Genomic DNA, 57,671 nt, shown 5'->3' on the forward strand with positions numbered 1-57,671 from the left:
ACACCCGAGGGTGTCGAGCCGGCCCTTGCCGGTGCGGGGTCCCCGGTCTCGGGGACGGATGGATCAGTCCGTGCCGGACTCCATCGCGGCGCGGTCCAGCAGCTCGTCGTCGGCGGAGACCTCGCCGCGGGACGCGATGGCCTGCGCGCCGCCCTCCGGCATGGCGCCGATCAGCCCGGTCGCGGCGGCCTGGGCGGCGCCGATGGCGGGGTTGGCGGTGCCGATGAGGCCGAGCCCCGCGTACTGCTCCAGCTTGGCGCGGGAGTCGGCGATGTCCAGGTTGCGCATGGTCAGCTGGCCGATCCGGTCCACCGGGCCGAACGCGGAGTCCTCGGTGCGCTCCATGGAGAGCTTGTCCGGGTGGTAGCTGAACGCCGGGCCGGTGGTGTCGAGGATCGAGTAGTCCTCGCCGCGCCGCAGCCTGAGGGTGACCTCGCCGGTGACCGCGGAGCCGACCCAGCGCTGCAGCGACTCGCGGATCATCAGGGACTGCGGGTCCAGCCAGCGGCCCTCGTACATCAGCCGGCCCAGGCGCCGCCCCTCGGTGTGGTACTGGGCGAGGGTGTCCTCGTTGTGGATGGCGTTGACCAGGCGCTCGTAGGCGGCGTGCAGCAGGGCCATGCCGGGCGCCTCGTAGATGCCGCGGCTCTTGGCCTCGATGATCCGGTTCTCGATCTGGTCGGACATGCCCATGCCGTGCCGGCCGCCGACGGCGTTGGCCTCCATGACCAGGTCGACCGCGGAGGCGAACTCCTTGCCGTTGATCGTCACCGGGCGGCCCTGGTCGAAGCCGATGGTCACGTCCTCGGGCACGATCTCGACCGACGGGTCCCAGAACCGCACGCCCATGATGGGCTCCACGGTCTCCACGCCGGTGTCGAGGTGCTCCAGCGTCTTGGCCTCGTGGGTGGCACCCCAGATGTTGGCGTCGGTGGAGTACGCCTTCTCCGTGGAGTCCCGGTAGGGCAGGTCGTGGGCGACCAGCCATTCCGACATCTCCTTGCGGCCGCCGAGTTCGGTCACGAAGTCCGCGTCCAGCCAGGGCTTGTAGATCCTCAGCTGCGGGTTGGCGAGCAGGCCGTACCGGTAGAACCGCTCGATGTCGTTGCCCTTGAACGTGGAGCCGTCGCCCCAGATCTGGACGTCGTCCTCGAGCATGGCCCGGACGAGGAGGGTGCCCGTGACGGCACGGCCCAGCGGCGTGGTGTTGAAGTACGCCCGCCCGCCCGAGCGGATGTGGAACGCCCCGCAGGTCAGCGCGGCGAGCCCCTCCTCGACCAGCGCCTCGCGGCAGTCGACCAGGCGCGCGACCTCGGCGCCGTAGGTCTTCGCGCGGTCGGGCACCGAGGCGATGTCGGGCTCGTCGTACTGACCGATGTCGGCGGTGTACGTGCACGGGACGGCGCCCTTGTCACGCATCCACGCGACCGCGACCGAGGTGTCGAGGCCGCCCGAGAAGGCGATACCGACGCGCTCGCCGGTGGGGAGGGAGGTGAGGACCTTGGACATAGGAAGAGTATGCATCATTACGCATGACCATGCAAAGCCCCGTCCGGCCTCGCCCGCGTCACTCCGTCGGCAGCGCCACGTACTGGTACTCCAGGAACTCCTCGATCCCGACCCGGCCGCCCTCCCGGCCGAGCCCCGACTGCTTGACGCCGCCGAAGGGCGCGGCGGGATTGGAGACCAGGCCGGTGTTGAGCCCGACCATGCCGACCTCCAGGCGCTCGCTGACCCGCAGGGCGCGGTCCAGGCCCTCGGTGAAGACGTAGCCGACGAGCCCCCAGGGGGTGTCGTTGGCGCGGCGGACCACCTCGTCCTCGTCGTCGAAGGTGAGGATCGCCGCGACGGGACCGAAGATCTCCGTCGTCGTCAGGCGGCTGTCCGGTGCGACGTCGGTGAGCACCGTGGGCGGGTAGAAGCAGCCGGGGCCCTCCGGTGCGGTGCCACCGACCAGCACCCGGGCACCGCGCTCCACCGCGTCGGCGACCAGCTCCTCGACCTTGGCCCGCCCGGCGGCGTCGATGAGCGGTCCGACGTCGACACCGTCGTGCGTACCGGGGCCCACGACGAGTGCCCCCATCCGCCGGGCGAGGCGGCCGGCGAACTCCTGAGCCACCGAGCGGTGCACGAAGAAGCGGTTGGCGGCGGTGCAGGCCTCGCCCATGTTGCGCATCTTGGCGACCATCGCGCCGTCCACGGCGGCGTCGAGGTCCGCGTCGTCGAAGACGACGAACGGCGCGTTGCCGCCCAGTTCCATCGAGGTCCGCACGACGGTGTCCGCGCACTGCGCGAGGAGCAGCCGGCCGACGGCCGTCGATCCGGTGAAGGACAGCTTGCGGATCCGCCCGCCGCGCAGGAGCGGCTCGCACACCTGTCCCGCCCTGGAGGTGGTGACGACGTTGAGCACCCCGTCCGGCAGGCCCGCCTCCTTGAGGATCGCGGCCAGGGCCAGGCTGGAGAGCGGGGTCTGCGGGGCCGGTTTGAGCACCATCGTGCAGCCGGCCGCGACCGCGGGGCCGATCTTGCGGGTGCCCATGGCGAGCGGGAAGTTCCACGGCGTGATCAGCAGGCACGGTCCGACCGGGCGCCGGGAGAGCAGCATGCGGTTGCGGCCGTCGGGCAGGACGCCGTGGCCGCCGTCGATCCGGACGGCCTCCTCGGAGAACCAGCGGAAGAACTCCGCGGCGTAGGCGACCTCACCCCGCGCCTCGGCCAGCGGCTTGCCCATCTCGGAGGTCATCAGGTGGGCCAGTGCGTCCGTGCGCTCCAGGACGATCTCGTACGCACGGCGCAGGATCTCGCTGCGCGCCCTCGGCGCCGTCCGGGCCCACTCCTCCTGGGCCTGGACCGCCGCCTCCTCGGCGAGCCGGGCGTCCTTGGGTCCCGCGTCGGCGACATGGGCCAGGATCTCGCCGGTCGCGGGGTCGTCGACGGGCATGACGGCACCGTCCGCGGCGTCCGTCCAGACACCGCCGAGGAACAGCTGCGTGGGCGTGTCGGTCATGGGGTCCCTCCTGATCGCCGGTGCGTCGTGCGCACCGGGCGGGTCGTGCGTACCGGGCGGGTCGTGCGTACGGGGCAGGTCGTACGTACGGAGCCCGTCGTGCGTACGGAGCCCGTCGTGCGGTGGTGCGCGGCGGCCGTCGTCATCACGCCGCCCCCGACGTCCCGGCCTCGACGGCGGCGGCCCAGGCCCGGAGCCCCTCGTCCACGCCCGCCTCGTCGATCACCAGGGCCGGGATCATCCGGACCACCTGGTTCCAGGCCCCGCAGAGCAGCAGGAGCAGGCCCTCGTCCACGGCGGCCCGCTGCACCCGGGCGGCGGTCCCGGGGTCCGGCTCGCCGTCCTCGGTGACGAACTCGCTGGCCAGCATCAGTCCCATCCCCCGTACGTCGCCGATGGCCGGGGTCCGGGACGCCACCACCTCCAGGCCGTGGCGCAGCCGGGCGCCCATCGTCTCGGCGTTCTCGACGAGCTTCTCGTCGCGTACGACGTCCAGCGTGGCGCAGGCCGCCGCGCACGCGACCGCGTTGGCGCCGTACGTTCCGCCCTGCGAGCCCGCCCAGGCCTTGCGCATCAGCTCCTCGGGGGCGGCGATGGCGGAGAGCGGGAAGCCGCTGGCGAGGCCCTTGGCGGTGACGAGGATGTCGGGGGTGACGCCGAAGTGCTCGTGGCCCCAGAACCGGCCGGTGCGGCCCACGCCGGTCTGCACCTCGTCGAGGATCAGCAGGAAGCCGTGCCGGTCGGCCCGCTCCCGCAGGCCTTGGACGAAGGCGCGGTTCGCGGGGACGTAGCCGCCCTCGCCGAGGACCGGTTCGACGATCACGGCGGCGGTGTCGGCGGGTGAGGAGATCGTCTGGAGGGTGTAGTCGAGTTCCTTCAGGGCGAAGCGGGTGGCGGTCTCCTCGTCCCAGCCGTAGCGGAAGGCCGTCGGGAAGGGGGTGACGACCACGCCGCTCATCAGCGGCGAGAACCCGGACCGGAAGCGGGTGCCGGAGGTGGTCATGGAGGCGGCGGCGACCGTGCGGCCGTGGAAGCCGCCGTGGCAGACCAGCACGTTCGGCCGTCCGGTGGCCTGGCGGGCCAGGCGCAGCGCGGCCTCGACCGCCTCGCTGCCGGAGTTGGTGAAGAACAGGCTGTCCAGGCCCTGGGGCAGCACCTCGCCGAGCCTGTCGACCAGGCGGCGCAGCGGTGGGTGCATGACGGTCGTGTACTGGCCGTGGACCAGGGTGGCGACCTGCTCCTGGGCGGCTGCCACGACCCTGGGGTGGCAGTGGCCGGTGCTGGTGACGCCGATGCCGGCGGTGAAGTCCAGATAGCGGCGGCCGTCCTCGCCGTCGAGGTGGACGCCCTCGCCCCGGACCGCCACCACGGGGGTGGCCTGGCGAAGGTGCGGCGACAGTGCGGTCATGTTCGTCTCCCGGCCTGTTCGTCGGTGTCCTGCGGTCCCCCGAGCCTTCCCGCCCCGGCGGGCGCGGCAACGCGTGATCTGTCCGGCCGGGGCAGCGTGTCCGGACGATGTGTCAGGCGTTCGGCGTAGCCTGGGTGCCCAGGGAGGCACCGTGAGCGAGAACCGGCAACCCGGCCCGGCGGGCCGGCCGCCCACCGTGGCCGACGTGCTGGCCCTGCCGGTGCTGGCCGGTGGCGATCCGCGGGTGGTGGCGGGCGAGGAGCACCTGGACCGCCCGGTCCGCTGGGTCCACATCACCGAACTGACGGACCCCGCCTCCTTCCTCAAGGGCGGCGAACTCGTCCTCACCACCGGCATGCCCCTGCCGGACGACCGGGCCGGCATCCGCCGCTACGTCGACGAACTCGCCGCCGTCGGTGCCGCCGCCCTGGTGATCGAGCTGGTGCGCCGCTATCACCGGCCGCCGGACGCCCTGGTCGGGGCCTGCCGCGCGCGCGGACTGCCCCTCGTCACGCTCGCCAGGGACGTCAACTTCCTGGAGGTCACCCAGGTCGTCCACACCCTGATCCTCGGCCACCAGGCGGACGCGATGCGCCGGACCCAGCGCGTCCACGAGGCCTTCACCGCCCTCACGCTGCGCGGCGCGGGCCCCGAGGAGGTGCTGCGCGCCGCGGCGGAGATGAGCGGCCGCACGGTCGTACTGGAGAACCTGGTGCATTTGGCGCTGGTCTGCGAGCCCCCCGGGGCCCCGGTCCGGGCCGCGCTCGCGGACTGGGAACGGCGCTCACGCACCACGCCGGCCACCGACCGCGCCGGGCTGTCCGGTCCCGAGGGCTGGCTCACGGCCCCGGTGGAGTACCAGGGCGAGCGCTGGGGCCGGGTGGTCATGCTCCCCGCCGCGCTCCCCGGCCGGGTCTTCGGACCGGAGGAGGCCACGGTGCTGGAGCGGACCGCGATGGCGCTCACCATCGCCCGTCTCACCCACGCCACGCCCTGGGAGCGCACCGCCCACCGCAACGCCCTGCGCGACCTGGTCGAGCGGCGGCACCGCGCCCCCGCGGACGCACGGGCCCGCGTCGCGGCCCTGGGGCTGCCGACGGAGCACGCCCGGTTCGTCGCCGTCCTCGCCGACCTGCCGTCCGGACCGGACACCGGGGCGGTCGAGACCCGGCTCTCCGAGGAGCTGACCGCGACGGGGGCGCGGGCCCTCGTCGGGCTCCTCTCCCCCGCCCGCCTGGGCGTACTGCTGGCGCTGCGACCGTCCCGGCCCTGGCGCGAGACGGTCGAGCGGGTGAGCCGCACCGCCCTGGACGCGGTCCCGGGCGCGACGGTGAGCGCGGGCGGGCCGGCCGAGGACCTCGCCGACGTGGCGCGCTCGTTCCGCGAGGCGGCCCGGGTGGCCGAGGCCACCGAACCGGGGAGCCCCCTCCCGGCCGGCCGTTCCTTCCACGAGCGGTCCGACATCGGGCTGCGCCGCCTGCTGTACGCACTGCGCGACGACCTCCGCGTCCAGGAGTACGCGGAACGGCGGCTGGGCCCGCTGCTCGACCACGACGCCCGGCACGGCACCGACCTCGTGGCGACCCTGCGCGGCTATCTGGAAGCCGCGGGCAACAAGACGGTGGCCGCCCGTTCGGCCGGTCTGTCCCGGGAGACGGTCTACCAACGGCTGCGTACCATCGAGCGGCTGCTCGGCAGTGACCTCGAGTCCGGCGAGCAGCGCACCGAACTGCACGTGGCCCTGCACGCGGTCGACGCGCTGCGGGCACCCCCGACCACTCGCCCCGGAGGCGGGACCGATGAGTTTCTCCCCGGCCCCGGGTCGTAGGGGTACACAGACCGGAAACGAAACGAAACGAAACGTTGAGGAACTCCGCATGCGCACTCTGATCAGCACCGCCTTCGTCTCGCTCGACGGTGTCGTGGAGGCCCCGGGCGGCGAGCCCGGCTACCGGAACTCCGGGTGGACCTTCAAGCTCGTGGACTTCCTCCCCGAGGCGTACGAGATCAAGGGCCGGGAGCAGGGCGAAGCCGCGGCGCTGCTCCTCGGCCGGGTCAGCTACGAGGCGTTCAGCCCGGTGTGGCCGGACATGGCGGAGTTTCCCGAGTACCGGACGATGCCGAAGTACGTCGTCTCCACCACGCTCGCCGAGGACGACCTGGTCGCGAACTGGGGCGAGACGACGATCCTGCGTTCGCTCGACGAGGTCGCCGCGCTGAAGGAGACCGAGGGCGGTCCGATCATCGTCCACGGCAGCGCCGCCCTGAACCGGAGCCTGTCGGACGCCGGGCTGATCGACCGCTACCACCTGCTGGTCTTCCCGCTCCTGCTCGGCGCGGGCAAGCGGCTGTTCAGCGACACGGACAAGGACGCGCAGAAGCTGCGGCTCGTCGAGCACGAGGCCTACGCCAACGGCATCCAGAAGAACGTCTTCGACGTGGTCCGCTGAACCGCCCGGCGAGCGGTGGTCGCGGGGACCACCGCTCGCCGTCCACGGGCCGCTCAGGCGTCCTCGGCGGCGCCTTCCACGGTCTGCTGCGCGAAGACGGCGTGCAGTCGCCGGGTGTGGTCGACCCGCCGTTCCGGCCCGGTGAGCGCGACCGTCGCCGTCAGCCGCGGCTCGGTGCTGGACGCGGCGAACCGCAGCTCCAGGTCGCCCGGTTCGACGATCCGGCGGCCGTCGCGGCCGGTGAAGGAGGCGAGGTCGGCGGGGACCTCGACGCGCACCCTGCGGGCCTCGCCGGGGGCCAGCGGCACCCGCGTGTAGCCGATGAGGCGCTGCACCGGCTGGACGACGGAGGCGACCGGGTCGTGCAGGTAGAGCTGCACCACCTCGGTGCCGTGCCGTTCGCCGGTGTTGCGGACGGTGAGGTCCAGCGCGAACGCGCCGTCGGTCGGTGCCTCCTTGTCGTGCACCACGAGGTCGCTCCAGGCGAAGGTGGTGTAGGTGAGCCCGTGCCCGAAGCCGAAGGCGGGTGTCGGATCGATGCTGGACACCTCGCTGGCCTGGGCCAGCCGTGCCCCGAGGTAGGTGGTCGGCTGGGCGCCCGCGCTGCCGGGCACGCTGACGGGCAGTCTCCCGGAGGGGCTGGTGCGCCCGCCGAGCACGCCGGCGATCGCGGCGGTGCCCTCCTCCCCGGGGAAGAACGACTGCACGATCGCGGCGGACTCGGCCGCGGCACGGCCCAGCGCGTAGGGCCGTCCGGCGAGCAGGACGGTGACGACCGGCCTGCCGGAGTCGAGCAGCGCGTCGAGGAGCTGCTGCTGGGCGCCGGGCAGCGTCAGGGACTCGGCGTCGCAGCCCTCGCCGCTGGTGCCCCGGCCGAACAGGCCCGCGCGGTCGCCCAGTACGGCGACGACGACGTCCGCGTCCCGGGCCGTGTCCACCGCCTCGCCGATGCCGGACACCTCGCCGTCGTCGACGCCGGTGCCGCGGGCGACGGTGATGTCGGCGTCGGGGAACTCGGCGGTCAGGGTGTCGCGCAGGGTGGGCAGGCCGATGCCGACCGGGACCTGAGGGTGCTGTACCCCGACGTGGCGCGGGAAGGAGTAGCAGCCCAGTACGGCGGTGGCCTCGGCGGCGTTGGGGCCGATCAGGGCGATGCGGCGGGGCCGGGCGAGCGGCAGGGTGCCGTCGTTGGTGAGCAGGACGACCGCCTTCTCGGCGATCTCGCGGGCCAGTTGCCGGTTCTCGGGCCGGTCCAGGTCGATCCGGCCGCGCAACGCCTCCGGGTCCGAGAGGTCCACCCCGTCGAGCGCGGGCGGGACCGGGCTCCAGTCCGGGTCGAGCAGTCCGAGCAGCGCCTTCTGGCCGAGGACGCGGCGCAGCGCCCGGTCGACCAGCGACTCGGGGACCCGGCCCTCGGTGACCGCCTCGACGAGCGGTGCGCCGAACGTCTTGACGGTGGGCAGTTCCACGTCGACGCCCGCGCCGAGCGCGGCGCCCGCGGCGTCGGCCCAGTCGGCGGCGATGCCGTGCAGGGTCTTGAGGAAGGCGATGCCGAAGTAGTCGGCGACGACCGTTCCCTCGAAGCCCCAGGTGTCGCGGAGCAGCCCGGTCAGCAGCGTCTCGTCGGCCGCGGCGGGTACGCCGTCGATGTCGGTGTAGGCGTGCATGACGGAGCGGGTGCCGCCCTCGCGGACCGCCATCTCGAACGGCGGCAGCAGGACGTCGGCCCGCTCTCGGGCGCCCACGGACGAGGGGGCGAGGTTGCGGCCGGCGCGGGAGGCGGAGTAGCCGACGAAGTGCTTGAGGGTGGCGACTATCCCGGCGGACTCCAGGCCCTGTACGTAGGCGGTGCCGATGGTGCCGACGAGGTAGGGGTCCTCGCCGATGGTCTCCTCGACCCGGCCCCAGCGGGCGTCGCGGACCACGTCGAGGACGGGCGCGAGGCCCTGGTGGATGCCGACGGAGCGCATGTCGCGGCCGATGGCGGCGGCCATCCGGCGCACCGTGTCCGGGTCGAAGGTGGCGCCCCAGGACAGCGGGACGGGGTAGGCCGTGGCGCCCCAGGCGGCGAAGCCGGCCAGGCACTCCTCGTGCGCGAGGGCGGGGATGCCGAAGCGGTTCGCCGCGGTGATGCGGCGCTGGGTGCGCATGAGGGAGAGCGCGCCGAGCGCGGGGTCGACGGGGACCGTGCCGAAGGGGCGGGTCAGCTGGCCCAGCCCGGCGGGCACGAGTGCGTCGAGGTCGACGGCCTCCTCCATGTCGTGCTGGTGGGGGGCGACTTCGCCGCCCTTGTCGGAGGCACCCACCCACACTCCGTACAGCTGGGCGATCTTCTCCTCGAGGGTCATCGCGGCGACGAGCGCGTCGACTCTGGTGGCGACGGGGTGGGCGGGGTCGTTCCAGAGGGGGATTTCGGGGGTGGTCTCTACGGCCACGTCGGCAGTCACTTTCCTCCGACACCCATCAGCCCCTGGACCAGGGCGCGACGGGCGAACAGGTAGACGAGCAGGATGGGCACCATGGACAGCACCACGGCTCCCAGCAGACCGGGGATGTCGATGCCGTGCGCGGTCTGGAAGTTGTACAGACCCAGGGTGACCACCTTGGTGGACTCGGACTGGGTCAGCACCAGTGGGAACAGGAAGCCGTTCCACGCCTGGAGCGCGGAGAACACCACGATCGTGGAGAGTCCCCCGCGGGACAGCGGCACGACGAGCTGGAAGAACATGCGCCGCGGGCTCGCGCCGTCCATCGCCATGGCCTCGTACAGCTCCGGCGAGATGTCGCGCATGGAGCCGCTGAGGATGAGCGCGGACATCGGCAGGCAGAACGCGGCCGTGGGCAGGATGACACCCAGCAGGTTGTCGTACAGCCCGGCCTCGCTGATCAGGTAGAACATCGGCACGATCACGGCCTGGGCCGGGATGGCGAGGCCGAGCAGGAACAGCCGGAAGATCGCCGACGTGGCCCTGCCGCGGCTGCGGACGATGGCGTAGGCGAGCGGCGGCACCAGCAGCAGCACGATGCCGATCACGCAGGCGGTGACGACGAGTGTGTTGAAGAAGTACTGGCCGAAGCCGGAGTCGAAGGCGCCGGTGAAGTTGTCCAGCGTGAAGCTGTCCGGGAGCGAGACCGGGCCGTTCTCGGCGTAGTCCTGGCGGGTGCGCAGAGTCGCGGCGAGCAGCACGAACAGCGGCAGTCCGACCACGAAGAGCCAGACGAGTGAGCCGGCGCCGGCCACGTAGTTGGGTCGGCGCCTCATGACACACCCTCCATGGAGCTGCGCATCTTGTCGTAGCCGGAGACCCGGACGACGATCAGCGAGATAATCGTGGCCGCCACGACCAGGGCCAGGGCGATCGCGGAGCCGATGCCGTAGTCGAAGCTCTTGAAGGCCTTGTCGTACATGTAGTAGGCGCTGATGGTGGTGTCGGTGCCGGGGCCGCCCTGGGTCAGGATGAGGACCGTCTCGAACGTGGTCAGGCCGCCGACGATCATCAGGATCATCGAGGTGATCATGGAGGTGCGCAGCTGCGGCAGGGTGATGTGGAAGAACTGCCGGTAGCGGCCCGCCCCGTCGATCTCCGCGGCCTGGTACAGCACCTGCGGGACGGCACGCGCGGCGCCCTGGTAGATCAGCGTGTGGAACGGCGTGAACTGCCAGGTGCTGACGAACGCCAGCACCCCGATGGCGGTGGTCTGTTCACCGAACAGGTTGCCGTCGCCGAAGAGCCACGTCGCCTCCGCCGGGATCCCGAAGTTCGGGTCGAGCAGTGCCCGCCACAGCACGGACACGGCCGTCGCGGACAGCAGCAGGGGGATGAAGTAGATGACCGACAGGACGGCCCGGTTGCGCTGGTGACCGGCGGCCCAGACGCCGAGCAGGATGCTCAGCGGCGTCTGGAGGACCACGCCGAGCACGGTGAGCAGCAGGGTCAGCCAGATGCTCTTGAGCATCACCGGGTCGTCGATGAGGCGCGACCAGTTGTCGGTGCCGACGAACTCGGGCGAGCTGATCCCGTCCCAGCTCATGAAGGACAGCACCGCCACCATGATCAGCGGGACGATCGCGAAGAGGGCGAAGAACAGTGCGGCGGGCACCGCCCAGGCGAAGCTGGGGCGGCCCACCGTCGTCGCGGACGGCGCGGGCGGCCGCCGCCGGGACTCCTTGCGGGGTCCGGCGGCGGGCCGAGCGCTCGTGAGGTGTGTGGTCATGAGCCGTTCGTCACTCGGTCGGGAGGGCCTGCATGGCCTTGATGAAGCCGTCCGTGTCGAGCTGTCCGTTGAAGAACTGCTGGATGGCCTTGTGCATGTCCGAGCTGGCCTTCTGCGGGTACGCCTGGTCCCAGGACAGCTGGAAGTTCGGGGCGTCGGCGACGAGGTCGTACTGGAAGCGCGAGTACTCGGGGGTGCCCGAGCTGTCGATGAACTTGTCGGTGTTGGTGGTGGTCGGCAGGTTGCCGATGTCGAGCTGCGCCTTGACGAACTCGTCGGAGTACATGAGCTTCAGGAACTCGGCGACCGCCTCGGGATGCTTGGTCTTCTTCATCACCGAGTAGTAGTTGTTGGTGTTGCCGGCGACGTTCCCCGGGTCGCCCTTGCCGCCCTCGACGCTCGGGAAGGCGGTGTAACCGAGGTCCTTCTCGGCGAACTCCTTGTGGTCCGTGAGCTGCTGGGAGTAGTACCAGGAGCCCATCAGCTCGAAGCCGGCCTTGCCGGAGGCCACGAGCTGGACCGAGCCGCCGTTGGTGTACTTGACGGAGTCGTAGTTCTTGCCGAAGGCGCCGGTGTCGACGAGCTCCTTGATCATGTCCAGGGCCTTCTTGCTGTCCGCGCTCTCCCAGGCGCTCTTGTCGCCGCCGACAGCCTTGGCGAACAGCTCCGGACCGGCTATGCGGTCGTAGAGGTACTGGAACCACATCTGGGTCGGCCAGACGTCGCCGCCGCCGAGCGCGATCGGGGTGACACCCGCGTCCTTGAGCCTGTCCACCGCGGCGAGCAGCTCGTCCCAGGTCTTCGGCGGCTGGACGCCCGCGTCCTCGAGGACTTTCTTGTTGTGGAAGAGCAGGACCGGCTGGGTGCCGCGCATCGGTATGCCGTACGGCTTGCCGTCGACGACGGCGCTGCTGAAGACGGACGGGAGGAACTTGTCCTTGAGGCCCGGGTCCTTCTTGATGAAGTCGTCGAGCGGCAGCAGCAGGTCCGCCTTGACGAACGGCTTGATGCTGCCCCCGCCCCAGTTGAAGAAGACGTCCGGGGCCTGGGGGGTGTTGATGATCGTCTGGAGCTTCGTCTGGTAGTCGGCACCGGGGATGGTGTCGAGCACCGCCTTGACGTCGGACGTCTTGTTGAAGGTGTCGACGATTCTCTGTTCGACCTTGTTGCTGGCGTCCCCGTAGACCAGGACATGGATCTTGCCGTCGTTCGACGACGCCCCGCCGTCCCCGTCACCGCAGGCCGACAGGCTCAGCGCCAGGGCGAGCGTCGCACTGGTGGCGACCAGTCTGGGCAAGCGCGCACGTGTCTTCATCGTTCGCCTTTCGAAAGTTTCGGCACCATCACCGAAAGTCCATGCTGGTCGGACAGTAAAGTGAGACCGGATTTCTGGTCAATGGCCGTGCGGCTGCCGACTCAAAACGTTACCGATCGCATGGCCTATCCTTCCTGCATGCACGATGAAGTTGAGGTGGGCGCCCGGGTGACCCTGGCCGAGGTGGCGAAAGAGGCGGGGGTCTCTCCCCCGACAGTTTCGAAGGTCCTCAACGGTCGTTCGGATGTCTCCAGCACCACCAGGGCCAGGGTGGAGCGGCTTCTCGAGGTGCACGGCTACCGTCGGCGCAACGCGAGCCCGCCGCGCTCGCCGCTGGTCGAACTCGTCTTCCACGAGCTGGACAGCGTCTGGGCGATGGAACTCGTCCGGGGCGTGGAGGACGTCGCCAAGGCCAACCGGACCGAGGTCGTCCTCACCCGCAGCGGCACCCGGCACGCACCCGCGCCGGACTGGATCGACGGCGTGCTCAGGCGCAGGCCGCTGGGCGTCGTGCTGGTCTTCTCCTCGCTCCCCGCCGAGGTCAAGCAGCGGCTGCGGTCCTGGAACATCCCCTTCGTCATCGTCGACCCGGCCGGCGACCCCGACCCCGACGTCCCGTCGGTCGGCTCGGCCAACTGGGCCGGAGGTCTGGCGGCCACCCGCCACCTCACCGACCACGGACACGAACGCGTCGCCATCATCACCGGGTTCGAGGACATGCTGTGCTCACTGGCCCGGCTCGACGGCTACCGCTCGGCGATGACGATGGCGGGCCTGCCGCTCGACCCGGCCCTGGTCCGGTACGGCGACTACAGCGTGGAGAGCGGCTTCGAGCACGGCATGGACCTGCTCGCGGGTCCCGACCGGCCGACGGCGGTCTTCGCGGGCAGTGACCTCCAGGCGCTCGGGGTGCTGGAGGCGGCCCGCGTCAGGGGCCTGAGGGTGCCTCAGGACCTCTCGGTCGTCGGCTACGACGACGTGCCGCTGGCCCAGTGGTCGAGCCCGCCGCTGACCACCGTCCACCAGCCCCTGCGGCACATGGCCGAGGAGGCCACCCGCATGCTCTTCCGTCCGGACGAGCCCGGCCGGGCCGGCCGGCGCATCGAGCTGGCCACCCATCTCGTCGTACGGCAGAGCACGGCGCCACCGGGCGGGTGCGCGACGGCGCCCGGCGGCGCGAACAACTGACGAGGCGCCGCGGCGGCTCCTACCGGCCCGGCTCCGCGGACTCATCGGGCAGGTCGGGCACGTCGGTCATGCGCTCGTCGTAGCCGGTGGCGGGGTCGACGACGCGGCCGGCCGCCCACCAGTTCTCCCTCGCCGTCTCGAAGGCCACCAGCATGACGTCCTCCTCGGGGACGTCCGCGTACAGCCGGAGGTTGGCGACGATCGTCCGGAACAGTTCCGCCTTCTGCTCCGCGCCGCGCCGGTTGAACGACAACTGGATGAACAGGGTGCGAGGGGTGCGCCGTAGGCCGAAGACGACCGGCTGCATGACGAAGTTGTCGTCCGTCACCTCGTGGAAGACGTGGAACTGGTCGTCCTGCGGAATCCCCAGCACGTCGACCATGGACTTGTGCAGGGCCTCGGAGACGAGGCGGCGGTACTGGGGCGTGGTTCCCTGCCGCAGGGAAACGGTGATCAGTGGCATGACCCAGACGCTAGGAGCCCGGGAGGCATTCCGACAGCGAATGTTCGGCATGCTGGATATGCTTTCGACTCATGGGCATGGGAGATGTGACGCTGGCCGGGCTTCGGGTGCTGCGTGAGGTGGCCGAGCGCGGCACCTTCACCGCGGCCGCGCACAGCCTCGGCTACACGCAGTCGGCGGTCTCCCGGCAGATGGCCGCGCTGGAACAGGCCACGGGAGCCCGCCTGTTCGACCGCTTCCCCGGCGGTGTGCGGCCGACCGGCGCGGGCCGCGCCCTGCTGCGCCACGCCGTCGCCGCGCTGGACGCCCTGGAGGCGGCCGACCGGGAACTGCGCGGAGTGCGGGACGCCACCGGCCGGGTCCGGCTCGGGTACTTTCCCGCCGCCGGCGCGGTGCTCGTGGCCGACGCCCTGTCGGCCCTGCGCCGGGAAGTCCCCGGCCCGCGGGTGACGACGCGCGAGGGGAGCACTCCCGCACTGGTGCGCGCGCTGCGCAGCGGCACTCTCGACCTGGCGCTCCTGACCTCCCGGCCGCCGCACCGCTCGCCCGACACGGACGACCCTCCCCTGCACGTCGAACCCCTGCTGGAAACGCGCCTGGCCCTGGCCGTCGCGGCCGACAGCCGCTTCGCCGAACGCGGCACCGCGGACGTCGAGGACATCGCCGCGCAGCCCTGGATCGCCGGTCCCGGCGGCACGGACGAGCCGCTGCTCGGCGTCTGGCCGGGGCTGCCCGGACGGCCCCGCATCGCGCACACCGCCCGCGACCGGCTGACCAAGCTGCACCTGGTCGCGGCCGGGGCGGGCGTCACCACGGCCTCACCGGCGCTGCTGCCCGTGGTCCCGGACGGCGTACGCTTCGTCGACGTCACGGGCGCCGCGGAGGAAGTACGACGCATCGACCTGGTGTCGCTGCCGGGCCGGCTCACGGCGCCCGCCGGGTCACTGGTCAACGCCCTGCGAAGGCGCGCCGCCGACCTGGCCGGCTGACGCGCGGGGTCGGTGTCTGAGAAGATCTCCGAAGTCGGGCGACCAGGGGGGCCGATGGAAGCGCTGCAGCCAGGGGATCCGGACCGCATAGGCACCTACCGGCTCGTGGGCCGGCTCGGCGCCGGTGGCATGGGGCAGGTGTTCCTCGGACGGTCGGCGGGCGGAAGACCCGTGGCCGTCAAGGTGATTCGCCCGGAGTACGGGGCCGACGCCGGGTTCCGCCGGAGCTTCGCCCGGGAGGTGGAGGCGGCCCGGCGGGTCGGCGGGTTCTTCACCGCGCAGGTCGTCGACGCCGACCCGGACGCGGAACGCCCCTGGCTGGTCAGCGCCTTCGTCCCGGGGCCCTCGCTGCACACGGTGGTGAGCGGGCACGGCGCCCTGCCGGCCCGGGCGCTGCGGGTGCTGGCGGCCGGTCTGGCCGAGGGGCTCGACGCGGTGCACCGGTGCGGGCTCGTGCACCGCGACCTGAAGCCGGGCAACGTGGTCCTGGCCGCCGACGGGCCCCGCGTCATCGACTTCGGCATCGCGCGGGCGCTGGAGGCCACGTCGCACACGGTCAGCGGGGTCGTCCCGGGCACCCCGGCCTACATGTCGCCCGAACAGGCACGGGGGGACCGCGGGGTCGGTCCCGCGAGCGACGTGTTCGCCCTCGGGTCGGTGCTGGCGTTCGCCGCCACTGGTCACGCCCCGTTCGGTGACGGGCATCCCGCGGCGATGATGTACCGGATCGTTCAGGAAGAACCGGACCTCACCCTCGTCGATCACGAACTGCGCGGTCTGGTCGCCGCCTGTCTGGCCAAGGACCCCGACGCCCGCCCCACTCCGGCCGGCCTTCTCGGCTCCCTCTCGGACGACGCGGTCACCGACGACTGGCTGCCGGCCGCGATCACCCGCGTGATCAGCGAGTTCGGGGCCGCACACGGCGTCGGCACCGCGTCGGCGGACGACGGCGCGACCCCGGTCGCCGACCACGTGGACGCCGACCCGACGCCGGTCCGCGAGACGCTCGCCGGCGACACGAAGGCCTACGGGATCGGAACCGGACCCGGGGCCGCGTCCCCCGCTCCGCCCCAACGCCGCGGACTGGCGCGGCTGATCCCCACCCGCCGCAAGGACGCCCGCGGCACACCGGAACACACGGTCCCGGGCGACCCCGGCGCCCGTTCCCTCGCGCAGAGCTGGAACGGCCTGCCCTGGGGAGCGAGCCTCGCCGATTTCCGGGCGAGGTTCCCGGACGCGGCCCAGCAGAACGGCGACTGGTGGGTCACGAGACAGGGTCCCGAGACGTTCTGCGGGGTCACCATGGACACGCAGTACGCCTTCAACAGCCGCGGCAAGCTGTGCCTGATCGCCTTCTATCCCGAGCCCGGGGACCGGGAACGCCTTCCCGTGGCGGTCCTCGAGGCGCTGGGCGCGCCGGACGGCACGTCGACCAGGTGGACCCGGGGCAAGGTCGTCGTGGAGGTGAAGGTGGCGGGCGTCGTGGCCACCATGACGCACAGCGGGTTCGACGGCCGCTGAGTTCGGGACGCCCGACACTCCGGGGTCAGGCGCCGTCGTGGCGCCAGACCATGCTCTGTCCGGCCTCCGCGGCGGTCTGCGGCTCGTCCGGTTCGATACGGAGCAACCGGTACCCGATCCGGGGCGGTATCGCGGCGCTTCGGGCATTGGCCCGGTCGCAGTGGATCTCCATGGCCTCGATGCCGGGCAGCCCCAGGCCCTCCTCGGTCAGCGCGGCCGCGGCCCGGGTGGCGAGTCCGCGGCCGGTGGCCGGGGAACAGACCCAGTAGCCGATCTCCAGGACGCCCGCCTCGCCGTTCGGGAACAGGGCGCCCCCGCCGAGCACCTGGTCGAGGCGGTCCGGCGGGGTCAGCACGTAGACGAAGGACCGCCCGGCGTCCCAGTCCGCGTCCTGCTCGGCACGGAACCGCTCGGTCTCCTCGCGGGTGGGCGGATGCTGAGCCCAGCGAAGCCACTCACCCAGATGCCCGACATCGGCGGCGACCGCGTCGATGAACGCGTCGTCGGAGACCAGGGAGCGCCGTCGCAGTACTGCACCGTCCGGCAGTTCGATGTTCTCTCGCGGAAACCCGGAACGTATTCCCTGTGTCATGTCTGCATCCTGGCCCACCCGGCCGGCTGCTTGAAGAGGGCCTCGGTGAACTCCTCGGCGGCCACGTGGAAGGTGGCTCTGCTCGTCAGGGCCGTGGCCAGGGCCCTGCTCCCAGCGACGGGGTCCTGCCGGCGCAGGCGCCGGGCCAGGGCCACGCCCTCGTCGACGATTGTCGGCCTCGCCCAAGCGTCGGGGAAGGCCGGCGGCCCTGCCCTCAGGAGGGCTGTCCGGGCGCCCGGCCGGCCCGTCGGGTGAAGCGGCGTAGACCGCGCCGGGCGGGCTTGAGGGGCTTGTCCTCGGGGGCGGCGGGGGTGGTGTGCGGGCCGCTGCCCGCGGGCAGGGCGGCAGCGGCGGGCCCGGACTGCGGTGGTACGGAACGGCCGCCTTGTTCCAGCCGGGTCCGCACGGCCTGGGCCATGGCGTGGTGGGACGCTTCCTGGAGCAGGCCGGCCGCGGACAGCCGCTCCCACATGTGCAGCAGTTCCTGCCCCCGGGTGGCCACCTGGCTCTCGTCCCACAGCCGTTGCCAGGCCGCGGTGGCCCGGGCCACGTCGGGGGCGGCCCGGTTCAGGTCGGTGCGGCAGCGGATGCGGGCGACGGTCAGCGCGAGGACGGTGGAGAGCATGTGGTCGCCGCGCAGGTAGGCGAGGTAGGCCTCGATCGCCCGTGCCTCCAGGGAGAGTTCGTCCTCGGCGCCGCGGCGCAGGGTCAGGTGTTCGCGCAGTGCGCTGGCGAGGACGAACGCGGCGTGCAGTTCCTCGCGCTGGGCGTGCTGGATGATGCGCTCGACGCGGGCGAGCGGCGGGAACGCCTCCTCCTCGGCGGCGGTGCGCTCCCGCCCGGGCGGCAGGTCGTCCTCGTCGGCGATGGTCCGGCTGGAGCCGTCGGGGTGGACCCGCAGGCGCGCCACCTGTTGCACGGTGCGGTCGATGACGGTGGCCGCGACCGGGGCCCCCAGGGTGCGGGCGAACATGGCGACGGCGTCGAGGATCGCCTCGTTGGGCGGTCGCATGCCGCCCATCTCCAGCAGGTGGCCGTTGACCACCGTCGACCCGTCCTCGGCCACGTAGGCGTCGAGGCGGATCAGCGGCGGGGCGGCGATCGCGGGCAGGTTCCCCTCGTCACGGGGGGTCAGCGAGTGGGTCATCCGGTCAGGCTCCGGGTCGTACGACGCCGAGGACGGGCATGGAGGCGGCCGGCGCGGTGGTGATGTCGCGGCCGGGCCGCGGTGCGTGGACGATCTGTCCGCCTCCGATGTACATGCCCACGTGGGTGGCGTCGTTGTAGTAGATGATCAGGTCTCCGGGCCGGGCCGAGGACAGGCTGACGCGGGTCAGGCCGCCCCACTGTGCCTGCGAGGTGCGGGGAATGGGGTGACCGGCCGCCGCCCAGGCCGCGGAGGTGAGTCCGGAGCAGTCGTACGAGGACGGGCCCACCGCGCCCCACACGTAGGGTTTGCCGATCTGCGCCATCGCGAAGCCGACGGCCTTGCCGGCCGCTCCGCTCACCTTCGTCCCGCCGCCCGGCGCTCGCCCCTTGCCCTTGCTCTTCCCCGAAGAGCCGCCGGAGGAGCCGCCGGACTCCGTCCACCTGGCCTCGGCCTCCCGGGTGCGCTGTTTCTCCAACGCGGCCAGTCTGCGGGTCTGTTCCTCCTCGAGTCCGGCCTCGATCCGCTCGGCGGACGCGATCTTCTTCTCGATCTTCTGCTTCGCCGCGGCCTTGTCCGCACGGCTGCTCTTCAGCTTCCGCAGTTCCGTCGAGGCGGCCTCGGTCTGCTCGCTGAGTGCCTCGCGGGCGGTCTTCTGGGTCTCGGAGACGTTGACCAGGCCGCGCATGGCCTGGCGGGCCTGGGACGCCTCGTCGAGGGCCTGTTCCGGGTGGTCCCCGAGCAGCAGCTGGATGCCGGTGGCGGCGAGATCGCCCCCGCGGTACTGGGTCCGGGCGGCCGCGCCGGCGAGGTCGCGCAGGTCCTTCACCCGCTTCTCGGCACGGGTGAGGTCCTTGCGGAGGGTCGTCAGCCGCTTCTCCTGCTTGCCCGCCTTCTCGTTCGCGGCGTTGTAGGCCTCGGTGGCCACCTCCGCCTCGCGGTAGAGGCCGTCCAGTTCGTCGCGGATGTCCTCGATCGACTTGTCGGTGGGCGGGGCGGGGTCACCGGGGGCCGCGTAACCGGGGCCGGGCAGCAGGATGATCGCGCAGACGAGGGCTGCTGTGGCCCCCCGGCTCCGTATCCGTCTGCCGCCGGTCGACACGTTCATGAACTCCACTCTCAGAGGTCGCGTGCGGGCGGACCGGACGGACGGCTGCCGCCGCGGTCGCCACCGCGGGTCGCGCGGTGGGCCGTTCGGGCCTTGAACACACTACCTTCCCCCGAACGGCCCACCCCGGTCTCCCCACGTGTGTCTGCTTGCTCACACGCAACTGTTCACCGGGCGGTTCTCAGTTGCGCCAGGTGTCGTTGAGGGCGGTCTTCGTGGTGCTCACCGTCGCGGTGCGGTTGGCGCCGCTCTCCCAGGTCACGTTGCCCGCATCGTCCTTGCGGAGGTACTTGTACTCGAAGGTCGTGCCCTCGGGGAGTTCGACGTCCCGCTTCCACACCGGGTAGGCGGCCGGGTCGAGTTGAAGGGCGCCGGCCGGGTTCCAGTTGCCCAGTTCCGGCCGGTTGCCGGTCACGTAGATGTTCTGGCCCCAGCTGGTGGTGGCGTCGACCGCGAAGGACACGCCGGACGACACCGGATCGGGGTCGCCGGGATCGCCGCCGCCGTCACAGGTACGGGCGCCGACGTGCAGGGCCACGGCCGTATTGGCCCCCAGGGTGGCGGTGAACCGGCCTGCCCCGTCGACCGTGACACCGTTGCCCGTCTGGACGTCGCAGTAGTCCCCCGCGGGCAGCGACGTCTGGAACGTACGGGTCAGCGAGGTGCCCTCGTGGTTGATGGCGACGTACGCCTTGGAGCCGCGGCCGAAGGCGATCTGGTCGCCGCCGTTGTCCCACCAGTCGGTCACCCCCTGGCCGCGTGCGGTGTTGCGGAGGCCGACCATGGAGGAGATCTCGCGCCAGGCGTGCTGGCACTTCCATCCGTCGCTGTAGCAGGCGTTCACCTGACCGCCGTTCGGCGGGCCCGCGTCGCGGTCGGTGAACTCGTAGCCGGAGTGCACGTCGGGGCTGCCGTACGGCCAGGCAAGCATGAAGACGTGCGCCAGGGTGTAGGTGGCGCCGTCCTTGTAGGTGAGGGTCTCGCCGTTGCGCTCGGTGTCGTGGTTGGTGACGAAGACGGCGGCCTTGTCCGAGGGCAGGTGACCCCAGGCCTCGCCGAAGTTCTTCAGGTACGCGAGGTTCTCGCCGTTGAAGACGCGCTTGAGGTCGCGTGCGTAGCGGAACTCCTGCACGTCGCCGCTGCCGAGGTACTCGGTCGGGGACACGGCCTCGCCCGCGCCGTAGATCGCCTCGTGCTTCCAGTAGACGTTCGGGTTGCTGAGCCGGGACTTGATGTCGGCCAGGTCGGCGGCGGCCATGTGCTTGGCGGCGTCGATGCGGAAGCCGTCGACGCCGAGGGAGAGCAGGTCGTTGAGGTAACCGGCGATCTTGCCCCGTACGTAGTCCTCGCCGGTGTCCAGGTCCGCGAGGCCGACCAGTTCGCACTCCTGGACGTTGAAGCGGTCGCCGTAGTTGTTGATCTGCGAGGTGCAGTTGTCGAGGTCGTTCGACGAGTAGAGGCCGGGATAGTCGTACTTGGTGTACGACGAGCCGCCGGTACCCGTGCCGTTGCCGGCCGACATGTGGTTGACGACCGAGTCGGCGACGACCTTCACCCCGGCCGCGTGGCAGGTGTCGACCATGCTCTTGAACTGGGCGCGGTCACCGAGGCGGCCCGCGATCCGGTAGCTCACCGGCTGGTACGAGGTCCACCACTGCCCGCCCTGGATGTGCTCCTGGGGCGGTGAGACCTGGACGTAGCCGTAGCCGGCCGGGCCGAGGCTGTCGGTGCACGCCTGGGCGACGGAGGTGAACTTCCACTCGAACATCACCGCGGTGACGTCCTTGTCTCCGGGCGGGGATGCCTGGGCCGGTGCCGTGGTGACGAGGAGGCTGCCGGCCACGCCGGCGGTGAGGGCGAGCGCGGTGGCGGTGATTCTTCGCGCTGGGCTGGTGTTCCCGTGCATGGAGTCTCCCGTGTGAGGATGCGGGTGTCCCGGGTGCGGTGCCGACGAAGTCTGGGGAGTCGGCAGGCACTTGCAGTGTGTTGCAGCAAGAATTCTGCAAGCGGTTGCGGTCGTGACCGTAAGGGCGGCCTTCAACCACGGTCAACCCCTCCCGCACGCCGGAAAGTTGAAGCGCGACCTCTTTACGACGTTGCCGCGTACGGGTAACTTCCCGCTGCCGTAAGAGATTTCTGCAACTTTCCGTTCACTCTTTCAAGTCCCTCGCGTTCGATCGCCCGCCCGCTGCTTCGCCCGCTCCCCGGAGACAACGCATGAGACACACCAGACGCACCAGACGCACCAGACGCATCCGTATGCGGTGGCTCAGACGGCCGTTGGCCGCGGCCGTCGCCGTCGGCGCCGTCCTGTCGGTGGTGTCCGCCCCACCCGCCGCCTCCCCCGCCACAGACCCCGCCGCGGCGGCGGCCGAGGCCGGAAACACGGCGACCGTCTTCTACTACAAGAAGACGAAGAACTGGGACCGGTACCACCTGCACTACGCACCCGACGGCGGCTCCTGGACCGAGGTCCCCGGCGTGGCGATGGAGACCGCGTGCACGGACTGGGTGAAGAGGACGGTCCCCCTGGGCAGCGCCGAGGGGCTGCGGGCCACCTTCAACAACGGCTCGGGCACCTGGGACAACAACGGGGGCGCGGACTACGCCCTGGGCACCGGAGCCATCACGGTCAAGGACGGCGTGATCGCCCACTCCGACCCCTGCGCCGGGGGCCAGGATCCCGACCCGACGCCGGGGGACGGCAACCGGGCCACCGTCTACTACTCCACCCGCACCCTCGGCTGGACCACCGCCAACATCCACTACCGGCCCGCGGGCGGCTCCTGGACCGCCGTCCCCGGCGTCGGCATGCGGGCCGCCTGCGCGGGCTGGTGGAAGAAGGACGTCGACCTGGGCACGGCCACCTCGATGACGGCCGCCTTCAACAACGGCAACGGAGTGTGGGACAACAACAAGGGCGCCGACTACACCCTGCCGGCCGGCGTCACCACCGTCGCCGACAACACGGTCACCGCCGACGCCGACGACCCGTGCGCCGAGGAGGTGCCCGACACCGCGGCGCCGACCGTCCCCGCCGGGGTGAGCGCCCGGGCGGACGGCGTGTCCGTCGTGCTGACCTGGGAGCCGTCCACCGACGACACGGGGGTCGCCAAGTACCAGGTGACCCGCAGCGGCGGCACCGGGGGCGAGGTCGTGAGCGACGTCGGCTCCACCGTCTTCTCCGACACCGGCCTGGAGGAGAGGACCACCTACACCTACACCGTCAGGGCGACGGACGCCGCGGGCAACGTCTCCGCGGCCTCGGCCGCCGCGATCGCCACCACCGGCACGAAACCGCCGGCGCCCGCGGCGGGCAAGCCCCTGGCCACCGATCCCCGCAAGGATCCGATCTACTTCGTCCTGACCGCCCGCTTCAACGACGGCGACAGCTCCAACAACCGCGGCGGCAGCCAGCACGAGAGGTCCGGCAACGCGGCGAACGACGACCCCATGTTCCGGGGCGACTTCAAGGGCCTGGTCGACAAGCTCGACTACATCAAGGGCCTCGGCTTCTCCGCCGTGTGGATCACCCCCGTGGTCCTCAACCGCTCGGACTACGACTACCACGGCTACCACGGCTACGACTTCTACCGGGTCGACCCGCGTCTGGAGTCCGCCGGCGCCTCCTACCAGGACCTCATCGACGCCGCCCACGCCAAGGGCATGAAGATCTACCAGGACGTCGTCTACAACCACTCCTCCCGCTGGGGCGCCAAGGGCCTGTTCACCCCGACCGTCTACGGGGTGCGCGACTCCCAGTGGAGCTGGTACTACGACGAGAAGCAGCCCGGCTTCGAGTACGACGGCCTGACCGTCGAACCCAAGAGCGGCAAGTCGTACTACAACGGCGACCTGTGGTCCACCGCCGAGCCGAGCGGCAACACCTGCGTCAACTGGGGCACGCCCACCGGCGCGAAGAGCCCCGAGGGCTACACCCTCTACAACTGCCAGTGGCCCGGCCCGACGTCCGGCATGTTCCCCAAGGCGCTCTACCACAACTGCTGGATCGGCAACTGGGAGGGCGAGGACTCCCGTTCCTGCTGGCTGCACGAGGACCTCGCCGACTTCAACACCGAGAACCCACAGGTGCAGAACTACCTCATCGGCGCCTACGACAAGTACATCGACATGGGCGTCGACGGATTCCGCGTCGACACGGCCGTGCACATCCCGCGCACCACCTGGAACCGCCGCTTCCTGCCCGCGATCCAGGAGCGCGTGGCCCAGCAGCACGGCGCCGAGGCCGCGAGGAACTTCTTCGTCTTCGGCGAGGTCGCCGCCTTCGTCAACGACAAGTGGAACCGCGGCTCGGTCAACCACTCGGCGCAGTTCTACACATGGAAGGAGCGCAGGGAGTACAGCGCCGACGACGCCAAGGCGGCCCTGGAGATGTACGCGTACGAGCAGCAGCAGGGCACGGGCAACCAGCCCACGTCGACCAACGCCTTCCTGGAGGGCAACAGCTACCACGCCCCGGACCACAGCCGCTTCTCCGGCATGAACGTCATCGACATGCGCATGCACATGAACTTCGGTGACGCGAGCAACGCCTTCCACAACGGCAAGGACTCCGACGACAGCTACAACGACGCCACGTACAACGTCGTCTACGTCGACAGCCACGACTACGGCCCGAACAAGAGCAGCGAGCGCTACCCGGGCGGCACCGACGCCTGGGCCGAGAACATGTCGCTGATGTGGACCTTCCGCGGCATCCCCACCCTCTACTACGGCTCGGAGATCGAGTTCCAGAAGGGCAAGAAGATCGACTGCGGCCCCGCCTGCCCCCTCGCCACGACGGGCCGCGCCTACTACGGCGACCACCTCGCCGGCGACGTGGTGGCCTCCGACTTCTCCCGGGTCGACTCGGCCACCGGCGCCGTCGCCACGACACTGGCACAGCCCCTGGTCCAGCACGTACAGCGGCTCAACCAGATCCGCCGGGCCGTCCCCGCCCTCCAGATGGGCCAGTACTCCACGGACGGCATCACCGGCGACATGGCCTTCAAACGGCGCTACACCGACGGCGGCACGGACAGCTTCGCCCTCGTCACCGTCTCGGGCGGCGCCGCCTACGGCGGCATCCCCAACGGCACCTACCGGGACGCGGTCACCGGCGACACCCGCACCGTCACCGACGGCCGCCTCACCGTCGCCGCACCCGGCAAGGGCAATCTGCGGGTGTACGTCCTGGACGGTCCCGGGAAGATCGGAGCGGACGGTCCGTATCTGAAGTAGCCGGCCGGAACTCACACCGCCCTTCCCTCGTCCTGACTGGTGAACCTGCCGGTGAGGACGAGGGAACGGGTGCGATGACGGACTGGGCGGCCTGGACGCGCGGGCGTGGGCGGGTGCTCGCCGGGGTGGCGGTGTGCACCGCTCTCCTGCTCGCGTTCCACCGTTCGGTGCCGAACGGCGTCGGCGGGCTGGGGAGTCTGCTGGAGTCCTTCCTGCCGTGGCTCGGTGTGGTCGTCGTGGTGCTGCTCGTCCTGGCGCTGGTGCGCCGCTCGGCGCTCGCCCTGGTGGCGCTGCTGCTGCCGGTGGCCGCCTGGACGCACCTCTTCGGCGGGCTGCTCCTGCCCGCGCCGGAGCCCGGCGCCGACGACCTGGTCGTGGTGCAGCACAACGTCAGTGACGAGAACACCGACCCCGGGGGCACGGCGCGCGCTCTGGTCCGTGCCGGGCCCGACCTCGTCGCGCTGGAGGAACTGGTGCCGCCGGCGCTGGAGGTCTACGCGAAGACACTGGCCCCCGACTATCCGTACCGGACGGTCCGGGGCACCGTCGGGCTCTGGTCGAAGTACCCGCTCTCCGGTTCACGTCCCCTGGACATCAAGCCGCGGGGCATCGGGGAGGAGTGGGAGCGCGGGCTGCGGAGCGTGGCGCACACGCCGCGGGGCGAAGTCGCCGTCTATGTCGCGCACCTGCCGTCGGTCCGGGTGGGGGCGGGCGGTCTCGCGTCGTCCTGGCGGGACGAGAGCGCCGGTCTGCTGGGCGACGCCCTCGATGCGGAGGAGCTGCGGCGGGTGGTCCTGCTGGGCGATCTCAACGGCACGGTCGACGACCGGGCGCTGCGTCCCCTGACCGACTCGCTGAACACGGCCGGGCGGGGCCTCGCCTTCAGCTTTCCCGCCGGTCTGCCGCTGGCCCGGATCGACCAGGTGATGGCCCGCGCCGGGACCGTCGGCGCCCTGCGCACCCTGCCCGCCACCGGTAGCGACCACCTTCCCGTCGTCGCCCGGGTCTCCTGGCACTGAAGCAAGCCGCTTGCGGTGTTTGCGTTAGCCTTTCGTGTGTGACGCGACGACTTGCTCAGGTGGCGAAGAAGGTTGGGGTCAGCGAGGCCACGGTCAGCCGGGTGCTCAACGGCAAACCGGGGGTCTCCGAGACGACCCGGCAGTCCGTACTGAGCGCGCTGGACGTCCTGGGCTACGAGCGGCCCACCCAGCTGCGGGGCGAGCGCGCCCGCCTGGTCGGCCTGGTCCTGCCCGAGCTGCAGAACCCCATCTTCCCCGCGTTCGCCGAGGTCATCGGCGGCGCGCTGGCCCAGCAGGGCCTGACCCCGGTGCTGTGCACCCAGACCAAGGGCGGCGTCTCCGAGGCCGACTACGTCGAGCTGCTGCTCCAACAGCAGGTCTCCGGAGTGGTGTTCGCGGGCGGTCTGTTCGCGCAGGCGGACGCCCCGCACGACCACTACCGGCTGCTCGCCGAGCGCAACATCCCCGTGGTGCTCATCAACGCGTCGATCGAGAACCTCGACTTCCCGTGCATCGCCTGCGACGACGCCGTCGCCGTCGAGCAGTCCTGGCGGCACCTGGCGTCGCTGGGGCACGAGCGCATCGGCCTGGTGCTCGGCCCCTCCGACCACATCCCCTCGCGCCGGAAGCTGGCCGCCGCCCGCGAGGCGGCCCGGGCCGCCGGCGCGGAGCTGCCCGAGGAGTTCGTCGAGCGGGCCATGTTCTCCCTGGAGGGCGGCCAGGCAGCCGCCACCCGCCTCCTGGACCGCGGCGTCACCGGCATCATCTGCGCCAGCGACCCCCTCGCCCTCGGCGCCGTCCGCGCCGCCCGCCGCCGCGGCCACCACGTACCCCACGACGTCTCCGTCGTCGGCTACGACGACTCCGCCTTCATGACCTGCACCGAACCACCCCTCACCACCGTCCGCCAACCCATCGAAGCCATGGGACGCGCCGCCGTCGACCTCCTCTGCGCACAAATCCAAGGCACCGAAGTCCCCCACGGCGAACTGCTCTTCGAACCGGAACTCGTGGTCCGGGGCTCCACGGCCCAGCCGGCCGCCCGCTGACGGCTCCCCGTCCCCTTTGTTGACCGCAAGTTCCTTGCGGGAAATGGCAGTGGCTTGCGGCTGTCCGACGTAGCTCGCGAAAGTCGCTGATCCGAGGCATGCCCCGACGCCTCTCCGGCCCACACCGACACCACCGGGCCCTGCCGCACGGCCACTTCGCGCTGTCCATCCTGTAGACGACTCAACATTTCTCTGCAACTCTGCGAGCGCTCCGCGTAAATGTCAGAGAACATTGAGTGTCTACCTGATGTGGGGACAGATGAGAAACCGGAACTGGAGATCGCGGGCCCTGTGCACCGTGGTCGCGACCAGTCTCCTGGCGCTGGGAGGACCGCTGCTGTCGGCCACGGCAGCCGGGGGCCCCAACATCGCCGTGGGAGACGCCACCGCGGCGAGCAGCTCGCACGGTGAGTACGGCGCCGCCAACATCACCGACGGCAACCAGGGCACGTACTGGCAGAGCGGCGGCGGCAGCCTGCCCCAGTGGGTCCAGACCGACCTCGGTGCCACCGAGCGGATCGACGAGGTCGTCCTGAGACTGCCCGCCGGCTGGGAGAGTCGCGATCAGACGCTCTCCGTCCAGGGCAGCGCCGACGGCACGGGCTTCAGCACGCTCAAGACGTCCGCCACCTACGCCTTCGACCCGGGGGCGGGCAACACGGTCACCGTCGCCTTCCCCGCCACTCAGGCACGGTTCGTGCGGGTGAACATCACGGCGAACACCGGGTGGCAGGCGGCCCAGCTCTCCGAGCTGGAGGTGCACGCGGCCGGGGAGTCGTCCGTGAACCTGGCCGCCGGCCGGCGGCTGACGGCGAGCAGTTCCACGGGCGCGTACACCCCCGGCAACGGCAACGACGGCAACCGGGCCAGCTACTGGGAGAGCGCCAACAACGACCTGCCGCAGTGGCTCCAGGCCGACCTGGGCTCCGCGCGCCGGGTGAACCGCGTCGTCCTGCGGCTGCCGGACGGCTGGCCGACCCGCAGCCAGACGCTGAAGATCCAGGCCAGTGACAACGGCTCGGACTTCACCGACCTGACCGCCGCGAAGGCGTACACCTTCGACGCGGCGGGCGGCCAGTCGGCCACGGTCGCCTTCGACGCGGCCACCGCGCGCTACGTCCGGGTCCTGGTCACGGCCAACACCGGCCAGCCCGCCGCCCAGGTCTCCGAGCTGGAGGTCTACGGCCCGGAGACGGGTGACACGCAGGCGCCCACGACCCCGGCGAACCTCGCGTTCACCGAGCCCGCCACCGGGCAGATCAGGCTGACCTGGAACGAGTCCTCGGACGACACCGCCGTCACGGGGTACGACATCTACGCCAACGGCGATCTGCTGACCTCGGTCGCGGGTGACGTCACCACGTACACGGACACCAGGCCGGCCGGCACGACGGTCACCTACTACGTGCGCGCCAAGGACGCGGCCGGCAACCAGTCGGGCAACAGCAACTCGGTCACCCGCCGCGCCGACACCGGCGACACGCAGGCACCCACCGCGCCCTCGAACCTCGCCCTCACCGAACCGGCCGCCGGGCAGGTCAGGCTGACCTGGACCGCCTCCACCGACGACAAGGGCGTCACCGGGTACGACGTCTACGCCAACAACAAGCTCCGCAAGAGCGTCGCCGGTGACGTCACCACCTACACCGACACCCAGCCGGTGTCGGCGAACGTGACCTACTTCGTGCGGGCCAAGGACGCGGCCGGCAACGTGTCGGGCGACAGCAACTCGGTGATCCGGGGCGGCACCAAGGACGGCTCGAACCTGGCCGTCGGCAAGCCGATCAGCGCCTCGTCCCACATCCACACCTACGTCGCCGAGAACGCCAACGACAACAGCACCTCGACCTACTGGGAGGGGGCGGCCGGCAGCTACCCGAACACGCTGACCCTGAAGCTGGGCGCGAACGCGGACGTCGACAGCGTCGTCCTCAAGCTCAACCCCGACGCCGGCTGGTCCAGGCGCACCCAGAACATCGAGGTGCTCGGCCGCGCCCAGGACGCCTCCGGCCCCACCTCCCTGGTGGCGGCCAAGGACTACGTCTTCGACCCCGCGAGCGGCGGCAACAGCGTGACGATACCCGTCGGCGAACGGGCCGCGGACGTCCAGTTGAAGTTCACCTCCAACACCGGGGCGACGGCCGGGCAGGTCGCCGAGTTCCAGGTCATCGGCACCCCGGCGCCCAACCCGGACCTCGAGGTGACCGGGCTGACCACGTCGCCCGACTCCCCGGTCGAGTCGGACGAGATCACCGTGTCCGCCACCGTGCGCAACAGCGGCGCCGCGGACGCACCAGCGGGCAAGGTCGCCCTGCGGCTGGGTGACACCAAGGTCGCCACCGCCGACGTCCCCGCCCTGGCGGCGGGTGAGCAGCGCACGGTCAGCGCGTCCCTCGGGGCCCGCGAGGCCGGTTCGTACGAACTGAGCGCGGTCGCCGACGAGGCGAACGAGATCATCGAGCAGAACGAGACCAACAACACCTACACCCGGCCCGATCCGCTGGTCGTCAAGCCGGTGCAGAGCTCCGACCTGGTCGCCGCCGCCGTCACCACCTCGCCGTCCAGTCCGGCCGCCGGTGACGACGTGACGTTCAAGGTCGCACTGAAGAACCAGGGCACCCAGGACTCGGCGGGCGGCAGCCACGCGGTGACGCTCGCCCTGCTCGACGCCAAGGGCGACACGGTCAAGACCCTCACCGGCGCGCACTCCGGCGTCATCGCCGCGGGCAAGACCGCCCCGGCCGTGAGCCTCGGCACCTGGAAGGCGGCCAACGGCTCGTACTCCCTGAAGGTGACGGTCGCCGACGACGCCAACGAGCTGCCGGTCAAGCGGGAGAACAACACCTCCACGCAGCCGCTGTTCGTCGGGCGCGGCGCGAACATGCCGTACGACATGTACGAGGCGGAGGACGGGACGGTCGGCGGCGGTGCCACGGTGGTCGGGCCCAACCGGACCATCGGTGACATGGCGGGCGAGGCGTCCGGGCGCAAGGCCGTCCACCTCGACAAGACCGGCGAGTACGTCGAGTTCACCACCAAGGCGGACACCAACACCCTGGTGACCCGCTTCTCCATCCCGGACGCGCCGGGCGGCGGCGGCATCGACGCCACGCTCGACGTGTACGTCGACGGCGTCATGAAGAAGGCGCTGCCGCTGACGTCGAAGTACGCCTGGCTGTACGGCGCCGAGGCGTCGCCGGGCAACTCCCCCGGTGCGGGCGCCCCGCGGCACATCTACGACGAGGCGCACATCATGCTGGGCGAGACCGTCCCTGCGGGCAGCACGATCCGGCTGCAGAAGGACGCGGCGAACACCTCCGACTACGCGATCGACTTCGTCAACCTGGAGCAGGTCTCGGCGGTGCCGAACCCCGACCCGGCGGCGTACGCGGTGCCGGCCGGGTTCACGCACCAGGACGTGCAGAACGCGCTCGACAAGGTCCGCATGGACACCTCCGGCAAGCTGGTCGGCGTGTACCTGCCGCCCGGCGACTACCAGACGTCGAGCAAGTTCCAGGTGTACGGCAAGGCGGTGAAGGTGGTCGGCGCCGGTCCCTGGTTCACGAAGTTCCACGCGCCGACGACGCAGGACAACACCGACATCGGGTTCCGGGCCGAGGCGAGCGCGAAGGGCTCGACGTTCGCGAACTTCGCCTACTTCGGCAACTACACGACCCGCATCGACGGGCCGGGCAAGGTGTTCGACTTCTCCAACACCTCGGACATCGTGATCGACAACATCTGGAACGAGCACATGGTGTGCCTGTACTGGGGCGCCAACACCGACCGGATGACGATCAAGAACTCCCGGATCCGCAACATGTTCGCCGACGGCATCAACATGACCAACGGCTCGACCGACAACCTGGTGTCCAACAACGACGCCCGGGCGACCGGTGACGACAGCTTCGCGCTCTTCTCGGCGATCGACGCGGGCGGCGCGGACATGAAGAACAACCTGTACGAGAACCTCACGACCACGCTGACCTGGCGTGCGGCGGGCCTGGCCGTCTACGGCGGCTACAACAACACCTTCCGCAACATCCACATCGCGGACACCCTGGTCTACTCGGGCATCACCATCAGCTCGCTGGACTTCGGCTACCCGATGAACGGGTTCGGCACCGATCCGACGACCTTCGAGAACGTCTCGATCGTCCGGGCGGGCGGGCACTTCTGGGGCGGGCAGACCTTCCCGGGCATCTGGGTGTTCTCGGCGTCCAAGGTGTTCCAGGGGATCCGGGTCAACAACGTCGACATCGTCGACCCGACCTACAGCGGCATCATGTTCCAGACGAACTACGTGGGAGGCCAGCCGCAGTTCCCGATCAAGGACACGGTCTTCACCGACGTCTCCGTCACGGGCGCGCACAAGAGCGGTGACGAGTTCGACGCCAAGTCCGGTTTCGGCCTGTGGGCCAACGAGATGCCCGAGGCGGGGCAGGGACCGGCGGTCGGTGAGGTCACCTTCAACGGGCTGAAGCTCAGCGACAACGCCGTTGACATCCGCAACACGACGTCGACCTTCAAGATCATCCGCAACCCGTAGACCTGGCCTGCAACGGGGGCCGGCAACAGCTGTTGTCGGACAGGTCACCGACTGGCGCAAGTCTCTTGCGGAGACTTGCGCTAGTCTTGCGTTTGTGACGCGACGACTTGCTCAGGTAGCGAAGAAGGTTGGGGTCAGCGAGGCCACGGTCAGCCGGGTGCTCAACGGCAAACCGGGAGTCTCCGAGACGACCCGGCAGTCCGTACTGAGCGCGCTGGACGTCCTGGGCTACGAGCGGCCCACCCAGCTGCGGGGCGAGCGCGCCCGCCTGGTCGGCCTGGTCCTGCCCGAGCTGCAGAACCCCATCTTCCCCGCGTTCGCCGAGGTCATCGGCGGCGCGCTGGCCCAGCAGGGCCTGACCCCGGTGCTGTGCACCCAGACCAAGGGCGGCGTCTCCGAGGCCGACTACGTCGAGCTGCTGCTCCAACAGCAGGTCTCCGGAGTCGTCTTCGCCGGCGGCGGCCTGTTCGCGCAGGCGGACGCCCCGCACGACCACTACCGGCTGCTCGCCGAGCGCAACATCCCCGTGGTGCTCGTCAACGCCTCCATACCCGACCTCGGCTTTCCCTGCATCGCCTGCGACGACGCCGTCGCCGTGGGGCAGTCCTGGCGGCACCTGACGTCACTGGGGCACGAGCGGATCGGTCTCGTCCTCGGCCCCTCCGACCACATCCCGTCCCGGCGGAAGCTGACGGCCGCCCGCGAGGCGGCACAGGCCTCCAACGGCACCCTGCCCGACGCCCACGTGGAACGGGCCATGTTCTCCCTGGAAGGCGGCCAGGCAGCCGCCACCCGCCTCCTGGACCGCGGCGTCACCGGCATCATCTGCGCCAGCGACCCCCTCGCCCTCGGCGCCGTCCGCGCCGCCCGCCGCCGCGGCCACCACGTACCCCACGACGTCTCCGTCGTCGGCTACGACGACTCCGCCTTCATGACCTGCACCGAACCACCCCTCACCACCGTCCGCCAACCCATCGAAGCCATGGGACGCGCCGCCGTCGACCTCCTCTGCGCACAAATCCAAGGCACCGAAGTCCCCCACAGGGAACTGCTCTTCGAACCGGAACTGGTCGTCCGCGGCTCCACCGCCCAGGTTTCCACCCGGTAGCGGGAACCCGGCATCTTCCACGCCCTGTCAAACATTTACGAAATCAGCGCGAGATATTGCGTTCACTTGTTCACGGTGGTTGAGTGAGCGGCGCCCCACAACGCATCGGCGGTGGGGCGCCTTCCACGTTCATGCCCGAAGGGGACCACCCATGAGAAGTGCTCGGTTCCGCCGTACACGCCGTGCCGGCGCCATCACGCTCGTCTCCGCCCTCACCCTGACCGCTCTCGCCGCCTGCGGCACGAGCAGCAGTGACGACGGCGGCGGTTCCGAAGGCGGCAGCGGGTCCTCCGACCCGGCCGCTCCGCTGGACCCGAAGACCAAGGTGACGATCACCATCGACTGCATGCCGCCGAAGGCGAAGGCGGCCGAGTTGAAGGAGTGGCAGGAGGACGTCAAGGAGTTCAACAAGACCTACCCCAACGTCACCATCGAGGGGCGCTCCACTCCGGGCCAGTGTCTGGAGCCGCCGCGCTTCACCGCGATGCTCAAGGCCAAGTCCCAGCCCGACGTCTTCTACACGTACTTCACCGACCTGCCCCAGGTGCTGGACAACGACGGCGCCGAGGACATCACGGCCTACGTCAACGACAAGACCGTCCCGGCGCTGGGGGACATCGACCCGAACGTCCTCGGCTCGCTCAAGCACGAGAACAAGCTCTACGGCCTGCCCACGAGCAACTACACGATGGGCCTGCTGATCAACCGCAAGCTCTTCAAGCAGGCCGGACTGGACCCGGACGCCCCGCCGCGCACCTGGGACGAGGTCCGCACCGCCGCCAAGAAGATCGCCGGCCTGGGCGACGGCATCGCCGGCTTCGGCGAGTACAGCGCGGGCAACACCGGCGGCTGGCACTTCACCGCCCAGATGTACAGCCGCGGCGCCGACGTCGTGGACGAGAGCGGCAAGAAGGCGACCTTCAACAACGAGGTGGGCAAGGAGGTGGCCGCGAACCTCCACGCCATGCGCTGGGAGGACGAGAGCATGGGCAAGACCCAGCTGCTCAAGTGGGGCGACCTCCAGAAGCAGATCGCCACCGACAAGCTCGGCATGTTCCTCGCCGCGCCCGACGACATCACGTACATGGTGCAGCAGCTCGGCGCCGACTACGAGAACTTCGGCATGGGGCCGATACCGGGCGGCAAGAACACCCTCGCCGGCGGCAACAGCTACATGATCAAGAAGGGGATCTCCTCCGACAAGATCAAGGCGGCGATCGCCTGGCTGAACTTCGAGAACCTGACCGTCGGCAAGGGGCAGTTCGACTGGGCCCGCAAGAAGAAGGACGACCTGCCGGTGGGTCTTCCGCAGCCCAACTTCTGGCTGAACGAGTCGAAGAAGAAGGACGACGCGGCCCGCCTGGAGCACGCCACCATGCCGGTCGAGAACTTCAAGTCGTTCATGGACAACCCGGTCCCGGGCCTGGCCGAGCCGCCGAAGGCCCAGGAGGTCTACAAGGTCCTGGACAACGTGATGTCCGGCCTCCTCACCAACGAGGACGCCGACGTCGACAAGCTGCTCTCCACCGCGGAGCAGCAGGTCAACCAGGTTCTGGCCACGCAGTGACCGGCTCCCTCGGGGGGCGGGCCGCACCGCCCCCCGAGGCCCATGAGATCAGCCCCAAGGAGCGACGATGTCGGCCCCCAGCCTGACCCCGAGCAAGGCGGCCAGAGCCCGCCACGCCCAGCCGCCGGTGGACGGCCCGCCCCAGCGCGGCGGGGCGTTCGGCAGGAGCCTGAAGCGCAACCTCACCGCGCACGGCTTCCTGATCGGAGCGGTTCTCTGCTTCGCGTTCTTCTCCTGGTACCCGATGGTCCGGGAGTTCTTCCTCGCCTTCCAGAAGACGGACCAGGGCGAGGTCTCCTGGGTCGGCCTGGAGAACCTGAAGACGGTCTACAACGACCCGGCCTTCTGGCAGGCGTGGCGCAACACCGCGCTGTTCACCGTGCTGGCCCTGGTCTTCGGCTTCCTCGTGCCGTTCGTCGTCGCCATCGTCATCAACGAGCTGAGGCACGGCAAGGGGTACCTGCGCCTGCTCGTCTACCTGCCGGTGATGCTGCCCCCGGTCGCCTCGGTGCTGCTGTTCAAGTACCTGTACGACCCCGGTTACGGCTTGCTCAACGAGGTGTTCGGATTCTTCGGACTGCCCGAGCAGCAATGGCTGCAGGACCCCGACCTCTCCATGCTCTCCGTGGTCATCGCCTCGACCTGGATGAACATGGGCGGGGCGGCGCTCATCTACCTCGCCGCGCTCCAGGGCATCCCCGGCGAGCTGTACGAGGCGGCGGAGCTGGACGGTGCCGGGCTGCTGCGCAAGATCTGGCACGTGACGATCCCGCAGACGCGGCTCATCCTCTCGCTGATGCTGCTGATGCAGATCATCGCCACCATGCAGGTCTTCGTGGAGCCCTTCCTGCTCACCGGCGGCGCCGGCCCCGAGGGTTCGACGACCACGGTCGTCTACCTCATCTACCAGTACGCCTTCAACTTCAACAACTACGGTGCCGCGGCGGCTCTCGGCCTGCTGCTCCTCGTACTGCTGGCCGGTGTCTCGGCGGCGTACGTGAAGCTCAGCCGCGCCGAGGACGAGTAGAGCCGGGGGAACTCACCGATGTCCACACGCACGCTCATCTCACCGGCCCAGCTCGCCCGGCCCCGCGGCAAACGCCTGTACTGGGTGGTCTTCGGCCTCGTCGTCGCCCTGTTCACGGTGGTCTTCCTCGGCCCCATGTACTGGATGGTCTCCAGCGGTTTCAAGAACACCCAGGAGGCCGTGCAGACCCCTCCGACGCTGGTGCCCGAATCCTTCCAGCCCGACAACTACTCGCAGGCCTGGAACGTCATGGACCTGGCGAGTCTGCTGGGGAACACCCTGTTCTACGCGTTCGGCGCGCTCGCCTTCCAGCTGGTGTTCGACGTGGCGGCGGCCTACTCGCTGTCCAAGCTCCGGCCGGTCCTCGGCAAGGCCATCCTCGGTCTGATGCTGGCGACGCTGATGATCCCGGCGACCGTGCTGGTGGTGCCGCAGTACCTGACGGTGCTCGACGTGCCGATCTTCGAGCGCAACCTGCTGAACACGCCGTGGGCGATCTGGCTGCCGTCGGTGACCAACGCCTTCAACATCTTCCTGCTGAAGCGGTTCTTCGACTCGATCCCCCGGGAGCTGCTCGACGCCGCCTCGATGGACGGTGCCTCGCCGATGCGCACGCTCTGGTCGATCGTGCTGCCGATCTCCCGGCCGATCCTCGGTGTGGTGTCCATCTTCGCGATCGTGGGCGTCTGGAAGGACTTCCTCTGGCCCATGCTGACCCTGCCCGACCCGGCCAAGCAGACCCTGAACGTCGGGATCTACTCCCTGTCGAACGGGGTGCCCGTGAACGTGCTGATCGCGGCGCTCACCATGGCCTCGCTGCCGACGCTCATCATCTTCCTGATCTTCCAGCGCAACATCATGAGCGGACTCACCGCCGGAGGGCTCAAGGGCTGAGGGCTCCAGTGCCGGGGCGCCTGCCGCCCGCGCTGCCTCCCCTTCCGCCCCTCCCTCCCGGCTCGTCCCGTCAACCTTCGCCGCCGGCCTGTCCGACGCCCCGCTCTGTCCGGGCCGGCGGCGAAGATCCACCCTGCCCGAAAGGACCGTCACGTGGCAGCCCCCAACTCGCACCGCACCGCAGACTGGTGGCGCGACGCCGTCATCTACCAGGTGTACCCCCGCAGTTTCGCCGACGGCGACGGCGACGGCACCGGTGATCTCGCGGGCGTGAGGGCGAGACTGCCCTACCTCGCCGAACTCGGCGTGGACGCCGTCTGGTTCACCCCCTGGTACGTCTCCCCGCTCGTGGACGGCGGCTACGACGTCGCCGACTACCGCACCATCGACCCCGCCTTCGGCACCCTGGGCGAGGCCGAGAAGCTGATCGCCGAGGCGCGGGAACTGGGCATCCGCACCATCGTCGACATCGTGCCCAACCACGTCTCCGACCGGCACGCCTGGTTCCGCGCCGCACTGGAGGCCGGTCCGGGCAGCGCGGAGCGGGAGCGGTTCCACTTCCGCCCCGGCCGGGGTGCCGACGGCGAGCTGCCGCCCAACGACTGGCCCTCCCAGTTCTCCGGCCGCACCTGGACCCGGGTCCCGGACGGCGAGTGGTACCTGCACCTGTTCACCCCGGAGCAGCCCGACCTCAACTGGGCCCACCCCGAGGTGCGCCGGGAGCACGAGGACGTGCTGCGCTTCTGGTTCGAGCGCGGGGTGTCGGGCGTACGCATCGACTCCGCCGCGCTGCTCGCGAAGGACCCGGCGCTCGCGGACTTCGTGGAGGGCGTCGATCCGCACCCCTACATCGACCAGGACGAGCTGCACGACATCTACCGTTCCTGGCGCAAGGTGGCGGACGAGTACGGGGGCGTCTTCGTCGGTGAGGTGTGGCTGCCCGACGCCGAGCGCTTCGCGCGCTATCTGCGGCCCGACGAACTGCACACGGCCTTCAACTTCAACTTCCTGTCCTGCCCGTGGGAGGCGGACCGGCTGCGCCGCACCATCGACGACACCCTGGCCGAGCACGCCCCGGTCGGCGCCCCGGCCACCTGGGTGCTCTGCAACCACGACGTGACCCGCACGGTGACCCGGTACGGCCGTGCGGACACCGGCTTCGACTTCGCGAAGAAGGCCTTCGGCACCCCGACCGACCTGGTCCTGGGCACCCGGCGGGCGCGGGCCGCCGCGCTGCTGACGCTGGCGCTGCCCGGCTCCGTCTACCTCTACCAGGGGGAGGAACTCGGCCTGCCCGAGGCGGACATCCCGCGCGAGCGGATACAGGACCCGATGCACTTCCGCTCCGGAGGCGTCGATCCGGGCCGGGACGGCTGCCGGGTGCCGCTTCCGTGGACCGCCGACGCGCCGTACTGCGGGTTCGGCTCGGAGACCGAGCCCTGGCTGCCGCAGCCGGCGGGCTGGCCGGCGTACGCGGCGGACCGCCAGGGCGCGGACCCGGGGTCGATGCTCTCGCTCTACCGCCGGGCCCTCGGCCTGCGACGGTCCACTGCGGGGTTCGGCGACGGCGGCCTGGACTGGCTGCCCGCGCCGGACGGTGTCCTCGCGTTCCGGCGCGCGGGCGGCCCGGTGTGCGTCGTCAATGTGTCCGCGGTGCCGGTCGAGCTGCCCGCGCACAGCGCCGTCCTGCTCGTCAGCGGGCCGCTGGACCAGGCGGGCCGCCTGCCCACGGACACGGCGGTGTGGCTGCGCGCCTGAGCCGCCAGCGGGCGGCCCTAAGGGGGGTCCGCCGTCGCCGGTCGTCCCGTGGCAGGGCAGAATCAGGACAGGAGGCCGTGGGAGGAGGCGACGCGTGCGGGAACGAGCGTGGCTGGGCGGGCTGCGCCGCCCCCCGAATCCCCTGGTGAGCGGGCATCGGGCGGCACGGGGCGCGCTGCGGTCGATGTCGGAGGCGCTCGGCGCCCGCCGCCGCCTGGCCTGGCTGAACGCGGCGGACCTGAGCATCGGCACCACGCTGGACGTACGGCGGACGGCGGAGGAGCTGGCCGACTTCACCGTGCCGGAGCTGGCCGACGGCTCCGCGGTGGACCTGCTGGACTCGGTGCTGCGTTTCCAGGAGGGCGACCGGGTCCCGGGAGGCGGGGCACCGCGGCTCAGGGCCATGGCGGTGTCGGAGGTCGAGGGCCTGAACCTGGCGCCCGATCCCGTCGGCGAGCTGTCGGTGCACACCGCCGACCGGCTGGGCCAGCGGTGCCTCACCACCCGCCGGCCGGTGCTGGTGTCCCGGATGACGCGCGCCGACTTCGCCGTGATCGCCCCCTCGCGCGAGTCGTCGGACATCATGCGCCGGGCGGGCGTCCACTCCTACCTGGCGGTGCCGCTGATCGCCCGCGGGGTGCTGCTGGGGCTGGCCGACTTCGTCCGGGCCGGGCACCGGGCGCCGTTCAACCAGACCGACGTGGCGCTGGCCATGGAGCTGGCGTCCAAGGCCGCCGTGTACATCGACAACGCCCGGCTCTACGGACGCGAGCGCGACCATGTGGTCACCCTGCAGCGGGCGCTCCTCCCCCGCTCCAGCCCGAGCACCCCGGGTCTGGACGTGTCCTCCTGCTACGACCCGGCCGCCGATCCGGCCGCCGTGGGCGGCGACTGGTTCGACGTGGTCGCGCTGCCCAGCGGCCGCACCGCGCTGATGGTGGGCGACGTGATGGGGCGCGGGCTGGCCGCCGCCGCGACCATGGGGCGGCTGCGTACGGTGGCCCGGACCCTGATGGCCCTGGACATCGCGCCCGAGCGGCTGCTGGCCCGGCTCGACCTGGCCGCCCGCGACCTGGAGGAGGACCAGGTCGCCACCTGTCTGTGCGCGGTCTACGACCCGTACGGCAGCACCTTCCGCATCGCCAGCGCCGGGCACCCGCCGCCGCTGCTGACCGGGCCGGACGGGGCGGTGTCGTTCCTGGACGTGCCCGCGGGGGCGCCGCTGGGGACGGGGGTGATCCCGTACGACCCGGTCGAGCGGCCGGTGCCCGAGCTGAGCCGGCTGACGCTGTACACGGACGGGCTGATCAGGTCGCGCACGGCCGACCTGGGCACCCAGCTGGAGCGGCTGCGCGAGGCGGTGGGCGGCGGTGTGCCCGAGGACGGCACCGAGTGCCGGGCGGTGGCCGAGCGGGTCGGCGGCGACCGGTCGGACGACGCGATCGTGCTGGCCGCCCTGGCCCGGCCGCTCGGTCCGGAGTGCGACGTGTACGTGCGGGCGCTGCCGCCGGACGGCAAGGCCGCCGGGCAGGCCCGTACGGCGGTGCGCGAGCAGTTGGGGCGGTGGGGCCTGCAGGAGCTGGTCGACACCACGGAGCTGGTGGTCAGCGAGCTGGTCGGCAACGCCCTGCGGTACGGGAACGCCCCCGGGGAGCTGCGGCTGCTGCGGCACGAGCGGCTGTCCGTGGAGGTCTCCGACTCCGGCCCCGACCTGCCGCAGATCCAGCACGCGGACGTGAGCGACGAGAGCGGGCGCGGTCTGCAGCTGATCAACATGATGTGCCGGCGCTGGGGATCGTGCCGCACGCCCGACGGGAAGGTGGTCTGGGCCGAGCAGGACCTGCCGGTGCGGGCCGGGGCACCCGGCCCGCAGTAGCGTCCCCGCGGCCGGCCTACGCGGCCTTGTCGAGGGCCGGGCGCTCGAACTGGGTGCGGTGCAGTTGGGCGTAGCGGCCGTCGACCGCGAGGAGTTCCTCGTGGGTGCCGCTCTCCACGATGCGGCCGGCTTCGACGACCAGGATGCGGTCGGCCGCCCGGACCGTGGACAGCCGGTGCGCGATCACCACGGCCGTCCGGCCCTGGAGGGCTTCGGTGAGGGCCTCCTGGACGGCCGCCTCGGAGGTGTTGTCGAGGTGGGCGGTGGCCTCGTCGAGGATGACGACGCGCTGGCGGGCCAGCAGCAGCCGGGCGATGGTCATGCGCTGGCGTTCGCCGCCGGAGAGCCGGTAGCCGCGCTCGCCGACCACAGTGTCGAGCCCGTCCGGCAGGGACCGTACGAGGTCGGCGAGGCGGGCCCGGCCCAGCGCCTCCCACAGCTCGCCCTCGGTGGCGCCCGGCCTGGCGAGGAGCAGGTTGGCCCGGACGGTGTCGTGGAAGAGGTGGCCGTCCTGGGTGACCATGCCGACGGTGTCGCGCAGCGACCGCGCGCTCAGCTCGCGCACGTCGACGCCGCCGACGCGGACGGTGCCGCCGTCGGTGTCGTACAGGCGCGGCAGCAGCTGGGCGATGGTGGACTTGCCGGCGCCGGACGATCCGACCAGCGCGATCGTCTGCCCCGGTTCCGCGCGGAAGGAGAGGCCGTGCAGGACCTCTTCGCCGCCGCGGGTGTCCAGGGTGGCGACCTCTTCGAGGGAGGCGAGGGAGACCTTGTCGGCGGCCGGGTAGCCGAAGCGGACGTCGTCGAACTCGACGGCCACGGGGCCGTCGGGGACCGGGCGGGCACCGGGCTTCTCGTCGATGAGCGGGGCCAGGTCCAGTATCTCGAAGACCCGCTCGAAGCTGACGAGGGCGCTCATGACCTCCACCCGGGCTCCGGCGAGCGCGGTGAGCGGGGCGTACAGGCGGGTCAGCAGCAGGGCCAGCGCCACGACGGCGCCCGCGTCCAGGGTGCCGCGCAGGGCGAAGTAGCCGCCGAGGCCGTAGACGAGGGCCAGGGCGAGCGCGGAGACCAGGGTGAGCGCGGTGATGAAGGCGGCCTGGGCGGTGGCGGTGCGCACGCCGATGTCGGCGACGCGGCGGGCCCGGTCGGCGAACTCGGCGGACTCCTCCTCGGGGCGGCCGAACAGCTTGATCAGGGTGGCGCCCGGGGCCGAGAAGCGCTCGGTCATGCGGGTGCCCATGGCGGCGTTGAGGGCGGCGGCCTCGCGCTGCATGCGGGCCATGCGGCGGCCCATCCGGCGCGCCGGGAGCACGAACACCGGGAGCAGCACCAGCGCGAGCAGGGTGATCTGCCAGGACAGGGTCAGCATCACCGCGAGGGTGAGCAGCAGGGTGACCACGTTGCTGACCACGCCGGAGAGGGTGTTGCTGAAGGCGCGCTGGGCGCCGATGACGTCGTTGTTGAGACGGGAGACGAGCGCTCCCGTACGAGTACGCGTGAAGAACGCGACCGGCATGCGCTGCACATGATCGAACACGGCCGTCCGCAGATCGAGGATGAGTCCCTCCCCGAGCGTCGCCGAGAGCCTGCGGGAGAGGATGCCGAGCACCGCCTCCGCGACGGCGATGAGCGCGATGAGCAGGGCGAGGCGCACGACCGTGCCCTCGTCGCCGTCCGACACGATCGCGTCGACGACCTTTCCGGCCAGGACGGGGGTGGCGACGGCGAGCAGTGCGGTCGCCATCCCGAGCAGCACGAAGCGGACGATGCGGCGGCGGTGCGGGCGGGCGAACGCGCCGATGCGGCGCATCGTGGCGCGGGCGAACGGACGGCGCTCGTCTTTGGCGTTCATGACGCTGTACAGCTGCGTCCATGCCGTGGTCTCCATACTCATGCCGATGACCGTAGAACCTCGACCAACGTTGAGGTCAAGGCGGCTCGCTCCGTCGAGGCGGCACGGTCCGCGATCCGTAAGCCGGATTCCGCGCGCCGGTCACCCGTAGTTGGCGCTCCCGGGGGAATGTCTTGTGCTGTGACGACTGCGGTTCGAGCTTCCGAGAAGCCACTTCTGCACCGTGTCCCGGTCCGGAGGGTCCTGTGTGTGCTCCCGCTGCTCCTGGTGGGCGTGGTCGCGGTGCGGCACCGGTCCGTGCTGGCCGACGGCTTCGGCCAGCTCACCACGGCCCGGTGGCCCTGGCTGCTGGCCGCGGCCGGCGCGACCTGTCTGACCTGGGTCGCCGCCGCCTGCACCCGGCAGGGCGCTGTGGTGGAGCGGCTGCCCGCGCGGCGGCTGCTGGCCACCCAGTTCGCGGCCGGCGCGGCCAACCACCTGCTGCCGACGGGCCTGGGCGCGAGCGCGGTGAACCTGCGGTTCATGACGGTGTGCGGGCTGCCGCTGGCCCGTTCCTCGGCGGCGCTCGCGCTCTACCTGCTGGCGGAGAGCGTCGGCCGCCTCGCCGTACTGGGCGCCCTGCTGATCGCGTTCCCCGGCGCGCTGCGGCTCGGCAGCCTGCTGCCCGAGGGGGCCGTGGGGCCGCTGCTGGTGGCCGCGGGCGCGGTCCCGGTCGTGGCGGCGGTGGTGCTGGCGCTGCTGCCGCGGCTGCGCGGGGCGCTGCTCGCCTTCCTGCGGACGGCGCTGGGCGAGGCCCGGTCGGTGCACGCCCGGCCGGCTCGCGCGCTGGCGCTGTGGGGCGGCGCGCTGGCCTTCCCCGCGTTGCAGGCCTCGGCACTGGTGCTGGTGGGCCGGTCGCTGGGCTTGGCGCTGCCCGCCGGGCACATGGCCGTGGCGTATCTCGCGGCGACGGTCGCGGTGGCGCTGGTGCCTACGCCGGGCGGCATCGGTTCGGTCGAGGCGGCACTGGTCGTGGCGCTGGTGGCGGCGGGCGGGCCGGCGGCCGTGGCGACGGCGGTGGTACTGGCGTTCCGGCTGCTGACGGTGTGGCTGCCGCTGCTGCCGGGGGCGCTGACGCTGGCGGCGCTGGTGCGGATGCGGGTGATCTGAGCGGCGGTCCGGGAGGTCATCCCGGGTGCGGTCGGGCGACGCTGACGTGGACCGGCCCGCCCCGGGGGTCGACCCGGTGCGTCCAGCGGGCCGTGAGCTTCAGCGGGCGGTGCGGGACGGCGGTGGTGAGGTGGAACCGTTCGCGGTACAGGAGGCGGCCGTCCTGGGTGACGTAGAGGGCGGGGCGGGGCAGCGGGACCGCCGTGCGCAGGAGGTAGGGGAGGCGGTCGTCCGGGGTGACGCGGTTGGGGGCGATGCGGAGCAGGGGCGGGCCGGCGAGGAGGGGGACGCCGCCGGGCCAGTACGGGTCCGCCGGGCCCGTGCCGTCCTGGAGCCACTCGCGTACGGCGGTCGCGGCGTGCGCGCCCTCGCGGGCCGCCGTGGCCGCGCTCTCGACGGCGTGCAGCACGCTGCCCACTGCGAAGACGCCGGGCCGTGAGGTGCGCAGGGCACCGTCCACGGCGGGGCCGCGGGTGCCGGGGTCCAGGGTCAGCGCGCCGCGCCGGGCGAGTTCGTGGTCGGGGACGAAGTCGCCGGTGAACACGGCGGTGTCGCAGGCCAGCACGGTGGAGCGGCCGTCGCGGTGACGTACCCGCACGCCGGACAGGCGCCCGCGGCCGAGGAGTTCGATGACCGTGGTGCCGGTGAGCACGGGGGTGCGGCGCCGCAGCCGGGCCGCCAGGGCCCACGCGGGGGCGGCCGGGGCCCGGGGCAGCTCCGTGACCAGCGCGAGGACCTCCGCTCCGGCGGCCCGTACGGTGTCGGCGGCGGCGTGGGAGACGCCCTCGGCGCCGACGATCACCGCGCGGGTGCCGATGTGCTGCCCGTACAGGTGGACCGCCTGCTGGAGTTCGCCGGTGGTGTATACGCCGGCGGGGCGGGTGCCGGGGACGAGGCGGGCGGCGCGGGGGCGTTCGCGGGCGCCGGTGGCCAGGACCACCGCGCGGGCGGCGAGGGTCTCGGCGCCCCCGGGGCCCACGGTGGTCAGGGCACGCGGGCCAGCCCAGTCGAGGGCGGTGACGCCGATGCGCAGGTCGGCTCCGGCGCGGGCGGCCGCGTCGGCGAGAAGGCGGGCATGGGCGGGGCCGGTGAGGGCGTGCGGCCGGTCGCCGAAGCCCCGGTGCGCGCAGTGCCTGGGGACTCCCCCGGGCGACTGCTCGCGCTCCAGGACCACGACGCGTGCGCCGGTCCGCGCGAGCCGGGCGGCGGCCGTGAGCCCGGCGGGCCCGGCTCCCACCACCAGGACGTCGGCCTGTCGGCCCGTCACCCCTGTGCCTCCTCGAACAACGCCCTTACCGCCGCCCCGCAGTAGAAGCCCTGGCAGCGGCCCGCCCGGGCCCGGGTGCGGCGGCGCAGTCCGTCCAGGGAGCGGGGCGGGACCGGCCCGGCGAGGGCGTCGCGGATCTCGCCGCGGGAGACGCGTTCGCAGTGGCAGACCAGGGTGCCGTACTCCGGGTCGGCGGCGACCAGGTCGGGCCGCTGGTGAGGGCGGGGGGAGGCCTCACCGAGGTTCGGCATGCGGACCGGTTCGAGCGGGCGCCGGGCGCCGAGGTCGAGGCCGGTGTCCGCGAGGAGGCCGGTGACGTGCGCGGCGATGGCGAGGGAGGCGGTGAGGCCGGTGGAGCGGATACCGCCGACGGTGACGTAGCCCTGGTGGGGGTGGGCGGTGATCCGGTAGTCGTCGTGCCCGGTGGCGGCGCGCAGGCCCGCGTAGACGGCGGTGACCTCCTCCTCCAGCAGGGCGGGGAGGATACGGCGGCCCTGTTCGCGCAGGCGCCGCAGCCCCTCGGCCGTCGAGCCGGTGTCGCCCTTGTCGTCCAGGTCCTCCGCGGTGGGGCCGAGCAGCACGTTGCCGTAGACGGTGGGGGCGACCAGGACGCCCTTGCCGAGGGCGGTGGGGACGGGCAGCAGGATGTGGCGGACCAGGGCGCGGGCGAACGTGTCGTGGACGACGAGCTGGCCCCGGCGCGGGGTGACGGTGAAGTCGTCGTGGCCGAGGCTCCGGTCGAGGGTGTCGGCGTGCAGTCCGGCGGCGTTGACGAGCCGCCGGGCGCACAGCGGGCCGCGCGGGGTGTCGAGCCGGTGGACGCCGTCCGCGTGACCGGCGTGCGTGACGGGCGCGTCGAAGTGCAGGTCGACTCCGGCACGCACCGCCTGGGTGGCGTACGCGAGGGTCGTCGTCCACGGGCAGATGATGCTCTCGCCGGGTACGTGCAGGGCGCCGAGCGCGCCGGGGCCGAGGTGGGGCTCGCGGGCGTAGAGGTCGGCGGCGCCGAGGACGCGGGTGTCGTGGTACTCGTTGCGGCGGGCCTTCTCGGCGAGGCGGGGCAGCGCTCCGAGCTGCTCCTCGTCCCAGGCGACGAGCAGGGCGCCGACGCGTTCGACGGGGATGCCCGACTCGGCGGCGTACGCGGCGAGTTCGCGGGCGCCCTCGCGCACGAGCCGGGCCTCCAGCGAGCCGGGCACGGCGTCGAACCCGGTGTGCAGGATGGCGGTGTTCGCCTTGGAGGTGCCCTGCCCCACGTCGTCCTGCGCCTCGACGAGGGCGACGCGCAGCGCCGGGTGGTGTGCGAGCCGCCGGGCGATCGCGCACCCGACGACCCCGGCCCCGACGACCGCCACGTCGTACGGCTCGGCGGGCGGCGCCCCCGACACGGTGACCGTCACGCGGGGCCCCCGGCGAGCAGCGCGGTGACCGCCCCGCGGAAGCGGCTACGGCGCTCGGTGGCCTCGTCGGTGGTGATGCGGGGTTCGTACACGGTGGTGGGTCCGGCGCCGGGAAGCGCCTCGGCGAGGGGGAGGGAGGGGTCCGCGCCGAGCCGGGCGAGGGCGCCGACGCCGAGCGCGGTGGCGTCGGGCAGCGCGGCCACCTCGACGGGGCGTTGCAGCAGGTCGGCCTGGGTCTGCATGAGGAGCGCGGAGCGGGTGAGGCCGCCGTCGGCGCGCAGCACCGTCAGCGGGGTGCCGAGGTCGGCCGCGGCGGCGTCGGCGAGTTCGGCGACCTGGGCGGCGAGGCCCTCGCACAGGGCGCGCACCAGGTGCCCGGGGGTGGTGTCCAGGCCGAGGCCGGTGAGCGAGCCGCGCAGGTCGCCGCGCCACCAGGGGGCGGCCAGTCCGGCCAGTGCCGGGACGAAGGTGACGCCGCCGGTGTCGGGCACCGTGGCGCCCACGGGGTCGAGGTCGGCCGCGCCGGTGATGACGCCGAGGCCGGTGAGCCAGCGTACGGCGGAGGCGGCCGTGTACACCTGGCCGTCCAGGCAGTGGTCGGCGCGGCCGCCGAGCCGCCAGGCGACGCAGGCGGCCAGGCCCGAGGCGCCCCGGCGCGGTGTGCCGCCGGTGTGGGCGAGGAGGAAGGCGCCGGTGCCGTAGGTGCACTTGGCGGTGCCCGGTTCGGTGACACGCTGGGCGAGCAGCGCGGCCTGCTGGTCGACGGCGAGTCCGGTGAGCGGGAGTTCGGGCCCGAAGGCCCGCACCGTGCCGACGTGGGCGGCGTTGTCCACGACGGCCGGGAGCCGTTCGCCGGTCAGGCCGTACAGCTCCAGGGCGCGCGGCGACCACTCGGCGCGGTCGAGGTCGAGGAGCTGGGTGCGGGAGGCGGTCGCGGCGTCCGTGACGTGGGCGCCGGTGAGGCGGTGGACCAGCCAGCTGTCGGAGGTGGTGACCTGTCCCTCGCGAGTGAGGTGCCGTCGTATCCAGGCCATTTTCGGCGCGGCGAAGTACGGGTCCAGGGGCAGGCCGGTGAGGTGGCGCAATTCGTCCGCGTGGTCGGCGAGTTCGGCACAGAGGGAGGCCGCCCGGCGGTCCTGCCAGACCAGTGCGTCGGTGAGCGGGCGGCCGGTGTCCGGGTCCCAGGCGAGCACCGTCTCGCCCTGGTTGGCCAGGCCCAGCGCGGTGACCGGCTCGCCGGCGTCGGCGAGCGCCCGGTGCCCGGCGTCGACCACCGAGCCGTACAGCTCCTGCGGGTCCACCTCGACCAGGCCGCCGGGCAGGTACCGGGGCCGGACCTCGGCGAATCCGGTGCCGACGACGCCCCGTTCGGGGCAGATCACCAGCGCCTTGGTGCCGGAGGTGCCCTGGTCGACGGCGAGTACCGCGTCCGGCATCAACACCTCCCGGCTCCCGCGCCGACGGTCTCGGCGATCACTGCGCGCCAGCCTGCCCGCACGGACACACCGCGTCAAGGGCAACTGACTGCCAGTCAGTTAGCCCTGGTGGCAATGGTTTTGCGCCGCTGTGGCAAAAGCGAACAGAGGCGGAACCTCCGCCTCTATAGTGTGCGCCGACCGCTCGACCAACGCATCACCGCCCCCGGGGAGGGCTGTTTGTCACGCCATGCTGCCGTACGGTCCGTTCCGCTCGCCGCAGCGGGCGTGTGATGGCCAGAGACGGAGCACAGCCCGCCTACGATCCCGCCGGCCACGACACGGCGCTGCGTTCCGCGCTGCAGGAGGTGCGGGCCGGGCGCTGGATGTCGATGCGCATCCTGCTGGAGCAGACCGGCACCTGGTCGCAGTGGACGCGGCGCACCCAGGTGCTGGCCGCCTCCGCGGCCGGTACGGACGTGGTGCGGGCCTGGCTCGCGGAGGAGCCGCACAGCGTGGCGGCGGCGGTGATGCACGCCCGGGTGGTCGTGGAGCGGGCGCTGCGGGCGCACCGCGAGGCCCATCCCCGCACGCGCGAACTGTGGCTGCAGGCCTGGCACGCCTGCGACGCGGCGACGCGGGCCGCGCCCCACGACCCGGTGCCGTGGGTGTGTCTGCTGGCGCTGGCCAGGCTGGACGAGGGCCTGCGCTGGGAGGAGCACCGGATGGCGCCGCCGGAGCCGATGCTGCCGCCGGGACCGTGGGGGCTGCTCGCCGAGGCCGGCAAGCGCGACCCGTACAACCGGGAGGCCCACCACCGCATGCTGCAGTTCTTCCATCCGCGCGGCGGCTCCGACCGCCTCGCCCAGGCGGCGGGGTTCGCGCACTGGGCGGCGGGGTCGGCGCCGCCGGGCTCGGCGCTGCACGTGCTGCCGCTGTACGTGCGGGTGGAGCGCTACCGCCGTTCGGGCGCGCGGGAGGCGGCTCTGGATCTGCACTGGGTGGCGGAGGACGCCACCCGTGAGGCCCGGCAGGCGTTCGACTCCTGGTTCACGCTCTCCCCGCTTCACGAGCGGTCGCTGCCGGACCTGAACCACCTGGCCCACGCCCTGTGGGGCGCCCTCCGGTTCCGGGAGGCGAACCAGGTGTTCGACGCGCTCGGCCCCTACTGGACGCCGCTGCCCTGGGCCTGCCGGGCCCCGGGCGACGGTTCGGCCGGGCGGGCGGTGGAGGTGTTCCTCCAGGCCCGCACGCGCAGCCGTTCGGCCGCCCGCGGCCGTGGCCACGGCCGACGGCGCCCCTGACCCCCCACTCTTCCGTCCCCGGAGGTTTGCCATGCCCCGCCCCTCTGAACCGTCCGCCACCGACGAGGAACAGCGCCTGCGCGAACTCGGCTACCGGCCGGTGCTGGCCCGCCGTATGGGCGGCTTCGGCAACTTCGCGATCAGCTTCTCGGTGATCTCGATCCTCTCCGGCTGCATGACCCTGTACGGCTTCGGCATGGGCACCGGCGGCCCCGCCGTGATGCTGTGGGGGTGGGCGGGCGTCGGCCTGTTCGTGCTGTGCGTCGGGATGGCGCTGGCGGAGGTCACCAGCGCGTATCCGACGTCGGGCGCGCTGTACTACATGGCCGACCGGCTCGGCGGCCGCCGCTGGGGCTGGTACACGGGCTGGCTGAACCTGCTGGGGCTGCTCGGCGCGATCGCCGGCATCGACTACGGGGCGGCGCTGTTCACGGGCGCGTTCCTCAACCTCCAGTGGGGTTTCGCGCCGACGCCGGAGAAGACGATGCTGATCTTTGTCGTGATCCTGTTGCTGCACGCCACCCTCAACCTCTTCGGCGTGCGGCTGGTCAGTGTGCTCAACTCGGTCAGCGTGTGGTGGCACTTGGCGGGCGTGGCGCTGATCGTCGGCGCGCTGGTGATCGTCCCGGACCACCACCAGTCGCCGTCCTTCGTCTTCACCGAGTTCGTCAACGACACCGGCTGGGAGAACCCGCTGTACGTGGCGGCGATCGGCCTGCTGCTCGCGCAGTACACGTTCTCGGGCTACGACGCCTCCGCCCACCTGTCCGAGGAGACCTCGAACGCCTCGGTGTCGGCGGCGCGCGGCATCGTGCGGGCCATCTGGGTGTCGTGGCTGGCGGGTTTCGTCCTGCTGGCGGGACTGACCTTCGCGATCCAGGACTACGACGCGACCCGCGACACCGCGACCGGGGTGCCGCCCGCGCAGATCCTCCTGGACGGGCTCGGCACGGACGGCGCGAGCGCGCTGCTCCTTGTGGTGATCGTGGCGCAGTTGTTCTGCGGCAACGCCGAGGTGGCCGCAGCCAGCCGGATGGTGTTCGCGTTCAGCCGGGACGGCGCCCTGCCCGGCTCGTCGCTGTGGCGCAAGGTCTCCGCCCGCACCCAGACCCCGGTCGCCGCGGTGTGGCTGTCGGTGGCGGTGGCCTGCCTGCTGGCGCTGCCGTCCCTGTACTCCGCGACGGCGTACGGCGCGGTGACCGCCATCAACGTCATCGGCATCACCCCGGCGTACGCCATCCCGGTGCTGCTGCGGCTGCGGGCCGGCGACCGGTTCACGCCGGGGCCGTGGAACCTGGGCCGGTGGAGCAGGCCCATCGGCTGGGTCGCGGTGGTGTGGGTGGCGTTGGTCACCGTGCTCTTCTGCCTCCCCCAGTCGTCCCCGGTGACGGCCGACACGATGAACTACGCCGTCGTCGCCCTGGTCGTCGTACTGGTTTTGGCCACGGTGTGGTGGTTCGTCGCCCGCCGTTCGTACGGCACGCCGACGGCCGCGGCCTACGGCGACGACCGTGAGCAGGCGGAACTCGCCGAGGGCATCGTCTGAAACGCCCCGGTCCGCGCCTCGGCACAGTACGGGACACCGCCCGGGATACGGCAGGATGAGCCCTCGCGCCGGTCGAACTGCCTTGCGGTTCGGCCGGATCGCGCATCCCCGACATCCCATAGACATCCCGAAGGCGTTCCGTTGGAGGCGGCCGGTGACCGAGGACCTGACCATGGACCATCTGCTGCCCGCCGGCATCGCGCTGGGAGCGGGCCTGCTGGGGGCGTTCCTGCTGCGGCTGCTGCTGCGCTGGCTGGCGGGCCATGCCGGGCGCACCCGCTGGGGCGGCGACGACGTGATCGTGGCCGCGCTGCGCACGATGGCGCCGTGGGCGGCGGTCGCGGCCGGGGTGGCCGGTGCGGCGGCGGCGCTGCCGCTGACGCGGACGGTGCAGCACAGCGTCAACCAGGTGCTGCAGGTACTGCTGATCTTCGTGGCGACGGTGACGGCGGCCCGGGTGGTAGCCGGTCTGGTGCGGACGGTGACGACCTCGCGCTCCGGGGTCGCCGGGTCGGCCACGATCTTCGTCAACATCACCCGGATCCTGGTGCTGGCCATCGGCTTCCTGGTGATGCTGCAGACGCTGGGCGTCTCCATCGCGCCGATGCTGACCGCCCTGGGCGTGGGCGGTCTGGCGGTGGCGCTGGCCCTCCAGGACACGCTGGCCAACCTCTTCGCGGGCATCCACATCCTCGCCTCCAAGACCGTGCAGCCGGGCGACTACATCCAGCTCAGCAGCGGCGAGGACGGCTACGTCGAGGACATCAACTGGCGCCAGACCACCGTGCGCGAGCTGTCCAACAACCTGGTGGTGATCCCGAACGGGCAGCTCGCGAAGTCGAACATGACCAACTTCATGCGACCCGAGCAGCGGCTGACCGTGCTGGTCCAGGTCGGCGTCTCCTACGACAGTGACCTGGACCACGTGGAGCGGGTGACGACCGAGGTGATCGCCGAGGTGATGACGGAGGTCAGCGGCGCGGTGCCGGACCACGAGCCGGCGATCCGCTTCCACACCTTCGGCGACTCGCGGATCGGCTTCACCGTGATCCTGGGCGTGGGCGAGTTCAGCGACCAGTACCGGATCAAGCACGAGTTCATCAAGCGGCTGCACCGGCGCTACCGCGCGGAGGGCATCCGGATCCCGTCGCCCGCACGGACGGTCGCGCTCCAGCAGGGGGCCGTGGTCCTGCCGCAGCAGCGGGCGGGCGAGGAGATCGTCCCGCTCCCCTGAGCGCTACGTGGCCGGAATCTCCGTGCGACCCCTGTCGAGCCCGGGTCGATCACGAGATATCTTGATGTCGAGCAATGTTGCAGACGTGGAGCGGAGCACCCGGTGACTGACTCGACCATCATCTATACACACACTGACGAGGCCCCGGCCCTGGCGACGTATTCGTTCCTGCCGGTGGTCCGGGCGTACGCCTCGCAGGCGGGTGTCGCGGTCGAGACCCGCGACATCTCGCTGGCCGGCCGCATCATCGCCCTGTTCCCGGAGTACCTCACCGAGGACCAGCGCATCCCGGACGCCCTCGCGGAGCTGGGCGAGCTGGCCAAGACGCCCGCCGCCAACATCATCAAGCTGCCGAACATCTCGGCGTCCATCCCGCAGCTCAAGGCCGCCGTCGCCGAGCTGCAGGGCCAGGGCTACGCGCTGCCGGCCTACCCGGACGACCCGAAGACCGACGAGGAGCGCGACGTCCGCGCCCGCTACGACAAGGTCAAGGGCTCCGCGGTCAACCCGGTCCTGCGCGAGGGCAACTCCGACCGCCGTGCCCCGGCGTCGGTGAAGAACTACGCCAAGACCCACCCGCACCGCATGGGCGCCTGGACCGGCGAGTCCAGGACCAACGTCGCGACCATGGGTGAGAACGACTTCCGTTCCACCGAGAAGTCCGCGGTGATCGCCGAGGACGGCACCCTGCGGATCGAGCTGGTCGGCGACGACGGCACCACGACCGTGCTGCGCGAGTCGGTTCCGGTGAAGAAGGACGAGGTCCTCGACGCCTCCGTGCTGCGCGTCGCCGCCCTGCGCGAGTTCCTCACCGCGCAGGTCGCCCGCGCCAAGGCCGAGGGCATCCTGTACTCGGTGCACCTGAAGGCCACGATGATGAAGGTCTCCGACCCGATCATCTTCGGCCACGTGGTCCGCGCCTTCTTCCCGAAGACCTTCGCCCAGTACGGCGACGTGCTCGCCAAGGCCGGTCTCACCCCGAACGACGGCCTGGGCGGCATCTACAAGGGCCTGGAGTCCCTGCCCGAGGGCGCCGAGATCAAGGCGTCCTTCGACGCGGAGCTGGCCGAGGGCCCGGAGCTGGCCATGGTCGACTCCGACAAGGGCATCACCAACCTGCACGTGCCCTCGGACGTCATCATCGACGCGTCCATGCCGGCCATGATCCGCACCTCCGGTCACATGTGGGGCGCGGACGGCGGCGAGCACGACGCCCTCGCCGTGATCCCGGACTCCTCCTACGCCGGCGTGTACCAGGCCGTAATCGAGGACTGCCGCGCCAACGGCGCCTACGACCCCTCCACCATGGGTTCGGTCCCGAACGTCGGCCTCATGGCGCAGAAGGCCGAGGAGTACGGCAGCCACGACAAGACCTTCGAGATCGCCACCACGGGCACCGTCCGCCTGGTCGACGCCGCGGGCGACGCGGTGCTGGAGCAGACGGTCTCCGCCGGTGACATCTTCCGCGCCTGCCAGACCAAGGACGCGCCGATCCGCGACTGGGTGAAGCTGGCCGTCACCCGCGCCCGCGCCACCGGCGACCCCGCCGTCTTCTGGCTGGACGAGGGCCGTGCCCACGACGCCAACCTGATCGCCAAGGTCAAGGCGTACCTGCCGGAGCACGACACCGAGGGCCTGGACATCAGGATCCTGTCCCCCGTCGAGGCGACCAAGCTGTCGGTGGAGCGCATCCGCCGCGGCGAGAACACCATCTCGGTCACCGGCAACGTGCTGCGCGACTACCTGACCGACCTGTTCCCGATCCTGGAGCTGGGCACCAGCGCCAAGATGCTGTCGGTCGTCCCGCTGATGGCGGGCGGCGGCCTCTTCGAGACCGGTGCCGGCGGTTCGGCCCCCAAGCACGTGCAGCAGCTGGTCAGGGAGGACTACCTGCGCTGGGACTCGCTCGGCGAGTTCTTCGCCCTGGTGCCGTCCCTGGAGCAGTACGCCGAGGCCACCGGCAACGGCAAGGCCAAGGTCCTCGCCGACACCCTCGACCGCGCCACGGCGACCTTCCTCAACGAGGACAAGTCCCCGACCCGCCGCGTCGGCGGCATCGACAACCGCGGCAGCCACTTCTTCCTGTCCCTGTACTGGGCGCAGGAGCTGGCCAAGCAGACCGACGACGCGGACCTGGCCAAGGCCTTCGCCCCGCTCGCCGAGACGCTCACCGCGGGCGAGCAGCGGATCGTCGAGGAGCTGAACGCCGTACAGGGCAAGCCCGCCGAGATCGGCGGCTACTACCAGCCCGACCCGGCGAAGGCCGCCGAGGTCATGCGCCCGTCGGCCACCTGGAACGAGGCACTGGCGTCCCTCGCCTGATCCTCGGGAGCCCCGCGCACCCCACGGGCACCCCGTTTCCGTTCGGCGGAGACGGGGTGCCCGTCTGTCTGCCGTCCCCCGACCTCCGGAGCACTCCTCATGACCGACGCCCCCGCCTTCTTCGCCCTCCTGCCGGGCGCCGCCGCGTCCCCGGTGATCCTGCACGTCCCGCACTCCTCCCGCGAGATCCCGGCCGACGTGCGGAGCGGCATCGTCCTGTCCGATGCCGGGCTGGAGCGGGAGCTGGACCACATGACCGACTCGCACACCGCGGAGATCGCCGGGCGGGCCGCCGAGCTGGCCGGAATCACCCCCTGGCGGTTCGTGAACCGGATGTCGCGGCTGGTGGTCGACCCGGAGCGGTTCCCGGACGAGCGGGAGGAGATGGCGGCCGTGGGGATGGGCGCCGTGTACACGCGGACCTCGCACCGCGAGGTGCTGCGCGCCGCGGACACGGACCCCGCGCCGCTGATCGAGCGGTACTTCCGGCCGTACGCGCGGGCGATGGCCGAGGCCGTCGCCGACCGGCTCGCGGCCACCGGACGGGCCGTGATCGTCGACGTGCACTCCTACCCGGCCGAGCCGCTCCCCTACGAACTGCACGGCGGGGGCCCGCGCCCACCCGTCTGCCTGGGCACCGACGCCTTCCACACCCCGCCCGAGCTGCTCGCCGCCGCCCGGGAGACGTTCGCCCTGTGCGGCGGGACCGGGCTGGACAGCCCGTTCGGCGGGACGTACGTGCCGCTGGACTTCTACGGGACAAGGAGCGAGGTCGGTGCGCTGATGGTGGAGATCCGCCGGGACACGTACATGACGGAGCCGGGCGGCCCGGCCGGGCCGGGCCTGTCGCGCCTCGCGGAGTCGCTCGCGGCGCTCGTCGACGCCGTGTCGGGCTGAGAGCCACCCCGCAGGTCCGCCCACCACCGGCTGGAGCACTCCCGCGCGACAGCCGGGCGGGTGCGCGGCGAGGGTGGGGGGATGACGCAGGAGACCACCACGCTCACCGGCCAGTCGCCGCCCCCGGTGCGGGACTGGCCCGCCCTCGACCTGGACGGCCCGGAGTTCGACCCGGTCCTCGCCGAGCTGATGCGCGAGGGGCCGATGACCCGCGTCCGGCTCCCGCACGGCGAGGGCTGGGCCTGGCTGGCGACGCGGTACGACGACGTGAAGGCGATCACCAACGATCCGCGTTTCGGACGAGCCGAGGTGACTCGGCGTCAGATCACGCGCCTCGCCCCGCACTTCAAGCCGCGGCCCGGCTCGCTCGCGTTCGCCGACCAGCCCGACCACAACCGGCTGCGGCGCGCGGTCGCGGGCGCGTTCACCGTGGGCGCGACCAAGCGGCTGCGGCCCCGGGCGCAGGAGATCCTGGACGGTCTGGTGGACGGGATCCTCGCCGAGGGCCCGCCGGCCGACCTGGTCGAGCGGGTCCTGGAGCCCTTCCCGATCGCCGTGGTCAGCGAGGTGATGGGCGTGCCGGCCGCCGACCGGGAGCGGGTGCACTCCTGGACCCGGCAGATCATCTCGACCTCCGGCGGTGCCGAGGCCGCCGAGCGGGCGAAGCAGGGCCTGTACGGGTGGATCACCGAGACCGTCCGGGCCCGGGCCGGCAGCGACGGCGGCGACGTGTACGCGATGCTCGGCGCCGCCGTGGGCCGCGGCGAGGTCGGCGAGACGGAGGCCGTCGGGCTGGCGGGGCCGCTGCAGATCGGCGGCGAGGCCGTCACGCACAACGTCGGCCAGATGCTGTACCTGCTGCTCACCCGCCCCGAGCTGATGGCGCGGACGCGCGAGCGGCCCGGGGCGCGCGGCACGGCGCTGGACGAGCTGCTGCGCTGGATCTCGCACCGCACGTCGGTGGGCCTCGCCCGCATCGCCCTGGAGGACGTCGAGGTGCACGGGACGCGCATCGCCGCCGGTGAGCCGGTGTACGTCTCGTACCTGGCCGCCAACCGGGACCCGGACGTCTTCCCGGAACCGGACCGCATCGACCTGGACCGCGACCCCAACCCGCACCTGGCGTACGGCAACGGGCACCACTTCTGCACCGGCGCCGTGCTCGCCCGGATGCAGACCGAGCTGCTCGTCGACACGCTCCTCGACCGGCTGCCGGGGCTGCGGCTCGCGGTCCCGGCCGAGCAGGTGGCCTGGCGCCGCAAGACCATGATCAGGGGGCCGCGCACGCTGCCCTGCACCTGGTAGCCCCGCACCCTGCGGGTGGTGCGTTCAGGCCCGCAGCCACTCCGTCACGACCACCTCCCGGCCGGTCCGCAGCCGCAGTGCGAACGGACCGGCCGGCGGGGCCTCGCCGGTGAAGCGGCCCATGTCGTCCGCCGTCAGCCGCGCGTGGGCCCGCGGGCCGCTCAGCACCTCGATCCCGGCGGGGCCCGGCGGCAGCAGCTGGCCGATCAGGCCGTCCGCGGTCACCTCGACGTCGACGGTCACCGCGTCCGTGCGGAAGGTCAGCATCCGCGGCGGGTCCGTCTCGCCCCTGACGGGGATGCCGTCCACCAGCGAGTCGAAGGTCAGCTCGGCGACGCGGGCGTCCAGGTCGTGCAGGACGAAGGCGTCGACGGCGGTCCGCCGCAGCTCGGCCGGGACCGGGTCCAGGATCGCGGCGGCCTGCCGCAGCTCCTCCTCCAGCAGACCGTCGTGCAGCTCTCCGTCGCGCTCGTCGTACTCGCCGTGTTCGTCGCGCTCGTCGCGCTCGTCGCGCTCGTCGTTCAGATCGCTCATTTCGTCCCCCGTGCCTCCAGCCGGGCCCGCAGCCGGCGCAGACAGCGCTGGCGCATCGGCCCGATGCTGCCCACCGCGATACCCAGCGCGGCGGACACCTCCTGATAACTGGGCGGCGGCGAGGAGATCAGCACCCGCAGCAACTGGCGGCACCGCTCGCCCAGTTCCTCGAACTCCTGCCACAGCAGCCGTACGCGCTCGGTCTGCGCGGCGGCCTCCTCGGAGTCGAGCACCGACTCCTCGGGCGTACGCTCCTCGCTCGGCCGGTCGAGCAGCTGTGGATCGTCGGTCGGCGTCCACCGCTTGGAGGCCTTGAGCAGCTTCAGGCACTCATGCCGTGCCGTGCTCGCCAGCCAGGAGCCGGTCTTCTCCGGTTCCCGGATCCGCCCCAGGTGCTGGGCGAAGCGGAACCAGGCGGTCTGGTACACCTCGTGCGCGTCGGCGTCGGACAGCCCGTGCGACCTGGCCACGGACCACACGAGCGGGCCGAGTCCGTCCACCAGTGACTTCCAGGCCGCCGCGTCCCCGTCGGCCGCCGACTGTACGAGCGCCCCGACATCTGCACGGTCCACGGTCCCACCCCTCGTGTACGACCTGCCATCGTACGCCGTGGAGTGGATGGTTCCGACCGCCAGCAGGCCGTTCACGACCCGCCTTCCGACGGGTCGACGGGGACCGGGCGCCAGGTGGGCGGCAGCAGCGCGGGCACGTGCGCCCCGCGCACCTCCGCGTACTCGGTGTTGGCCGCGAGCAGTTGCCGGCCGGCCGCGCGCGGGTCGGTCTCCTTGTGCGCCGTCATGCGGGAGGCGACCAGCCCCGCGACCACGGGGGTGGCGAAGGAGGTGCCGCTCCACTGGGCGTGCCCCTCGAACATCACCTGGTCCGGCTTGGCGGGCGCCTCGCCCGGCTCGCTCAGCACCCCGTTGTGCCGGGGGTACTGGCAGGTGCAGGCGTAGGTGAAGCCGAACCGGCAGGCGTCGTAGGTGGAATGCTGGTAGACGTACGGCACGGGTGTCCCGAAGCCGGTGAGGGCGCTGGTGAGGCGCTCGCCGGGGGCGTAGGCCCGCACCCAGCCGCCGTGGTTGCTGAAGCAGGCGCCGAACTCGCCGTCGGAGCGCAGCGCCCCGATCGACAGCACCGAGTCCTCCCAGCCGGGCAGGGTGGCGTAGGCGGCGGGCCAGAAGGGCGTGGCGCTGGCGTTGTTGCCCGCGGCGGCGACCAGCAGGGTGCGCTGGTCGCGGAGTTCCTCCATGAAGGCGTGGACGCCGAGCAGGCCGTCGGTGCGGCCGTTGGAGGTGCCCGCGGAGAGGCTGAGGACCTCGGGCCAGCCGCCGCGGTCGACGGCCTCGAAGAGCTTCTCGCCCAGCTCCGACTCGAGGATCGCGCCCGCGTCGTTGAGGGTGTTGCTGACGGTCACGTCGGTGTTGGGCGCGACGGCGGCGACCAGCCCGGCGATGAAGGTGCCGTGCCCGACGTACTGGCACAGGATTCCGTCGTCGTCGCACTCCCTGATCTGGGCGTCGCCCTCGGTGTGGGCGAGCAGCGGGTAGGACCGGTAGTCGTGCATGAGGCCGGTGTCGATGACGAGGACGCCGACGGCGGTCTCGGCGTCGTACGGCGCCGTGTCGGCGGCCGGGTTGGGCGGCTCGCTCAGCGGGACGGGCACGGGCTCGTCGCCGGGGCAGGCGTTGACGGCGATGGAGACGACGTGGTTGCGGCTGATCAGCCGGCGGCCCGCACGGCCCTCCATCGTCCGCAGGGAGCGCAGGGCGTGGGCGACGGTGGGGTCGCCGTCGCGGGCGCCCTCGCCGGGGTCGGCGACCCGGATGCGGGTGATGCCGGTGCGGTTGGTCTCGGGACTGGCCCGGCGCACGTGGTCGGGGGTCAGCCCGGCCATGGTGGTGAAGTGGTCGCGCACGGTGTCCTCGACGATGCGGGCCTCCTCGCCGTCG

42 protein-coding genes (1 of these 42 running past the window's edge) are annotated in these 57,671 nt (G+C 71.9%); 22 read left to right on the forward strand and 20 right to left on the reverse strand.

Annotated features, from left to right (window positions below; translation table 11 throughout):
• Positions 1–63 precede the first annotated feature (63 nt).
• From argG to ACFV9J_RS36570, 3 genes are all read right to left on the reverse strand, one after another.
• Positions 64–1,509 carry an argininosuccinate synthase gene (gene argG, locus ACFV9J_RS36560; RefSeq protein ID WP_385361933.1) on the reverse strand — a complete coding sequence of 482 codons (1,446 nt, stop codon included), beginning with the start codon at positions 1,507–1,509 and terminating at the stop codon, positions 64–66.
• A gap of 58 nt (positions 1,510–1,567) precedes the next feature.
• Positions 1,568–3,007 (reverse strand): NAD-dependent succinate-semialdehyde dehydrogenase, encoded by a 1,440-nt coding sequence (locus ACFV9J_RS36565; protein WP_385361934.1) that lies wholly within the window; start codon positions 3,005–3,007, stop codon positions 1,568–1,570.
• Between the two features lie 145 nt (positions 3,008–3,152).
• A complete protein-coding gene (locus tag ACFV9J_RS36570) occupies positions 3,153–4,415 on the reverse strand; it encodes an aspartate aminotransferase family protein (RefSeq protein WP_385361936.1) in 1,263 nt (420 codons plus the stop codon).
• Between the two features lie 151 nt (positions 4,416–4,566).
• Here ACFV9J_RS36570 and ACFV9J_RS36575 point away from each other — a divergent pair, with 151 nt between their 5' ends.
• On the forward strand, positions 4,567–6,243 hold the full coding sequence (locus ACFV9J_RS36575; protein WP_385361938.1) for a PucR family transcriptional regulator: 1,677 nt from the start codon (positions 4,567–4,569) through the stop codon (positions 6,241–6,243).
• 49 nt (positions 6,244–6,292) lie between these two features.
• Positions 6,293–6,865, forward strand: coding sequence for a dihydrofolate reductase family protein (locus tag ACFV9J_RS36580; protein ID WP_385361939.1), 573 nt, complete (start codon positions 6,293–6,295; stop codon positions 6,863–6,865).
• A gap of 53 nt (positions 6,866–6,918) precedes the next feature.
• Here the strand turns inward: ACFV9J_RS36580 and ACFV9J_RS36585 are convergent, their stop codons facing one another.
• From ACFV9J_RS36585 to ACFV9J_RS36600, 4 genes are read right to left on the reverse strand one after another with little or no spacing between them, the layout of a single operon-like run.
• Positions 6,919–9,312 (reverse strand): beta-glucosidase, encoded by a 2,394-nt coding sequence (locus tag ACFV9J_RS36585; RefSeq protein ID WP_385361941.1) that lies wholly within the window; start codon positions 9,310–9,312, stop codon positions 6,919–6,921.
• Positions 9,309–10,127, reverse strand: coding sequence for a carbohydrate ABC transporter permease (locus ACFV9J_RS36590; RefSeq protein WP_385361943.1), 819 nt, complete (start codon positions 10,125–10,127; stop codon positions 9,309–9,311). Before ACFV9J_RS36590 ends, ACFV9J_RS36585 begins: the two co-directional genes overlap by 4 nt.
• Positions 10,124–11,080: a carbohydrate ABC transporter permease gene (locus ACFV9J_RS36595; RefSeq protein WP_385361945.1), complete on the reverse strand. Its 957-nt coding sequence runs from the start codon at positions 11,078–11,080 to the stop codon at positions 10,124–10,126. Before ACFV9J_RS36595 ends, ACFV9J_RS36590 begins: the two co-directional genes overlap by 4 nt.
• Positions 11,081–11,090: 10 nt before the next feature.
• A complete protein-coding gene (locus ACFV9J_RS36600; protein WP_385361947.1) occupies positions 11,091–12,395 on the reverse strand; it encodes an ABC transporter substrate-binding protein in 1,305 nt (434 codons plus the stop codon).
• A gap of 138 nt (positions 12,396–12,533) precedes the next feature.
• On the opposite strand from ACFV9J_RS36600, the gene ACFV9J_RS36605 reads away from it, so the two are divergent.
• Positions 12,534–13,583, forward strand: coding sequence for a LacI family DNA-binding transcriptional regulator (locus tag ACFV9J_RS36605; RefSeq protein ID WP_385361948.1), 1,050 nt, complete (start codon positions 12,534–12,536; stop codon positions 13,581–13,583).
• Between the two features lie 19 nt (positions 13,584–13,602).
• On the opposite strand, the gene ACFV9J_RS36610 is transcribed toward ACFV9J_RS36605, so the two are convergent.
• On the reverse strand, positions 13,603–14,046 hold the full coding sequence (locus ACFV9J_RS36610; RefSeq protein ID WP_385361950.1) for a tautomerase family protein: 444 nt from the start codon (positions 14,044–14,046) through the stop codon (positions 13,603–13,605).
• A 71-nt stretch (positions 14,047–14,117) separates the two neighbouring features.
• Here ACFV9J_RS36610 and ACFV9J_RS36615 point away from each other — a divergent pair, with 71 nt between their 5' ends.
• Together ACFV9J_RS36615 and ACFV9J_RS36620 are read left to right on the forward strand one after the other, a co-directional pair.
• The gene (locus ACFV9J_RS36615) at positions 14,118–15,035 is read left to right on the forward strand and encodes a LysR family transcriptional regulator (RefSeq protein ID WP_385361952.1); all 918 of its coding nucleotides are present in this window, start codon (positions 14,118–14,120) and stop codon (positions 15,033–15,035) included.
• A 54-nt stretch (positions 15,036–15,089) separates the two neighbouring features.
• A complete protein-coding gene (locus ACFV9J_RS36620) occupies positions 15,090–16,556 on the forward strand; it encodes a serine/threonine-protein kinase (protein WP_385361954.1) in 1,467 nt (488 codons plus the stop codon).
• A 25-nt stretch (positions 16,557–16,581) separates the two neighbouring features.
• Here the strand turns inward: ACFV9J_RS36620 and ACFV9J_RS36625 are convergent, their stop codons facing one another.
• From ACFV9J_RS36625 to ACFV9J_RS36645, 5 genes are all read right to left on the reverse strand, one after another.
• Positions 16,582–17,148 carry a GNAT family N-acetyltransferase gene (locus ACFV9J_RS36625; protein ID WP_385361956.1) on the reverse strand — a complete coding sequence of 189 codons (567 nt, stop codon included), beginning with the start codon at positions 17,146–17,148 and terminating at the stop codon, positions 16,582–16,584.
• Entirely contained in the window at positions 17,145–17,303 is a 159-nt protein-coding gene (locus ACFV9J_RS36630; RefSeq protein ID WP_385361958.1) for a hypothetical protein, read from the reverse strand. The genes ACFV9J_RS36625 and ACFV9J_RS36630 overlap by 4 nt, the downstream gene beginning before the upstream one ends.
• Positions 17,304–17,362: 59 nt before the next feature.
• Entirely contained in the window at positions 17,363–18,295 is a 933-nt protein-coding gene (locus tag ACFV9J_RS36635; RefSeq protein WP_385361960.1) for a hypothetical protein, read from the reverse strand.
• A gap of 4 nt (positions 18,296–18,299) precedes the next feature.
• A complete protein-coding gene (locus tag ACFV9J_RS36640; RefSeq protein WP_385361962.1) occupies positions 18,300–19,403 on the reverse strand; it encodes an NlpC/P60 family protein in 1,104 nt (367 codons plus the stop codon).
• A 181-nt stretch (positions 19,404–19,584) separates the two neighbouring features.
• Entirely contained in the window at positions 19,585–21,309 is a 1,725-nt protein-coding gene (locus tag ACFV9J_RS36645; protein WP_385361964.1) for a carbohydrate-binding module family 20 domain-containing protein, read from the reverse strand.
• Between the two features lie 353 nt (positions 21,310–21,662).
• On the opposite strand from ACFV9J_RS36645, the gene ACFV9J_RS36650 reads away from it, so the two are divergent.
• The 10 genes from ACFV9J_RS36650 to ACFV9J_RS36695 all read left to right on the forward strand — a co-directional run bounded on the left by ACFV9J_RS36650 (position 21,663) and on the right by ACFV9J_RS36695 (position 39,491).
• Entirely contained in the window at positions 21,663–24,644 is a 2,982-nt protein-coding gene (locus ACFV9J_RS36650) for a carbohydrate binding domain-containing protein (protein WP_385362008.1), read from the forward strand.
• Positions 24,645–24,718: 74 nt separating this feature from the next.
• Positions 24,719–25,663 carry an endonuclease/exonuclease/phosphatase family protein gene (locus ACFV9J_RS36655; RefSeq protein ID WP_385361966.1) on the forward strand — a complete coding sequence of 315 codons (945 nt, stop codon included), beginning with the start codon at positions 24,719–24,721 and terminating at the stop codon, positions 25,661–25,663.
• Between the two features lie 38 nt (positions 25,664–25,701).
• Positions 25,702–26,712: a LacI family DNA-binding transcriptional regulator gene (locus ACFV9J_RS36660; RefSeq protein WP_385361967.1), complete on the forward strand. Its 1,011-nt coding sequence runs from the start codon at positions 25,702–25,704 to the stop codon at positions 26,710–26,712.
• A gap of 259 nt (positions 26,713–26,971) precedes the next feature.
• Positions 26,972–31,261, forward strand: coding sequence for a discoidin domain-containing protein (locus ACFV9J_RS36665; protein ID WP_385361969.1), 4,290 nt, complete (start codon positions 26,972–26,974; stop codon positions 31,259–31,261).
• A gap of 94 nt (positions 31,262–31,355) precedes the next feature.
• Positions 31,356–32,369 (forward strand): LacI family DNA-binding transcriptional regulator, encoded by a 1,014-nt coding sequence (locus ACFV9J_RS36670; protein ID WP_385361971.1) that lies wholly within the window; start codon positions 31,356–31,358, stop codon positions 32,367–32,369.
• Between the two features lie 151 nt (positions 32,370–32,520).
• Positions 32,521–33,936 carry an extracellular solute-binding protein gene (locus ACFV9J_RS36675; RefSeq protein WP_385361973.1) on the forward strand — a complete coding sequence of 472 codons (1,416 nt, stop codon included), beginning with the start codon at positions 32,521–32,523 and terminating at the stop codon, positions 33,934–33,936.
• A 67-nt stretch (positions 33,937–34,003) separates the two neighbouring features.
• Complete coding sequence (locus ACFV9J_RS36680) at positions 34,004–34,963, forward strand: carbohydrate ABC transporter permease (RefSeq protein WP_385361975.1); 960 nt, start codon at positions 34,004–34,006, stop codon at positions 34,961–34,963.
• Between the two features lie 18 nt (positions 34,964–34,981).
• Positions 34,982–35,857 (forward strand): carbohydrate ABC transporter permease, encoded by an 876-nt coding sequence (locus ACFV9J_RS36685; RefSeq protein ID WP_385361977.1) that lies wholly within the window; start codon positions 34,982–34,984, stop codon positions 35,855–35,857.
• Positions 35,858–36,010: 153 nt separating this feature from the next.
• Positions 36,011–37,615, forward strand: a complete 1,605-nt coding sequence (locus ACFV9J_RS36690; protein ID WP_385361979.1) for a glycoside hydrolase family 13 protein — start codon at positions 36,011–36,013, stop codon at positions 37,613–37,615.
• 94 nt (positions 37,616–37,709) lie between these two features.
• Positions 37,710–39,491 (forward strand): SpoIIE family protein phosphatase, encoded by a 1,782-nt coding sequence (locus tag ACFV9J_RS36695; RefSeq protein ID WP_385361981.1) that lies wholly within the window; start codon positions 37,710–37,712, stop codon positions 39,489–39,491.
• Between the two features lie 16 nt (positions 39,492–39,507).
• Here the strand turns inward: ACFV9J_RS36695 and ACFV9J_RS36700 are convergent, their stop codons facing one another.
• Complete coding sequence (locus ACFV9J_RS36700; protein ID WP_385362010.1) at positions 39,508–41,382, reverse strand: ABC transporter ATP-binding protein; 1,875 nt, start codon at positions 41,380–41,382, stop codon at positions 39,508–39,510.
• Between the two features lie 213 nt (positions 41,383–41,595).
• Here ACFV9J_RS36700 and ACFV9J_RS36705 point away from each other — a divergent pair, with 213 nt between their 5' ends.
• Positions 41,596–42,495 carry a YbhN family protein gene (locus tag ACFV9J_RS36705; protein WP_385361983.1) on the forward strand — a complete coding sequence of 300 codons (900 nt, stop codon included), beginning with the start codon at positions 41,596–41,598 and terminating at the stop codon, positions 42,493–42,495.
• A gap of 16 nt (positions 42,496–42,511) precedes the next feature.
• On the opposite strand, the gene ACFV9J_RS36710 is transcribed toward ACFV9J_RS36705, so the two are convergent.
• From ACFV9J_RS36710 to ACFV9J_RS36720, 3 genes are read right to left on the reverse strand one after another with little or no spacing between them, the layout of a single operon-like run.
• On the reverse strand, positions 42,512–43,762 hold the full coding sequence (locus ACFV9J_RS36710) for an NAD(P)/FAD-dependent oxidoreductase (RefSeq protein ID WP_385361985.1): 1,251 nt from the start codon (positions 43,760–43,762) through the stop codon (positions 42,512–42,514).
• Positions 43,759–45,162 carry an NAD(P)/FAD-dependent oxidoreductase gene (locus ACFV9J_RS36715; RefSeq protein ID WP_385361987.1) on the reverse strand — a complete coding sequence of 468 codons (1,404 nt, stop codon included), beginning with the start codon at positions 45,160–45,162 and terminating at the stop codon, positions 43,759–43,761. Before ACFV9J_RS36715 ends, ACFV9J_RS36710 begins: the two co-directional genes overlap by 4 nt.
• Positions 45,159–46,598 (reverse strand): FGGY family carbohydrate kinase, encoded by a 1,440-nt coding sequence (locus ACFV9J_RS36720; protein ID WP_385361989.1) that lies wholly within the window; start codon positions 46,596–46,598, stop codon positions 45,159–45,161. Before ACFV9J_RS36720 ends, ACFV9J_RS36715 begins: the two co-directional genes overlap by 4 nt.
• Positions 46,599–46,870: 272 nt before the next feature.
• Between ACFV9J_RS36720 and ACFV9J_RS36725 the strand changes: the two genes are divergently transcribed.
• The 6 genes from ACFV9J_RS36725 to ACFV9J_RS36750 all read left to right on the forward strand — a co-directional run bounded on the left by ACFV9J_RS36725 (position 46,871) and on the right by ACFV9J_RS36750 (position 55,185).
• Positions 46,871–47,881, forward strand: a complete 1,011-nt coding sequence (locus ACFV9J_RS36725; protein ID WP_385361991.1) for a hypothetical protein — start codon at positions 46,871–46,873, stop codon at positions 47,879–47,881.
• 31 nt (positions 47,882–47,912) lie between these two features.
• Positions 47,913–49,427 carry an amino acid permease gene (locus tag ACFV9J_RS36730; RefSeq protein ID WP_385361993.1) on the forward strand — a complete coding sequence of 505 codons (1,515 nt, stop codon included), beginning with the start codon at positions 47,913–47,915 and terminating at the stop codon, positions 49,425–49,427.
• A 172-nt stretch (positions 49,428–49,599) separates the two neighbouring features.
• Entirely contained in the window at positions 49,600–50,661 is a 1,062-nt protein-coding gene (locus ACFV9J_RS36735; RefSeq protein WP_385362012.1) for a mechanosensitive ion channel family protein, read from the forward strand.
• Between the two features lie 102 nt (positions 50,662–50,763).
• Positions 50,764–52,983, forward strand: coding sequence for an NADP-dependent isocitrate dehydrogenase (locus ACFV9J_RS36740; protein WP_385361995.1), 2,220 nt, complete (start codon positions 50,764–50,766; stop codon positions 52,981–52,983).
• 99 nt (positions 52,984–53,082) lie between these two features.
• Entirely contained in the window at positions 53,083–53,880 is a 798-nt protein-coding gene (locus ACFV9J_RS36745) for an N-formylglutamate amidohydrolase (protein WP_385361996.1), read from the forward strand.
• An 81-nt stretch (positions 53,881–53,961) separates the two neighbouring features.
• Positions 53,962–55,185 (forward strand): cytochrome P450, encoded by a 1,224-nt coding sequence (locus ACFV9J_RS36750; RefSeq protein WP_385361998.1) that lies wholly within the window; start codon positions 53,962–53,964, stop codon positions 55,183–55,185.
• 24 nt (positions 55,186–55,209) lie between these two features.
• Here the strand turns inward: ACFV9J_RS36750 and ACFV9J_RS36755 are convergent, their stop codons facing one another.
• The 3 genes in view from ACFV9J_RS36755 to ACFV9J_RS36765 are tightly spaced (at most 8 nt apart) and all read right to left on the reverse strand, a layout consistent with a single transcriptional unit that may run on beyond the window.
• Complete coding sequence (locus ACFV9J_RS36755) at positions 55,210–55,719, reverse strand: hypothetical protein (RefSeq protein WP_385361999.1); 510 nt, start codon at positions 55,717–55,719, stop codon at positions 55,210–55,212.
• On the reverse strand, positions 55,716–56,354 hold the full coding sequence (locus ACFV9J_RS36760) for an RNA polymerase sigma factor (RefSeq protein ID WP_030870319.1): 639 nt from the start codon (positions 56,352–56,354) through the stop codon (positions 55,716–55,718). The genes ACFV9J_RS36755 and ACFV9J_RS36760 overlap by 4 nt, the downstream gene beginning before the upstream one ends.
• An 8-nt stretch (positions 56,355–56,362) precedes the next feature.
• Positions 56,363–57,671, reverse strand: the 3' portion of a protein-coding gene (locus ACFV9J_RS36765; RefSeq protein WP_385362001.1) for a S8/S53 family peptidase. Its footprint extends 125 nt past the window's final position; the window shows 1,309 of its 1,434 coding nt (coding positions 126–1,434); the start codon falls outside the window, past its right edge; the stop codon is at positions 56,363–56,365.

Origin of the sequence: Streptomyces sp. NPDC059906, assembly GCF_042730645.1 — a bacterium.
In the GTDB taxonomy this organism is placed as follows: Bacteria; Actinomycetota; Actinomycetes; order Streptomycetales; family Streptomycetaceae; genus Streptomyces; species Streptomyces rubrogriseus.

Bases quoted from the DNA above. Each gene is read 5' to 3' on its own strand.
- ACFV9J_RS36590 (WP_385361943.1), bottom strand. From the start codon at position 10,127: ATGAGGCGCCGACCCAACTACGTGGCCGGCGCCGGCTCACTCGTCTGG.
- ACFV9J_RS36745 (WP_385361996.1), top strand. From the start codon at position 53,083: ATGACCGACGCCCCCGCCTTCTTCGCCCTCCTGCCGGGCGCCGCCGCG.
- ACFV9J_RS36645 (WP_385361964.1), bottom strand. From the start codon at position 21,309: ATGCACGGGAACACCAGCCCAGCGCGAAGAATCACCGCCACCGCGCTC.
- ACFV9J_RS36685 (WP_385361977.1), top strand. From the start codon at position 34,982: ATGTCCACACGCACGCTCATCTCACCGGCCCAGCTCGCCCGGCCCCGC.
- ACFV9J_RS36720 (WP_385361989.1), bottom strand. From the start codon at position 46,598: ATGCCGGACGCGGTACTCGCCGTCGACCAGGGCACCTCCGGCACCAAG.
- ACFV9J_RS36680 (WP_385361975.1), top strand. From the start codon at position 34,004: ATGTCGGCCCCCAGCCTGACCCCGAGCAAGGCGGCCAGAGCCCGCCAC.
- ACFV9J_RS36755 (WP_385361999.1), bottom strand. From the start codon at position 55,719: ATGAGCGATCTGAACGACGAGCGCGACGAGCGCGACGAGCGCGACGAA.
- ACFV9J_RS36570 (WP_385361936.1), bottom strand. From the start codon at position 4,415: ATGACCGCACTGTCGCCGCACCTTCGCCAGGCCACCCCCGTGGTGGCG.
- ACFV9J_RS36565 (WP_385361934.1), bottom strand. From the start codon at position 3,007: ATGACCGACACGCCCACGCAGCTGTTCCTCGGCGGTGTCTGGACGGAC.
- ACFV9J_RS36665 (WP_385361969.1), top strand. From the start codon at position 26,972: ATGAGAAACCGGAACTGGAGATCGCGGGCCCTGTGCACCGTGGTCGCG.
- ACFV9J_RS36650 (WP_385362008.1), top strand. From the start codon at position 21,663: ATGCGGTGGCTCAGACGGCCGTTGGCCGCGGCCGTCGCCGTCGGCGCC.
- ACFV9J_RS36750 (WP_385361998.1), top strand. From the start codon at position 53,962: ATGACGCAGGAGACCACCACGCTCACCGGCCAGTCGCCGCCCCCGGTG.
- ACFV9J_RS36615 (WP_385361952.1), top strand. From the start codon at position 14,118: ATGGGCATGGGAGATGTGACGCTGGCCGGGCTTCGGGTGCTGCGTGAG.
- ACFV9J_RS36580 (WP_385361939.1), top strand. From the start codon at position 6,293: ATGCGCACTCTGATCAGCACCGCCTTCGTCTCGCTCGACGGTGTCGTG.
- ACFV9J_RS36595 (WP_385361945.1), bottom strand. From the start codon at position 11,080: ATGACCACACACCTCACGAGCGCTCGGCCCGCCGCCGGACCCCGCAAG.
- ACFV9J_RS36655 (WP_385361966.1), top strand. From the start codon at position 24,719: ATGACGGACTGGGCGGCCTGGACGCGCGGGCGTGGGCGGGTGCTCGCC.
- ACFV9J_RS36675 (WP_385361973.1), top strand. From the start codon at position 32,521: ATGAGAAGTGCTCGGTTCCGCCGTACACGCCGTGCCGGCGCCATCACG.
- ACFV9J_RS36605 (WP_385361948.1), top strand. From the start codon at position 12,534: ATGCACGATGAAGTTGAGGTGGGCGCCCGGGTGACCCTGGCCGAGGTG.
- ACFV9J_RS36620 (WP_385361954.1), top strand. From the start codon at position 15,090: ATGGAAGCGCTGCAGCCAGGGGATCCGGACCGCATAGGCACCTACCGG.
- ACFV9J_RS36600 (WP_385361947.1), bottom strand. From the start codon at position 12,395: ATGAAGACACGTGCGCGCTTGCCCAGACTGGTCGCCACCAGTGCGACG.
- ACFV9J_RS36735 (WP_385362012.1), top strand. From the start codon at position 49,600: ATGGACCATCTGCTGCCCGCCGGCATCGCGCTGGGAGCGGGCCTGCTG.
- ACFV9J_RS36725 (WP_385361991.1), top strand. From the start codon at position 46,871: ATGGCCAGAGACGGAGCACAGCCCGCCTACGATCCCGCCGGCCACGAC.
- ACFV9J_RS36610 (WP_385361950.1), bottom strand. From the start codon at position 14,046: ATGCCACTGATCACCGTTTCCCTGCGGCAGGGAACCACGCCCCAGTAC.
- ACFV9J_RS36700 (WP_385362010.1), bottom strand. From the start codon at position 41,382: ATGGAGACCACGGCATGGACGCAGCTGTACAGCGTCATGAACGCCAAA.
- ACFV9J_RS36635 (WP_385361960.1), bottom strand. From the start codon at position 18,295: ATGACCCACTCGCTGACCCCCCGTGACGAGGGGAACCTGCCCGCGATC.
- ACFV9J_RS36640 (WP_385361962.1), bottom strand. From the start codon at position 19,403: ATGAACGTGTCGACCGGCGGCAGACGGATACGGAGCCGGGGGGCCACA.
- ACFV9J_RS36625 (WP_385361956.1), bottom strand. From the start codon at position 17,148: ATGACACAGGGAATACGTTCCGGGTTTCCGCGAGAGAACATCGAACTG.
- argG (WP_385361933.1), bottom strand. From the start codon at position 1,509: ATGTCCAAGGTCCTCACCTCCCTCCCCACCGGCGAGCGCGTCGGTATC.
- ACFV9J_RS36730 (WP_385361993.1), top strand. From the start codon at position 47,913: ATGCCCCGCCCCTCTGAACCGTCCGCCACCGACGAGGAACAGCGCCTG.